54 protein-coding genes and 1 pseudogene (2 of these 55 cut by a window edge) are annotated in these 57671 nt (G+C 63.2%); 28 read left to right on the top strand and 27 right to left on the bottom strand.

The window, feature by feature from the left end; genetic code table 11:
• The 4 genes from BM186_RS23025 to BM186_RS23010 form a co-directional block, all read right to left on the bottom strand.
• On the bottom strand, positions 1-221 hold the 5' portion of the coding sequence (locus BM186_RS23025; protein WP_003246761.1) for a DUF2933 domain-containing protein. The gene continues 28 nt to the left of window position 1, outside the view; only the first 221 of its 249 coding nucleotides appear in the window; the start codon lies at positions 219-221; its stop codon lies off the left edge, out of view.
• Positions 222-300: 79 nt separating this feature from the next.
• A complete protein-coding gene (locus BM186_RS23020; protein ID WP_074918633.1) occupies positions 301-834 on the bottom strand; it encodes a cupredoxin domain-containing protein in 534 nt (177 codons plus the stop codon).
• A gap of 147 nt (positions 835-981) precedes the next feature.
• A complete protein-coding gene (locus tag BM186_RS23015; RefSeq protein ID WP_074918631.1) occupies positions 982-1539 on the bottom strand; it encodes a cupredoxin domain-containing protein in 558 nt (185 codons plus the stop codon).
• A gap of 166 nt (positions 1540-1705) precedes the next feature.
• The gene (locus tag BM186_RS23010) at positions 1706-2065 is read right to left on the bottom strand and encodes a co-regulatory protein PtrA N-terminal domain-containing protein (RefSeq protein ID WP_003246763.1); all 360 of its coding nucleotides are present in this window, start codon (positions 2063-2065) and stop codon (positions 1706-1708) included.
• Positions 2066-2271: 206 nt separating this feature from the next.
• Here BM186_RS23010 and BM186_RS23005 point away from each other — a divergent pair, with 206 nt between their 5' ends.
• Positions 2272-2949 carry a heavy metal response regulator transcription factor gene (locus BM186_RS23005; protein WP_004374688.1) on the top strand — a complete coding sequence of 226 codons (678 nt, stop codon included), beginning with the start codon at positions 2272-2274 and terminating at the stop codon, positions 2947-2949.
• A 2-nt stretch (positions 2950-2951) separates the two neighbouring features.
• Positions 2952-4328 carry a heavy metal sensor histidine kinase gene (locus BM186_RS23000; RefSeq protein ID WP_174892492.1) on the top strand — a complete coding sequence of 459 codons (1377 nt, stop codon included), beginning with the start codon at positions 2952-2954 and terminating at the stop codon, positions 4326-4328.
• 131 nt (positions 4329-4459) lie between these two features.
• On the opposite strand, the pseudogene BM186_RS22995 reads toward BM186_RS23000, so the two are convergent.
• A pseudogene (locus tag BM186_RS22995) lies at positions 4460-4813 on the bottom strand (type IIL restriction-modification enzyme MmeI); the annotation flags it as partial.
• A gap of 157 nt (positions 4814-4970) precedes the next feature.
• Here BM186_RS22995 and BM186_RS27015 point away from each other — a divergent pair.
• Entirely contained in the window at positions 4971-5081 is a 111-nt protein-coding gene (locus BM186_RS27015) for a DUF4113 domain-containing protein (protein ID WP_225850683.1), read from the top strand.
• A 3-nt stretch (positions 5082-5084) separates the two neighbouring features.
• Here the strand turns inward: BM186_RS27015 and BM186_RS22985 are convergent, their stop codons facing one another.
• The 3 genes from BM186_RS22985 to BM186_RS22975 form a co-directional block, all read right to left on the bottom strand.
• The gene (locus BM186_RS22985) at positions 5085-5810 is read right to left on the bottom strand and encodes an inovirus Gp2 family protein (RefSeq protein ID WP_074918687.1); all 726 of its coding nucleotides are present in this window, start codon (positions 5808-5810) and stop codon (positions 5085-5087) included.
• A 477-nt stretch (positions 5811-6287) separates the two neighbouring features.
• Complete coding sequence (locus tag BM186_RS22980; RefSeq protein ID WP_034019465.1) at positions 6288-6518, bottom strand: helix-turn-helix transcriptional regulator; 231 nt, start codon at positions 6516-6518, stop codon at positions 6288-6290.
• A 69-nt stretch (positions 6519-6587) separates the two neighbouring features.
• Positions 6588-7892 (bottom strand): hypothetical protein, encoded by a 1305-nt coding sequence (locus BM186_RS22975; protein WP_034019463.1) that lies wholly within the window; start codon positions 7890-7892, stop codon positions 6588-6590.
• A gap of 234 nt (positions 7893-8126) precedes the next feature.
• On the opposite strand from BM186_RS22975, the gene BM186_RS22970 reads away from it, so the two are divergent.
• From BM186_RS22970 to BM186_RS22925, 10 genes are all read left to right on the top strand, one after another.
• The gene (locus BM186_RS22970) at positions 8127-8801 is read left to right on the top strand and encodes a hypothetical protein (RefSeq protein WP_034019461.1); all 675 of its coding nucleotides are present in this window, start codon (positions 8127-8129) and stop codon (positions 8799-8801) included.
• A gap of 239 nt (positions 8802-9040) precedes the next feature.
• Positions 9041-10672 carry a methyl-accepting chemotaxis protein gene (locus BM186_RS22965; protein WP_072424522.1) on the top strand — a complete coding sequence of 544 codons (1632 nt, stop codon included), beginning with the start codon at positions 9041-9043 and terminating at the stop codon, positions 10670-10672.
• Positions 10673-10674: 2 nt separating this feature from the next.
• Complete coding sequence (locus BM186_RS22960) at positions 10675-11169, top strand: chemotaxis protein CheW (protein WP_074918627.1); 495 nt, start codon at positions 10675-10677, stop codon at positions 11167-11169.
• A gap of 4 nt (positions 11170-11173) precedes the next feature.
• Entirely contained in the window at positions 11174-12421 is a 1248-nt protein-coding gene (locus tag BM186_RS22955) for a CheR family methyltransferase (RefSeq protein ID WP_074918625.1), read from the top strand.
• A complete protein-coding gene (locus BM186_RS22950) occupies positions 12414-13097 on the top strand; it encodes a chemotaxis protein CheW (RefSeq protein ID WP_074918623.1) in 684 nt (227 codons plus the stop codon). The genes BM186_RS22955 and BM186_RS22950 overlap by 8 nt, the downstream gene beginning before the upstream one ends.
• Positions 13094-15358, top strand: a complete 2265-nt coding sequence (locus BM186_RS22945; protein ID WP_074918622.1) for a hybrid sensor histidine kinase/response regulator — start codon at positions 13094-13096, stop codon at positions 15356-15358. Before BM186_RS22950 ends, BM186_RS22945 begins: the two co-directional genes overlap by 4 nt.
• On the top strand, positions 15355-16359 hold the full coding sequence (cheB, locus tag BM186_RS22940; RefSeq protein WP_072424449.1) for a chemotaxis response regulator protein-glutamate methylesterase: 1005 nt from the start codon (positions 15355-15357) through the stop codon (positions 16357-16359). The genes BM186_RS22945 and cheB overlap by 4 nt, the downstream gene beginning before the upstream one ends.
• Positions 16360-16421: 62 nt before the next feature.
• Positions 16422-17444 (top strand): response regulator, encoded by a 1023-nt coding sequence (locus BM186_RS22935; RefSeq protein WP_074918620.1) that lies wholly within the window; start codon positions 16422-16424, stop codon positions 17442-17444.
• A gap of 204 nt (positions 17445-17648) precedes the next feature.
• Positions 17649-18089 (top strand): type II 3-dehydroquinate dehydratase, encoded by a 441-nt coding sequence (aroQ, locus tag BM186_RS22930; protein WP_055987317.1) that lies wholly within the window; start codon positions 17649-17651, stop codon positions 18087-18089.
• Positions 18090-18093: 4 nt separating this feature from the next.
• The gene (locus BM186_RS22925) at positions 18094-18945 is read left to right on the top strand and encodes a shikimate dehydrogenase (protein ID WP_074918618.1); all 852 of its coding nucleotides are present in this window, start codon (positions 18094-18096) and stop codon (positions 18943-18945) included.
• A gap of 70 nt (positions 18946-19015) precedes the next feature.
• Here BM186_RS22925 and BM186_RS22920 read toward each other — a convergent pair whose 3' ends face one another.
• The 6 genes from BM186_RS22920 to BM186_RS22895 all read right to left on the bottom strand — a co-directional run bounded on the left by BM186_RS22920 (position 19016) and on the right by BM186_RS22895 (position 25840).
• On the bottom strand, positions 19016-19687 hold the full coding sequence (locus BM186_RS22920; RefSeq protein ID WP_045736196.1) for a TetR/AcrR family transcriptional regulator: 672 nt from the start codon (positions 19685-19687) through the stop codon (positions 19016-19018).
• Between the two features lie 86 nt (positions 19688-19773).
• Positions 19774-21681, bottom strand: a complete 1908-nt coding sequence (gene quiC, locus BM186_RS22915; protein ID WP_074918616.1) for a 3-dehydroshikimate dehydratase QuiC — start codon at positions 21679-21681, stop codon at positions 19774-19776.
• A gap of 191 nt (positions 21682-21872) precedes the next feature.
• Entirely contained in the window at positions 21873-22757 is an 885-nt protein-coding gene (locus BM186_RS22910) for a DMT family transporter (protein WP_074918614.1), read from the bottom strand.
• Between the two features lie 106 nt (positions 22758-22863).
• Positions 22864-23682, bottom strand: coding sequence for a sugar phosphate isomerase/epimerase family protein (locus tag BM186_RS22905; protein ID WP_074918612.1), 819 nt, complete (start codon positions 23680-23682; stop codon positions 22864-22866).
• A gap of 13 nt (positions 23683-23695) precedes the next feature.
• Positions 23696-24745 carry a Gfo/Idh/MocA family protein gene (locus BM186_RS22900; RefSeq protein WP_074918610.1) on the bottom strand — a complete coding sequence of 350 codons (1050 nt, stop codon included), beginning with the start codon at positions 24743-24745 and terminating at the stop codon, positions 23696-23698.
• Positions 24746-25063: 318 nt separating this feature from the next.
• A complete protein-coding gene (locus BM186_RS22895) occupies positions 25064-25840 on the bottom strand; it encodes an IclR family transcriptional regulator (protein ID WP_074918609.1) in 777 nt (258 codons plus the stop codon).
• 555 nt (positions 25841-26395) lie between these two features.
• Between BM186_RS22895 and BM186_RS22890 the strand changes: the two genes are divergently transcribed.
• The 3 genes from BM186_RS22890 to BM186_RS22880 all read left to right on the top strand — a co-directional run bounded on the left by BM186_RS22890 (position 26396) and on the right by BM186_RS22880 (position 29463).
• The gene (locus BM186_RS22890; protein WP_072424459.1) at positions 26396-26866 is read left to right on the top strand and encodes a tripartite tricarboxylate transporter TctB family protein; all 471 of its coding nucleotides are present in this window, start codon (positions 26396-26398) and stop codon (positions 26864-26866) included.
• A 13-nt stretch (positions 26867-26879) separates the two neighbouring features.
• A complete protein-coding gene (locus tag BM186_RS22885) occupies positions 26880-28394 on the top strand; it encodes a tripartite tricarboxylate transporter permease (protein ID WP_074918607.1) in 1515 nt (504 codons plus the stop codon).
• Positions 28395-28461: 67 nt separating this feature from the next.
• Positions 28462-29463: a tripartite tricarboxylate transporter substrate binding protein gene (locus BM186_RS22880; protein WP_072424461.1), complete on the top strand. Its 1002-nt coding sequence runs from the start codon at positions 28462-28464 to the stop codon at positions 29461-29463.
• Between the two features lie 55 nt (positions 29464-29518).
• Here BM186_RS22880 and BM186_RS22875 read toward each other — a convergent pair whose 3' ends face one another.
• On the bottom strand, positions 29519-30388 hold the full coding sequence (locus BM186_RS22875) for a helix-turn-helix domain-containing protein (RefSeq protein WP_074918605.1): 870 nt from the start codon (positions 30386-30388) through the stop codon (positions 29519-29521).
• A 135-nt stretch (positions 30389-30523) separates the two neighbouring features.
• Here BM186_RS22875 and pobA point away from each other — a divergent pair, with 135 nt between their 5' ends.
• From pobA to BM186_RS22840, 7 genes are all read left to right on the top strand, one after another.
• Positions 30524-31708 carry a 4-hydroxybenzoate 3-monooxygenase gene (pobA, locus tag BM186_RS22870; protein ID WP_074918603.1) on the top strand — a complete coding sequence of 395 codons (1185 nt, stop codon included), beginning with the start codon at positions 30524-30526 and terminating at the stop codon, positions 31706-31708.
• A gap of 258 nt (positions 31709-31966) precedes the next feature.
• Positions 31967-33019 carry a TRAP transporter substrate-binding protein gene (locus tag BM186_RS22865; RefSeq protein ID WP_074918601.1) on the top strand — a complete coding sequence of 351 codons (1053 nt, stop codon included), beginning with the start codon at positions 31967-31969 and terminating at the stop codon, positions 33017-33019.
• A 58-nt stretch (positions 33020-33077) separates the two neighbouring features.
• Complete coding sequence (locus tag BM186_RS22860; RefSeq protein WP_241519886.1) at positions 33078-33608, top strand: TRAP transporter small permease; 531 nt, start codon at positions 33078-33080, stop codon at positions 33606-33608.
• Positions 33605-34927 carry a TRAP transporter large permease gene (locus tag BM186_RS22855; RefSeq protein WP_074918599.1) on the top strand — a complete coding sequence of 441 codons (1323 nt, stop codon included), beginning with the start codon at positions 33605-33607 and terminating at the stop codon, positions 34925-34927. Before BM186_RS22860 ends, BM186_RS22855 begins: the two co-directional genes overlap by 4 nt.
• 125 nt (positions 34928-35052) lie before the next feature.
• Positions 35053-36312 (top strand): OprD family porin, encoded by a 1260-nt coding sequence (locus BM186_RS22850; protein WP_074918597.1) that lies wholly within the window; start codon positions 35053-35055, stop codon positions 36310-36312.
• Between the two features lie 107 nt (positions 36313-36419).
• The gene (locus BM186_RS22845) at positions 36420-38354 is read left to right on the top strand and encodes a methyl-accepting chemotaxis protein (protein ID WP_074918596.1); all 1935 of its coding nucleotides are present in this window, start codon (positions 36420-36422) and stop codon (positions 38352-38354) included.
• 238 nt (positions 38355-38592) lie between these two features.
• Positions 38593-40287: an FAD-dependent oxidoreductase gene (locus tag BM186_RS22840; RefSeq protein WP_074918594.1), complete on the top strand. Its 1695-nt coding sequence runs from the start codon at positions 38593-38595 to the stop codon at positions 40285-40287.
• 81 nt (positions 40288-40368) lie between these two features.
• Here the strand turns inward: BM186_RS22840 and pcaC are convergent, their stop codons facing one another.
• The 12 genes from pcaC to pcaQ all read right to left on the bottom strand — a co-directional run bounded on the left by pcaC (position 40369) and on the right by pcaQ (position 51606).
• Positions 40369-40764, bottom strand: a complete 396-nt coding sequence (pcaC, locus tag BM186_RS22835) for a 4-carboxymuconolactone decarboxylase (protein ID WP_017675537.1) — start codon at positions 40762-40764, stop codon at positions 40369-40371.
• 72 nt (positions 40765-40836) lie between these two features.
• Positions 40837-41625, bottom strand: coding sequence for a 3-oxoadipate enol-lactonase (gene pcaD / locus BM186_RS22830; protein ID WP_074918592.1), 789 nt, complete (start codon positions 41623-41625; stop codon positions 40837-40839).
• Between the two features lie 9 nt (positions 41626-41634).
• Complete coding sequence (locus BM186_RS22825) at positions 41635-42987, bottom strand: 3-carboxy-cis,cis-muconate cycloisomerase (protein WP_074918590.1); 1353 nt, start codon at positions 42985-42987, stop codon at positions 41635-41637.
• 189 nt (positions 42988-43176) lie between these two features.
• A complete protein-coding gene (gene pcaF / locus BM186_RS22820) occupies positions 43177-44382 on the bottom strand; it encodes a 3-oxoadipyl-CoA thiolase (RefSeq protein WP_074918588.1) in 1206 nt (401 codons plus the stop codon).
• Positions 44379-45161: a CoA-transferase subunit beta gene (locus tag BM186_RS22815; RefSeq protein WP_074918586.1), complete on the bottom strand. Its 783-nt coding sequence runs from the start codon at positions 45159-45161 to the stop codon at positions 44379-44381. The genes pcaF and BM186_RS22815 overlap by 4 nt, the downstream gene beginning before the upstream one ends.
• Entirely contained in the window at positions 45161-46012 is an 852-nt protein-coding gene (locus BM186_RS22810; RefSeq protein WP_072424474.1) for a CoA transferase subunit A, read from the bottom strand. Before BM186_RS22810 ends, BM186_RS22815 begins: the two co-directional genes overlap by 1 nt.
• Before the next feature lie 131 nt (positions 46013-46143).
• A complete protein-coding gene (locus BM186_RS22805) occupies positions 46144-46989 on the bottom strand; it encodes an IclR family transcriptional regulator (protein ID WP_072424475.1) in 846 nt (281 codons plus the stop codon).
• 238 nt (positions 46990-47227) lie between these two features.
• Positions 47228-48175, bottom strand: coding sequence for an AEC family transporter (locus BM186_RS22800; RefSeq protein ID WP_072424476.1), 948 nt, complete (start codon positions 48173-48175; stop codon positions 47228-47230).
• Positions 48169-49212 (bottom strand): cell division protein ZapE, encoded by a 1044-nt coding sequence (zapE, locus tag BM186_RS22795; RefSeq protein WP_083431641.1) that lies wholly within the window; start codon positions 49210-49212, stop codon positions 48169-48171. The genes BM186_RS22800 and zapE overlap by 7 nt, the downstream gene beginning before the upstream one ends.
• A gap of 4 nt (positions 49213-49216) precedes the next feature.
• Complete coding sequence (gene pcaG / locus BM186_RS22790; protein WP_074918582.1) at positions 49217-49825, bottom strand: protocatechuate 3,4-dioxygenase subunit alpha; 609 nt, start codon at positions 49823-49825, stop codon at positions 49217-49219.
• Positions 49826-49837: 12 nt separating this feature from the next.
• Positions 49838-50557, bottom strand: a complete 720-nt coding sequence (gene pcaH / locus BM186_RS22785) for a protocatechuate 3,4-dioxygenase subunit beta (RefSeq protein WP_074918580.1) — start codon at positions 50555-50557, stop codon at positions 49838-49840.
• A gap of 116 nt (positions 50558-50673) precedes the next feature.
• Positions 50674-51606, bottom strand: a complete 933-nt coding sequence (pcaQ, locus tag BM186_RS22780; protein WP_074918578.1) for a pca operon transcription factor PcaQ — start codon at positions 51604-51606, stop codon at positions 50674-50676.
• A 146-nt stretch (positions 51607-51752) separates the two neighbouring features.
• Between pcaQ and BM186_RS22775 the strand changes: the two genes are divergently transcribed.
• The 5 genes from BM186_RS22775 to BM186_RS22755 all read left to right on the top strand — a co-directional run.
• Complete coding sequence (locus BM186_RS22775) at positions 51753-52523, top strand: sulfite exporter TauE/SafE family protein (RefSeq protein WP_074918576.1); 771 nt, start codon at positions 51753-51755, stop codon at positions 52521-52523.
• Between the two features lie 202 nt (positions 52524-52725).
• The gene (locus tag BM186_RS22770) at positions 52726-52968 is read left to right on the top strand and encodes an exodeoxyribonuclease VII small subunit (protein ID WP_074918574.1); all 243 of its coding nucleotides are present in this window, start codon (positions 52726-52728) and stop codon (positions 52966-52968) included.
• A complete protein-coding gene (locus tag BM186_RS22765; protein WP_074918573.1) occupies positions 52965-53852 on the top strand; it encodes a polyprenyl synthetase family protein in 888 nt (295 codons plus the stop codon). Before BM186_RS22770 ends, BM186_RS22765 begins: the two co-directional genes overlap by 4 nt.
• A gap of 146 nt (positions 53853-53998) precedes the next feature.
• Positions 53999-57271: a carboxyl transferase domain-containing protein gene (locus BM186_RS22760; RefSeq protein ID WP_074918571.1), complete on the top strand. Its 3273-nt coding sequence runs from the start codon at positions 53999-54001 to the stop codon at positions 57269-57271.
• A gap of 10 nt (positions 57272-57281) precedes the next feature.
• Positions 57282-57671 carry the beginning of an alpha/beta fold hydrolase gene (locus tag BM186_RS22755; protein WP_074918569.1) on the top strand. Its footprint extends 561 nt past the window's final position, so the window shows 390 of its 951 coding nt (coding positions 1-390); it begins with the start codon at positions 57282-57284; its stop codon lies beyond the right edge, outside the window.

Genomic DNA, 57671 nt, shown 5'->3' with positions numbered 1-57671 from the left:
GCGGTGCTGCTGGAGTGGGAGTGCCCGCCGTGATTGTGGCCAAACAGATGCATCAGCGGGCATAGCAGCAGGATGAGGTACGGCAGGGCCTGCGAAAGATGACCGTAATGCTCACGCGCTACATAGAAGATGCCGATTACGGCCAGCATGATCAGCGCAATGCCAATCTTGCTCTTCCAAAAAGGCGGCTCAGTGGTACTGGTGTGATGGGTATGGTCCACGACAATAGCCTCGTTTCAATGGCGGCCGGATCAGTATAGGTGTCTCAGACTGGACGGAGTTGGCGAGTATCAATAAACGTCAGCGTACGGTCACCTTACCGACCATTCCCGACTGATAATGTCCTGGAATATTGCAGGCGAACTCCAGTTCGGTGGCGGCGGAGAAGGTCCAGATCAGCTCTTCGCGTGCTCCAGGTTCGACAAGAACACTGTTGGGGTCATCGTGTTCCATACCGACCATCTTCATGCCGCCCATGGCATGGCCCATATTGCTCATGTCATGTGCACCTGTAGGGGACAGCGTGCCGTTCTGAAACATCGCGGCCATCTCTTTCTGGTGCGCGGCATGGGATGCCGCTTTGCCAAGATTGAATTCGTGTAGCAGTGCACCGTCATTTTTCAGGACGAAGCGAACTGTCTCGCCTGCTTTGATCTCCATTGCTTTGGGTTCGAAGAAGATGTCCCCCATCCGGACTTCGATGGTGCGATCTACTGCCTGACCGTCTCCCGGTTGCCCAATACTGTCTTTCTTGTGGCCCGGGCTGGCCAGCGCATTGGCAGCACTGAGCAGCAAGCCAAGGGTGGTGAGTATGAAAGCGGGTCTGAGTTTCATGGTGTGCCTCTGAGGTGTTGAGGAGGGATGAGTCCCGATGCTAATGAGGTGCAGCTGGCGGTACGCTGACGTGAAAACTACATCGCAGTAAGGTTCGTCAGATCGGTGCTCCCCAGCTCGCGGCCAACGGGTAGCACCGATGCCGGACTAACGCAGAGCAAACTCACCGACCATCCCCGCCTGGTAATGCCCAGGCAATGTACAGGCGAAGCTCAAACTGCCCGCCTTAGGGAAGGTCCACACGAACTCTTTGGTTGTGCCGGGCTCGACGAGAACCGCGTTCGGGTCGTCATGCTTGGCTTTGATGACTTCCGGATAGCCTGGAGGGTTGGAGTCTCCCGTGCCATAACGCTCATGCCAGACAATGCGCTCGGCCATGCCGGTCGGGGTCAGTGTGCCGTCCTTGAACAAGGACGCCATCTTGCGCTGGTGCTCCAGCTGGGACGCTGCCTGCCCGATGTTGAACTCGTGCATCAACGCGCCCTCGTTCTTCAGAACGAAGCGCACGGTTTCACCTGGCTTCACATCGATCGTTTTCTGGCTGTAGTTGATGTCGTCCATCTTTACCAAGATGGTACGAGTCGCTGGCGTCGCCTGGGCCTGCTGCCCAATGCCATTGCTACTGCCGCCGACCTCGGCAAATGCCGGAAAGGTGGTGCTGATGAACAGAGTGCTGATCAGCAGTTTAAGGGGTAAGTGTTTCATGGTGAGACCTCGAGATGGGTGCTGGAAATCTCATGCTATTCCCCGCTTGCTGCCAGGCCGCTGACCCCAAAACTACAATTGCGTCAGCTGGGAAAAAGCACGGCGCCATAAAGGCGCCGCTAGGCCAAAGGAGCAATCACGGAAGGCCTGGAAGATGGGAAAATCCTTATCGATGGCACTCTTTGTCGGCCATCATTAGCTTGTGCTCGCGGATCATTTGAGCCAGCACGTCGTCTACCAGCTTGTCATGCTTTTCCATCCAGGCCAGATGCTCTTCGGCAGACATGTTTGGCGCGGGATGTTCGTTGTGCAGCTGGCTCATGATGTCTTCGAGCATGTTCATATGCTCCTTCATGTGCACATGCCGCTCGCCGACCGGGGCCTTCTCCGCCTGGATCAGCACGGCTTCTGCTTTGTCGCGCATCTGCTGGATGCGCTCGAATACACGGTCGCTGCCCCCTTCGGCCCAAGCCATGGAAGACAGCAGTAGCGAACCAACCAGAAGCAAAGGTTTCAGCGATTTCATGGGCAGTCTCCATCAGTGCAAACTATGGCCGGCACCTCTGCTTTTGGTCTGTCGAGGGCCGAGAGCACAACCTAGTACTCATGCTTGCACCCTAGACAAGCCACCCTGTCAGTGAGCTGAAGTCAGAATTACATTTTCGTAAGCTTCTGGTTGGGGCCGCGGTTTGCCTGCAAACTCAGGCCACCCGACTTTTGGAGTCTGCACACATGAAACTACTGGTAGCTGAAGACGAACCCAAAACCGGTACGTACCTCCAGCAAGGTCTCACCGAGGCTGGGTTCAATGTCGACCGGGTTATGACCGGTACAGATGCCCTTCAGCATGCACTTAGCGAAGCCTATGACCTGCTAATTCTGGATGTAATGATGCCTGGGCTGGACGGTTGGGAAGTGCTGCGCATGTTGCGCGCAGCAGGAAAAGACGTCCCCGTACTGTTCTTGACGGCACGCGATGGTGTGGAAGACCGCGTAAAAGGGTTGGAGCTGGGTGCGGACGACTACCTGATCAAGCCATTTGCTTTCTCAGAGCTTCTGGCCAGGGTCAGAACGCTGTTGCGCAGAGGTAATGGTTCGCCGACGCAGACCACCATGAAAATTGCCGATCTGGAAGTCGATCTGATGAAGCGGCGTGCGATCCGTGGCGGGAAAAGAATTGACCTGACCGCGAAGGAGTTTTCACTGCTGGAACTGCTACTGCGCCGGCGCGGCGAGGTGCTCCCGAAGTCGCTGATTGCCTCTCAGGTTTGGGACATGAATTTCGACAGCGACACCAATGTCATTGAGGTTGCGGTACGCCGGCTACGCGCAAAAATCGATGACGATTTCGATCTCAAGCTGATTCATACCGCCCGCGGCATGGGATACATGATGGATGCTCCGGAGTGAATATGAAGCACCTTTCGCTGACCGCACGCATGAGCCTGATGTTCATGTCCGCGGTAATTGCAGTCCTGACGGTAGCAGGGCTGAGTTTCAATATGCTCAGCCAGCACCACTTCAAGATGCTGGATCGGCAGGCCCTGGTGGAGAAACTCGAATCCGCCAAACATATCCTCAACAATGCTCGCGGTGAAGCGAGCCTTTCGGAAGAATTACCGCAGTTGCGAGCTTTGCTGGGAGCCCATCAGGATCTGGCCGCCACTATCCTGGCCAGTGACGGTTCTGTACTGTTTTCCGACCCCAGAGCAGTCGAAGTACCTGAGCGTTTCAGACGTGCAAATGAGCAGAGCATGTGGGAGTGGCAGAACGGCCAACACATGTACCGTGGCATGACGGAGCAAATCTCGGTAGCCGATCAGGCTGAGCCGCTCACTGCGTTGCTGATTCTTGACGTCACCAATCACACACACTTTTTCGACACGCTGCAACGATGGTTTTGGATTGGATTGGTCATCAGCGCCCTGTTCAGTGCCGCACTCGGCTGGGTGGTTGCTCGCAGCGGCCTTAGGCCTCTGCGGCAAGTCACTCATGTGGCCTCCGGGATGTCCGCTCGCTCGTTACAGGAGCGAATCCCTCTCGAACCAGTGCCGCGGGAACTTAAGCAACTGGTTCTCTCCTTCAATGCGATGTTGGCTCGGCTAGAGGATACCTTCGTTAGGCTCTCCAATTTTTCGGCCGACATTGCCCACGAGCTACGAACTCCAGTCAGCAATCTGATGACCCACACCGAGGTCGTGCTGAGTAAAAAACGCGATATCAATGCCTATGAGGAGAATCTGTACTCCAACCTGGAGGACTTGAAGCGCATGTCTCGGATGATTGATGACATGCTGTTCTTGGCCAAGGCTGATAATGGCCTGATCATCCCCGAGCAGGCCAGGATCGAACTGGCTGACGTAGTCTTCAAGCTGTTTGACTACTACCACCTTCTGGCCGAAGAGCGCGGCATTGAGCTATCGCTCACAGGCAAAGGCCAAGTGCTGGGAGATCGGCTGATGCTTGATCGCGCGCTATCCAACTTGCTGTCCAATGCGCTGCGCTACACGCCGGCGGGACAGACAATTTCGGTTCTGATCCGCGAGACAGAGGACTCCACTACCTTCAGTATCGAGAACCCAGGGGACACAATCAGCTCAGAGCATCTAGAGAAGCTCTTCGACCGTTTTTACCGGGTTGACCCCGCTCGGCGGGAGGGCAGCCCGAGCAACGCCGGGCTCGGGCTTGCAATCACCCGATCCATCATTGAGGCTCACAAAGGCCGCATCTGGTGCACCTCAGCGGCTAGCCTCACGGGCTTTCACATCGAATTGCCCCATCCCAGATAATGCCGGTCTGGCGGTAAGTAGGCTACAGCTAACCGCTAGCCCAACTTGACAGGGTGGGTGCAGGTGCAACTCGACTGAGCGCAGATTGCATTCGCCATCCAGATAGGTAACGAGCGGTGAGCTGACACAAGAGGAAACTGCGGGTAGTCGCAGGCGACCGTCTCGCCGCTTTCCAGCTCCTCAGCTTCCAGCGTCTCGCCATCGGTAGCGAGCACATATTTAGCCTTGGCACGGGCCGTCGCGGGGCTGGCCTTCAGTGCCGCCAGGGTTTCGGTGACCTTGCCTGGCTCACACACAGCCAAATGGATATTGCTGGTCTGCAGTACGCCGCCCAGATCGGACTTATTGGTTGCACCCGAACGCAGGCGCTTGAGGGTGGTTTCCTTGTTACCGAAAGCCTGCAGGAAGGCATAAGGGAACTCGACCCGGTCAAACGGCTGGCTGGCCAGGTCGGTGATAGCTTGTTCGATTTCTACGGCGTTCATATAGGGCTGTTCCGATCACTGCTGCCAAGGCGGCACAGGGGGCCTTTAGGCCCACCATCCATGCAAAGTGCATGGATGATAAAGGAACGAGCATTGGCATGTGAAAATGATCCTGTGCCCCATGGAAGCTATCAAAAACTGCTGAGGACGTGGAACGCTGCAGCCAGGACGCATCGCCAAGCCAGTCGAGTGGGCTATGCGAAGAAAACTGCTATCCCCCGCCTACACCACTCGCTGGTCTGAGTTAATGGTCGCAAAGGCGAACTAGCCACTACCCTCGACTGGTACCGAATCCTCGCTGACGATCCCCGTAGGACTTGGTCGCTTTCTTACACAGGTAGCTGGCCCGGTGGAACAGATCCGGTAGCTCATCAACAAGAACCTTGTGTTCTGACCATGCAACCTTCCGCATACGGGGATGCCGATCTATCCGATACGTTGGATTGTCGGGGATATGTACCAGCCCGTCGACCTCATGCTTCGACAACCGCAGTGCACTGGCCCATGACTCTTCTATCCGGCTGATCATGTTGACCCTCTCTGAGCGCAGCAGCCCCAGGGTGTAATAGGCATCGCGGTTCAACAGGATCAGCAGGTGATAATGCTGCCGGCCTGCCTGACCTATTTCTCTCGACCAGACGTACCGTACTTTGCAGCCACGCGAATAGCCACGATCAGCCACTCGTTCCTGGTGGTACTGGATCTTCTTCGTAAACGATTCGAAGAATCGGCTGATGACCTGGTTCGTATAGGCGTAGTCAGGTAGCAGGACGCCTTGAGGCAAGTGGAGGTCAACTCTGAAGGCTAAGACCCTCGGATACTCAGCTAATGCCAGGTCTATGGTGCGCTTGAGATCGGACAGGTGCTCACGAATGAAAGGCCCCTTGTCACGCAACAAGCGGAAGCCCTCAAAGGTGTCGTCGTAGTGAAGATGCAGATTGGTATTGGCTGGATGACGAAGCGGGTAGCGTTGGATGGTGTCGGTATCGTTGAGCATGGTTATGACCTCTCGTTGGTGGAGTTTCATAACCTTTTGTCTACTGTGTACTTTTTAACCGCTACCTTGCTCGCCTGATCCGTTGGTTGGTCTCTCTGGACACGCTGTAGTGTTGGCCTCTCAGATGGTGGATCAGTGTCCGACTCCCTGTGTAGGTCAGTGAAGGTTGCTACTCGGTTAGGCGTGAACCCTTCGGGGGGTAATAGCTAGTAAAAGCATAATACCCGCACCGCAATTTCCTTCGCCGAGCTGCTCGGGCAAAGCCACCTCAATCGTCCCGCCATAGCGGCAATTTTTGCCGAGTTCGGATTTCGGAAATAAATCAAGCTGAAGAGGCCTGAGCCAGATATCGAAGAGGCTGTCGGGGCGGCGGGAGCGACACCGCCACGACTTGCCATGCGAGGCCGCACAGCCAGTGACTGAACGACGGCATAAGCGCCATGACCAGCCGAAGCTGATCATGGCGCAGGAGCGGTTCTAGCCGGCCATACTCAGGTGGCCAATCGGGCGCGTAGCAGCACCCTCAGCCTGGTCACGCTCCTCAATCCTGGCCAGGATCCAGTCGTGCACCTCGCTATCGACCCAGCCGACGCATCGGTCGCCCAACGATACCGGTTTCGGGAAGGTGCCTTCCGAGATGTACTTGTACAGGGTCGACCTAGACAGGCCAGTAGCAGTGATCACGTCTTGTAAGCGGAAAATTCGCATCAGCAGGGCTCCTCTGTATGTCCCAGAGGATCTGCGAGGGCCGTATAAAATGACCTGCCTGTTGCTCGCCTAGGGGGCCCTGGTCAAAAGCCTTACGTCATAGCGAAGGGCCGAGTCCAGCGCATCCTCACGGACATACGAGTCAACCCTCCCACCGCGTACGTCCCATACCCAAAGGCATATGTTGTTATCTCTCGGTGCGGGATGAACAACCAGCGACACAATGCTGAGGCCATCCTTTCTCACCGGAGCTGGAATGAGCCGAACCAGGTGGGGCTTGTATCCTGGCCAGACTTTCATACGGCGCAACCCCTTGTGGATGCTTTCCGCCCACCGGCAAGCCTCGGCCTGGAAACTTTCCCTCAAGCCTCCCCAACCAGCGTACGCAGTCCGATCAGAATTAACGGTCAACGGACCGCCCAGCTCTTCAGCAATCCTTTTGGAAATTTCCGCTTTCGCATCACCCAGGTCGCATTCTGGATCTGACCAAATAGCCGTCAGCAGATACGACGTATGGCTTGCCAGCTTGTGATAGAGCAGATCCAGCACATAAGGCTTTTGTCCTTGCTTTGGCTTCAGCGCATTTAGCGCCTCTGTCGTCGGCATTGCCGCGCCGAGTATGTCGTATCTGCCCGGCCCATGCGTTACGTATACCACTACCCCCCGTTCCCTCTGTCTCAAACGAAGCTGCGGGTGATCCAGGTTTAGGTAGTAGATGCTCGTTACCTTTGAGCCAACGAAGACCCCATGCGACAACCCCGGCATATAGCTCCTAACGAACCCCAAGCTCAAAAGACGCTTCAATTGATGCTTGATCGATAAGGTGTCGAGACCAGTCATAGCCCTGAGCCTAGGCCCTCCAAGCCCGGCCACTACACCGCACTCGTCAGCCTCACTGAGAAGGGCCGCTAATAAAACCCGGGTAGCAGCCCCCAACCGCCCCTTGGCACCAGGAGCTGCAGGCCGACCGTCTTTGCGTGTCGCAGTACGGGGTGGCTTTTCCTCATGCCCTGTCGATGCCGTCGTTTCACCGTCCCTAACTGCGTGAATCTCCGGTTCAAGAAAAAGACGAAGCATCAGCTCGCGATGAGTGAATTCTGGGTCTGCCTTGACGAGCACTCTAAGCAAGTTTTCTGAGGCTACGTAGCTGACATCAGGACGCCCAACCCTGCCGTCCTGCTTGCACTTCTTCAGAAGCCCAGCCCTGACCAGCTCTTGCGAAGCATCCCAGACAAACCTTTCCGTCAGACAGAGTTGCTTCGCTACAGGCTTGATCTTGTAAGGCACGTCCAGACTGACGTCATTCCGACAAACAAAAGCCTGCAAAAAAAACCGTGCCTCTGCATCTGCTTCTATATCTGATAGAGCTATCATGGCCGTAAAAATCTTAATCCAAAAATAGAAATTGAGATTTTATACCCTATTTTATCAGAACAGTTAATTCAGTTAACAAGACCGTTAACGATGCATTTAACATGCTAATTAACAAATCAGTTAACACCTCATAATTCACATCAGCTAACACATCAGTTATCTTTTCTGTTAACAGGCTTGGCATAGCGAGCGCCCACGGCATGGTGGTGGAGCTCAGTAAGAGGAGAGAGGTGGATGGCGAGGACTGAAGGCAAGCCGAGCTGGCTCAATGAGGATGATCATGAAGAGTGGCAGTGGGCCGCGAACTATCTGTCCAAACACTGCCCTGATCGACTCAAGGACAAGCTCAGCCTGATGGCCGCGACGATTTTCAGCTCGCTTGTCAGATCGATCCATGCCCTAGAAAAAGAGGCCGAAGGCGTAAAGCTCATTCAGCGACTGAGAAATGCCATCCGGCAACGGCGCTATCGAGCGACAGAGGGTGGCCGGCAGACGTGCTCCTTCACCCTCCCCAAAGCAACCAAGGCAAAGCTCAAGACCTTGGCAAAAAGACACAAAATTACTGAAACAGGCGTGATTGAAAGCCTGATCGAGGTAGCCTCTAAACAGGTTTCCATTAACAAAGAGGAAGCCAGGCACGAATCTCAGGCAATGAAAGCCATACGCAACGCACGCAAGCTTGAACAAGAGTTAGCCAAGATCCGCATTGATGAAACCTGGAAGCAGCTGCGCCATTGCATAAAACAGCTTGCGCAGTGGGAGGCCTACCTAAAGGAAACACTCCCTGCGCTATCCCCCGAGGAAGAAGCCGCTGCAACGCCTCTTGCAGAGGAACACCTGCGTGTAATCCAAGAGGCCATCGACGCCGCCGTATTCAAGCATAGAGAGATGAGCCCAAGAGCCATCTGAAATCATCGCCCCAGGGCAGCGACCCACCAGAGTGTGGGTCAAAGTGTGGGTCAAAGTAATTTATAAATATAAAATCTTATAAAATCAATGAGATACAACAATAATACACCGGCCACAAGCCGGCTTTTTTATTGCCTTTCGCCAGGCAACCGGTACACATTCGTTACACCCAGGCAAAACGGCGACATGCCGGTGTGCTGTAATCGATGAGCAAAACTGACCTGCCAGGCCCAATGGACATGATGAACCTGACCGTACGCAATCGAATCATTGTCAGCTTTCTGCTGATCATCGCCATTCTGGTTCTGCTGGCTGGCGCCTCTTATGCTCGCCTGGTGCAGATCGAGAGCGAGGCCGACGACATGCTCAACGACTCGGTACCGGGCGCCTACTACATCAGCAAGGTACAGGGTGAATGGGCCAGGCACATGCTGGAAACACGGCGCCTGTTGCTCAATATCATGGGCAATGCCGAGACGGACGCTCTGGCCAATCATGCCGAGCAGTTCGCCATGATCGAGGACCGTCTCAATGAGTTGCTTGGCCGCTACAAGGCCTCCGTCAGCGACGTCGATGAGCAGGCGCTGTCTGATCGCTTCAACCAGTTACACCAGCAGTATCTGCGAACCCATGAGCAACTGATCGAACAATTGCAGCAAAGCAGCCCGCAACAGGCCCGCCAGTTTGCATCCGAGAAGCTGTTCCCGCTCTGGGACCAGGCACAGAGTTCGCTGGATGCATTGATCGACCGTAATCGCCAGCTATCCGAACAGGCAGCCAGTGTGATCCGCGATGAGGTTCGCGTGCTGGAGTTCGCTCTGCTGATGGCCATTCTGCTGGCAGCCCTGGTCGCGGCGATCTGCGGCTGGCTGTTGATGCGCGCCATTACCCAACCTGTAGAACGCATCGTCGCCACCCTCAAATCCCTGGAAAGCGGCGACCTGTCGGTGAAGCTCGACCTGCACCGACGCGACGAATTCAACGCCATCGAGCTGGGCTTCAACAGCATGGTCGGCGAGCTCAAGAACCTGGTCGGCAACGCCCAGCGCTCGGCGGTGCAGATGACCACCTCGGTCACCGAGATCGCCGCCACCTCGCGCCAGCAGCAGGCCACGGCCACCGAGACCGCCGCCACCACCACTGAAATCGGCGCCACTTCACGGGAGATCGCCGCGACTTCGCGCGATCTGGTCCGCACCATGGGCGAGGTATCGGACAACGCCGAGCAGACCTCGATTCTCGCCGGCACCGGCCAGCTCGGCCTGGCCCGCATGGAAGAAATCATGCATCAGGTGATGGGCGCGGCCGACGTGGTCAACGGCAAGCTGTCGATCCTCAACGAGAAGGCCGGCAACATCACCCAGGTGGTGACCACCATCGTCAAGGTGGCGGATCAGACCAACCTGCTGTCGCTCAACGCCGCGATCGAGGCGGAAAAAGCCGGCGAGTACGGCAAGGGCTTCGCCGTGGTGGCCGTGGAAGTGCGCCGCCTGGCCGACCAGACTGCCGTGGCCACCTACGACATCGAGCAGATGGTGCGCGAGATCCAGTCCGCGGTATCCGCCGGCGTGATGGGCATGGACAAGTTCTCCGAGGAAGTGCGCCGCGGCATCGGCGAGATGGCGCAGATGGGCGACCAGCTCAGCCAGATCATCCAGCAGGTGCAGGCCCTGGCGCCGCGCATCCAGATGGTCAACGAAGGCATGCAGGCGCAGTCCACCGGCGCCGAACAGATCAACCAGGCGCTGGTGCAGCTCGGCGAAGCCAGCAGCCAGACCGTCGACTCGCTGCGCCAGGCTGGCGCCGCCATCGATGAACTCAATCAGGTGGCCAACAACCTGCGCGTTGGCGTCAGCCGCTTCAAGGTCTGAACATGCCGGCTTCCAGCAAAGCAGCAGCCGGCGAACTGCACCTGCAGTTTCAGCTCGGTAACGATCGCTACGCCCTGCCCGCCAGCCAGGTGGTCGAAGTGCTGCCGCTGCGCCGCCTGAAACAGGTGCCCGAAGCACCACAGTGGGTGGCCGGGCTGTTCGAGCATCGCGGCCGGATGACCCCGGTGATCGATCTCAGCCGCCGCGTGCTGGGTCGCCCCGCCCTGCCCCGCAGCAGTACGCGGCTGGTGCTGGTGCGCTTCGACATGCAACAGGGTGAGCAAGCGACGGTGCTCGGCCTCATCCTGGAGCAGGCCACCGACACCCTGCGCCTGCCCAGCGGCGCATTCCAGGCCAGCGGCCTGGAAGCCGGTCAGGCCGATTACCTGGGGCCGCTGCAACGCGATGCCCGCGGCATGATCCAGCGCATCGAGGTCGCCGGGCTGCTCGACGACGAGGTACGCGCCTTGCTGTTCCAACCTGCGGAACAGGGCTGACGGCATGATCGAGCATATCGAGCGCCTGCTGAAAAGCCGCATCGGCCTGGAAGCCGAATCGGTCGGCCGCACGGTGATCGAACGCGCCGTACGTCAGCGCATGAGCGCCCTCGGCCAGCAGAACCTGGAAGGCTACTGGACCACTCTCGGTGGTTCGCCGCGCGAGCAGCAGGCGCTGGTGGAAGCCGTGGTGGTGCCGGAAACCTGGTTCTTCCGCTACCCGGAATCGTTCAACGCACTGGCCAGCCTGGCCCAGGAACGCCACGCCCAACTGCACGGCGGCCGGCCGCTGCGCCTGATCAGCCTGCCCTGCTCCAGCGGTGAAGAGCCCTACTCCATCGCCATGACCTTGCTCGATGCCGGCTTTGCCGCCGAACAGTTTCAGATCGAGGCACTGGACGTCAGCGACAAGGTGCTGGAACAGGCACGCAAGGGCCTCTACGGGCGCAACTCGTTCCGCGGCGATGCCCTGGCCTTTCGCGATCGTTTTTTCCATGAGCAGGATGCCGGAGGCTTTCTCCTCGACGAGCGGGTGCGCACCTGCGTCAGGTTGCGCACCGGCAACCTGCTCGACCCCAGCCTGTTCGTCGGCGAACCCAGCTACGACTTCATCTTCTGCCGCAACCTGCTGATCTATTTCGACCGCCCGACCCAGGTGCGCGTGCTGGAACTGCTCAAGCGCCAGTTGCAGGAAGGCGGCACGCTGTTCATCGGCCCGGCCGAGGCTAGCCTGGCCAGCCAGAACGGTTTGCAGGCGCTGGGCCGACAGCAGACCTTCGCCTTTCGCATGGCCCCGGCCCAGCCAGTAATGAACGTGCCGACGCGGGTACCCGCCAGCCGCACGCGCCCAGCCGCGGCGATACCAACGCGCGCCATCCAGCCGAACAGGCCACGCCCCGCAAGCAGAACGCTGAGCGCTGCGGCGCCACAGGTGCAGGCAGTGGATATCTGGAGCGAAGTCGCCAACCTGGCCAACGCCGGCCGTATCGACGAGGCACGCCAGCGCAGCGAGCAGCATTTGCAACACAACGGCCCCAGCGCCGCCGCTTATTACTGGTTGGGCCTGCTCTGCGATGCGGCAGGTAAGGGTGACCAGGCCTGCGCCTACTACCGCAAGGCGATCTATCTCGAACCGCAGCACCGCGAGGCGCTCACCCATCTGGCCGCACACCTGGAAGCGCAGGGCGACCAGAGTGGTGCCCAGCGCCTGTATCGCCGTGCGCAGAACCCCGAGGTAGGCGAACGTGACTGATCAGAACCTGCTGCACAGCCAGGCTGCCGTGGACGATTGCTGGAATCGCATCGGCGTATTCGGCGACAAGAGCTGCCCGCTGCTGGAGCGGCATATTCACTGTCGCAACTGCGAGGTTTACGGCGCAGCGGCCATCGCCCTGCTCGACCGCTATGGCAGCGCCCTGGAGCGTGGCGATGACGACTACGGCCAAGGCGAGAGCGAGGAGACGCAGGGCGCACAACGCTCACTGCTGATCTTCCGCCTTGGCGAACAATGGCTGGCCATCGCCACGCGCTGCCTGGCCGAGGTGATGCCGGTCTCACCGATTCACGTACTGCCACACCGCAACAGCCATGGCCTGCTGGGCGTGACCAACGTACGCGGTACCCTGGTGGCCTGCCTGTCGCTGGCCGAATTACTCGGCCTCGACACGCAGCAGGATGCGCGCCGTGGCGAGCGCCGGGTGATCCCGCGCATGCTGATTCTGGAGAGCGACAGCGGCCCGCTGGTGACGCCGGTGGATGAGGTCAGCGGCATCCAGCGCATCCCTGTGGCACGCATCAGCAGCGTCAAACATGACGACAAGCGCGCCATCAGCCGTTTCACTGCGGGCGTCCTGCAATGGCAGGAACAGAGCATTACCCTGCTCGACGACGAACAGTTGCTGCAAACCATGATCGGGAGCCTCGCGTGACACCGGACCAGATGAGGGATGCATCGCTGCTCGACCTGTTCCGGCTGGAGGCCGAGGCGCAGAAGCAGGTGCTCGACACCGGCCTGCTGATTCTCGAGCGCGACCCGGCCAACGCCAGCCAGCTGGAAGCCTGCATGCGCGCCGCGCACTCGCTCAAGGGCGCAGCGCGTATCGTTGGCCTGGACAATGGCGTGCAGGTCGCCCACGCCATGGAGGACCTGCTGGTCGCTGCCCAGGAAGGCCTGCTGCGGCTGCTGCCCGATCATATCGACGCCCTGCTGCAAGGCTCCGACCTGCTCCTGCGCATCGGTCAGGCGCAGCAGGACGCCGAGCTGGAAGCGCGGGTGGAAACCGTCACCACGCGCCTGCAGGTACTGCTTGGCAACGCCGTGCCGGCACTGCGCGTGCAACCTGGCGACAGCGCCACGTTTGTCGCCGAAGCCAAACCGGCCAGCCTGCCCGAAACGTTCATGGCAACCAGCCCGCAGCCAGCCGAGCCGGTGGCCGACGAACGCATCAGTCGCGTATTGCGGGTGTCGGCCGAGCGCTTCGATCACCTGATCGACCTGTCCGGCAAATCGCTGGTGGAGTTCCAGCGCACCAAGCCGCTGAACGATTCGCTGCATCGCCTCAAACGCCAGCAGGAGTCAGCGCGGCGTACCCTGGAGACATTGCGCGAGCACCTGCTCGGCACCGAGCTGGACGCCACCGCGCAGGCGCTGTTCACCGAAAGCCGCAACCTGCTGATCGAATGCCAGCAACATCTCCAGGCTCATCAGGAACTGTTCGACGACTTCGTCTGGTACGGCGGGCAACGCACGCAGCAGCTGTACGACCTGGCCCTGGCCTCGCGCATGCGTCCGTTCGCCGATGTGTTGACCGGGCAGACGCGCATGTTGCGCGATCTTGGCCGCTCACTGGGCAAGCAGGTGCGTCTGGAAATCGAAGGCGAGAATACCCAGGTCGACCGCGACGTGCTGGAGCGCCTGGAAGCACCACTGACGCATTTGCTGCGCAACGCCGTCGACCACGGCATCGAGCCACCGGCGCTGCGCGCCCGCAAGGGCAAACCGGAAGAAGGCGTGGTGCAGCTGCGCGCCCGTCATCATGCCGGCATGCTGGTGCTGGAAGTCAGCGACGACGGCGCCGGCATCGACCTCGAGCGCGTCGCCCAGGCGGTGGTCAAACGGCGTTTCGCCACCGCCGAGCAGGTCGAGCAGATGACCGAGGAAGAGCTGCTGGCCTTCCTCTTCCTGCCTGGTTTCAGCATGAGCCAGCAGGTCACCGAAGTATCCGGTCGCGGTGTCGGCCTAGACGTGGTGCAGCACGAGATTCGCCGCATGCGCGGCAACGTGCGTCTGCTGCAGCGCCCGGATCAGGGCTGCCTGTTCCACCTCGAACTGCCGCTGACCCTCTCGGTGGTGCGCGCCCTGGTGGTGACCATCGGCGGCGAGGCCTATGCCTTCCCGCTGGCGCAGATAGAACGCATGCTGCGCCTGCCGCGCAGCGCCATCGTCCAGCTCGAGGGGCGCCAGCACTTCTGGCTGGAGGACGAGCACGTCGGCCTGATCTCCGCTGCACAGCTGCTGCAATGCAATGAAAAACAGGGCGACGATGACAGCATTGCCATCGTGCTGATTCGCGACCGCGAGCAGTATCACGGCCTGGCGGTCGAAGCCTTCCTCGGCGAGTTCACCCTGGTGCTGATGCCGCTCGATGGGCGCCTGGGCAAGGTGCGCGACGTCGCGGCCGGCGCCCTGCTGCACGACGGCACGCCGGTGCTGATCCTCGACGTCGACGACCTGCTCAACTCGGTGGGCAAATTGCTCGGCACCGGTCACCTGGAGCGTGTCGACCATGCCAGCCATGCGCGCCAGGCGGTCAGCAAGCGTGTGCTGGTGGTGGATGACTCGCTTACCGTACGCGAGCTGGAGCGCAAGCTGCTGCTCAGCCGTGGCTATCAGGTGTCTGTCGCCGTGGATGGTATGGACGGCTGGAACGCCCTGCGCGCCGAGACCTTCGATCTGCTGATCACCGATATCGACATGCCGCGCATGGACGGCATCGAACTGGTCACGCAAGTGCGCCAGGACCCACGCCTGCGCTCGCTGCCAGTGATGGTGGTGTCATACAAGGACCGTGAAGAGGATCGCCGCCGCGGCCTGGAGGCCGGCGCCGATTATTACCTGGCCAAGGCCAGCTTCCATGACGAAGCACTGCTGGATGCCGTGCAAACCCTGATCGGTGAGGCCCGCGAATGAGGATCGCCATTGCCAACGACATGCCCCTGGCGGTCGAAGCCCTGCGCCGTGCGCTGGCGGCAGAACCCGAATACCAGCTGATCTGGGTAGCCGGCAACGGCGAGGAGGCGGTCAGCCGCTGCCGCGACGACCTGCCCGACCTGCTGCTGATGGACATGCTTATGCCCGGCATGGACGGCGTGGAGGCGACCCGACGAATCATGCATGACACGCCCTGCGCCATTCTCATCGTCACCTCGGACGTCGAACGCAACATGTCGCGGGTGTTCGACGCCATGGGTGCCGGCGCACTGGATGTGGTCGCCGCGCCGTCGCTTGGCCCGCAACAGGTACTCGATGCCGCGACGGTAAGGCGCAAGATCCACAACATCGCCTGGATGATCGGCCACAAGACCTCGCGCTCGGTCAAACCGACGCCGGTGCGCAGCACCGAGAACCGCGGCAAGCGCCTGGTGGCCATCGGCGCATCGGCTGGCGGCCCGGCTTCGCTGGTGGAGCTGCTGCGGCAGATACCGCCGGATTTTCCCGCCAGCATCGTGCTGGTGCAGCATGTCGACGAAGTCTTCGCAGCCGGCATGGCCCAGTGGCTCGGCAGTGAATCGCACATGCCGGTGCGCCTGGCCCGGGAAGGCGAAGTGCTGCAACCGGCCACCGTGCTCCTGGCCGGCACCAACAATCACCTGTACCTGGCACCGGAGGGGCGCCTGGTGTACCGACGCGAGCCGGCCGATCAGGTCTACCGGCCCTCTATCGATGTATTCTTCGAGAGCGTGGCCACCTACTGGCGAGGTGATGCAATTGGCGTGCTGCTGACGGGTATGGGGCGCGATGGCGCCAGGGGCCTGAAGCTGATGCGCGAACGCGGCTTTCATACCATCGCCCAGGACCAGGCCAGCAGCGCCGTCTACGGTATGCCCAAGGCCGCTGTGGCGTTGGGCGCCGCAGCAGAAGTGCTGCCTCTGGACAGAATTGCGGCGCGCCTGCTCGAGCGCCTGGGCTAAGAACGCCAACCCGCGGCCAAAGCAGCCGCGCAACCTACGACAACAAAGGCGGAGACGCATTTATGCAATGGCCTCAAGGGAACTCCAATCATCATTACGGCTTGCCCGACTACTCGATGATGGTGCTGCTGGTCGACGACCAGGCCATGATCGGTGAAGCCGTGCGGCGGGCGCTGAGCGAAGAGAGCGACATCGACTTCCACTTCTGCTCCGACCCACATCAGGCGCTGAGCGTGGCTCAGCAGATCAAGCCGACGGTGATCCTGCAGGACCTGATCATGCCCGGCGTCGACGGTATCGAACTGCTCGCCCAGTACCGTGCCGCGCCCGGCCTGCGCGATGTGCCGATCATCGTGCTGTCGACCAAGGAGGACCCCAAGGTCAAGAGCGCCGCCTTCACCGCCGGCGCCAACGATTACCTGGTCAAGCTGCCGGACGTGATCGAGTTGCTCGCGCGCATTCGCTACCACTCGCGCTCCTATCTGACCATGCTGCAGCGCGACGAAGCCTACCGCGCCCTGCGCGAAAGCCAGCAGCAGTTGCTCGACACCAACCTGGTGCTGCAACGCCTGATCAAGTCCGATGGCCTCACCGGCCTGGCCAACCGCCGCTACTTCGACGAATACCTGGAGATCGAATGGAGCCGCGCCCTGCGCGATCAGAGCGAGCTGTCGCTGCTGATGATCGACGTCGACTACTTCAAGGCCTATAACGACCAGCATGGCCACGTCGCTGGCGATGAAGTGTTGCGCCGCGTCGGTGAATCGCTGCGCGGCAGCTGTACGCGCGCCTCTGATCTGGCCGCACGCTACGGCGGTGAAGAATTTGCCGTGATCATGCCCGGCACGGCCGCCGGCGGCGCGCGCCTGCAGGCAGAAAAGATCCGCCGCGCCGTAGAGGCGATGGGTATTCCTCACGATCTCCCCAAAACGGGCTCTCCAATCAGCGTAAGCATCGGTATCGCGACCATCCGGCCCTCTGTGGAGCATGACCCGCTGAGCCTGGTGATCAAGGCCGATGAAGGCCTGTACCTGGCCAAGCACAGCGGCCGCAACCAGGTGGCGCAGGCTGGCGAAAGCAGCTAGCCACCGGGCGATAATCGCCCACTTTGCGAGCATCCCTCGGCCTTACCGAAATCCCCTGCAACCCGCGATTTTACTGAGCCTGACGCCCCGCTCGAGGGTGTCGGACTTTTTCTTGCACGCTTTAACTAGCAACCGCTGAATTGACTGAATTAACCAGTTAGTACATTTTCCTTGCAGTCACGCCACAACAACAAGAGATACCCCATGACGCCCTGCATTCTTGTACTCAACGGCCCCAATCTGAACCTGCTCGGAACCCGCGAACCGGCTACCTATGGCCATGAAACCCTCGCCGACATTTCCCGGCTTTGCGCCGATACTGCAGCCGAACACGGCTTGAAGATCGAGTTTCGCCAGACCAACCATGAGGGCGAACTGCTCGACTGGATTCATGCCGCACGAGGGCGCTGCGCCGGCATCCTGATCAATCCGGCAGCCTGGACTCACACGTCGGTGGCCATCCGCGATGCCCTGGTAGCCAGCGAACTACCGGTCATCGAGGTGCATCTGTCCAACGTGCACAAGCGCGAACCGTTCCGTCATCACTCCTTCGTCTCGCCGATTGCCGTCGGTGTCATTTGTGGGCTCGGCAGTCAGGGTTACCGACTGGGCCTGCAGTACTTCGCTCAATCGCTCAAGGGTTAAGACCATGTCCTCCGTTACCAGCGGCATTCTCGCCGGCCTAATCGGCAAAGGCATTCAGGCTTCCCGCACGCCCGCCATGCACGAACGCGAAGGCGATGCGCAGGGGCTGCGCTACCTCTACCGCCTGATCGATCTCGACCAGTTGGGCCTCGACCTCGACGCGCTGCCGAGCCTGCTCGATGCGGCGCAGCACATGGGCTTTACTGGTCTCAACATCACCTTCCCGGCCAAGCAGGCGATCATCCCGCTGCTCGATGAGCTGTCGAGCGAGGCGCGTGGTATTGGCGCGGTGAACACCGTGGTACTCAAGGACGGCAAGCGGGTCGGCCACAACACCGACTGCCTGGGTTTCGCCGAGGGCTTGCGTCGCGGCCTGCCCAACGTGGCTCGCCGGCGCGTGGTGCAGATGGGGGCAGGCGGCGCAGGCGCAGCCGTGGCCCACGCCCTGCTCGCCGAAGGCGTCGAACGCCTCTGCATTTTCGAAGTGGAGCCCGGCCGCGCCCAGGCCCTGGCGGACAATCTCAACGCTCACTTTGGCGCCGAGCGCGCCATCGCCGGTGTAGACCTGGCCGGTGAAGTCGCCGCTGCCGATGGGCTGGTCAACACCACGCCGGTGGGCATGGCCAAACTGCCGGGCACACCGCTGCCGGTGGAGCTGCTGCATGCCGGGCTGTGGGTGGCCGAGATCATCTATTTTCCGCTGGAAACCGAACTGCTGCGCCACGCTCGCGCCCTGGGCTGCCGCACCCTGGATGGCGGCACCATGGCGGTATTCCAGGCGGTCAAGGCGTTCGAACTGTTCAGCGGCCGCCCGGCCGATGCCGAACGCATGCAGGCGCATTTCGCCAGTTTCTGAGCGTACTCATGCAAAAAGGGCCCTGGCAGCGACAACGCCGCCAGGGCCCTTTGCATATCCGCACCGATCTTCAGCCCTGGATATAACGCAGCACCGCCTCGCAGATCATCGCCTTGTGGCGCTGCTTGACCTGCTCGTCGGGCAGGTCGATCTGGAAGATCTCGCCAAAGGTATGGCGGTTGGACACCCGGTAGAAACAGAACGAACTGATCAGCAGGTGCACATCGAGCACATCGATACCGGGGCGGAACACACCCTCTTCCTCGCCGCGACGCAGGGTCTTGCCGAGGGTGTCGAGCACCACGTTGCTCATCTGGCGGATGACCGGCGACTGCTTGACGTACTCGCCGTAGTGGATGTTCTCGATGCTGACGATGCGCACGAAGTCGACGTTGCGGTCATGGTGATCGAAGGTGAACTCCACCAGCCGACGGATCGCCAGCACCGGTGGCAAGGAGGCCAGATCGAGGCGACTCTCGGTACCGCGGATATCGCCGTAGAGCTTGACCAGCACCTCGAGATAGAGCTGCTCCTTGCTGCCGAAGTAGTAGTAGATCATCCGCTTCGAGGTCGCGGTACGCTCGGCGATGGCGTCCACGCGGGCGCCGGACAGGCCCTGCTGAACGAACTCCGTGATGGCGGCCTGGAGAATGCTCTCGCGAGTTTTCTCCGGATTGTTCTTACGTACCTTGCGCACCACCTCGAGAGGTTGAGTGGCCAGGTTGGCAACGGCTTCGGTCATACGGCAATGGTCTTTTTTATAGGTATTGGTGGGGCGGATTATGGCAGGCCGCAGCGGCAACCGGACAGGCTGCCACCTGCACCCACTTATAACCGCGGACGCTTCAAGCCACCACTGCGCGCCTTGGCCATGGCGGCCAGACGCACCGCGACGTTGGCCGCGCCATAGCCGACATAGCCGCCCTTGCGCTGAATGATTTCGAAGAAGAAGCGTTCCTCGAACGGCTCGGTGTAGACGTGGAACAACTCGCCGCCCTGAGCATCACGGTCATAGAGCACGTTGTAATAGGCCAGCTCGCTGAGGAACTCGTCGTCGAAGTCGAAGCGCGCGGCCAGATCGTCGTAGTAGTTCAGCGGGATTTCCAGTAGCGGCACGCCTGCCTCTTTGGCCCGCGCCACTTCGGCGAAGATGTCTTCGCAGGAGAAGGCGATGTGGTGCACGCCGGAGCCCTGATAGCTGGACAGGGCGTGGGCAATTGCGGTGTTACGGTTTTCCGAGATGTTCAGCGGCAGGCGAATCGAACTGCAACGGCTGCGTATCGCGCGGCTTTTCACCAGGCCGTAAGGATCGGGCAGGACCACTTCGTCGTCCGCTTCGAAGTCGAGCAGGCTCTTGTAGAACAGCACCCAGCTATCCATGGAATCGGCTGGTAGTGCCAGCGCCATGTGATCGATGCGCTGCAGCCCGCCGCTGGCCTGGGCATTGGCGTCCAGGCTGAAGTCGCTGTCGTAGATGGTCTGCCCTGCTCCCGCCTGCTCCACCAGATAGATCAGGCTGCCATCGGGAGCGCGCACTGCCGGCACTTCCCGCTCGTTGGGGCCGACCAGGCCACGATAGGGCTGACCCCGATAGTCGCAGGCGCGCTGCAACGCAGCGGCACCATCCTTCACCCGCAGCGCGGTGGCACACAGTGACGGGCCATGGGACTCGAAGAAGTTGTGCGCGAAGGAATAAGGTTCGGCGTTGAGCACGATGTTGATATCGCCCTGGCGAAGCAGGCTGACGTCCTTGGAGCGATGCTGGCCGGCATGGGCAAAGCCCAGTCGCTCCAGCCAGCCGGACAGACGCGCGCCGACAGCCTCGTCGACGGCGAACTCGAGAAACTCCACGCCGTCGTAGCGGTGCGCCGCAGGCGGGGTGAAGAGTACGCCCGGCTCGATCTGATGCCCCTCTTTCTCGAGACGCTTGTGGGTCTTCTCCTCGAGATAGAGCAGCGAGCGCAGGCCGTCGGCGGCGTTCTGACGCGGCGGCGCGGCACGGAAACCATCGTTGAAGATTTCCAGCGACAGCGGACCGCGGTAGCCGGTGCGCAGGATCGGCGCGAGGAAACCGGCCAGATCGAATTCGCCCTGCCCCGGGAAGCAGCGGAAATGACGGCTCCATTCCAGCACGTCCATGGCCAGGATCGGCGCATCGGCCATCTGCACGAAGAAGATCTTGTCGCCAGGGATATCGGCGATGGCGCTCGGGTCGCCCTTGAGCGACAGGGTATGGAAACTGTCGAGGATCACCCCGACGGCCGGATGGTCGGCCTGGCGCACCAGCTTCCATACCTGCTGATAGGTATTGACGTGGCGGCCCCAGGCCAGGGCTTCGTAACCGATTCGCAGGCCGCGTGCGCCGGCGCGCTCGCCGAGCAGGCGCAGGTCGTCGATGAGGATTTCATCGTCGCCCAGCGAGTCGGCGGCGACGTTGCTGCACACCAGCACCAGGTCGGTTCCCAGTTCCTGCATCAGGTCGAACTTGCGCTCGGCACGGTCGATGTTGCGCTGCAGGCGGTCACGGCGGCAGCCTTCGAAGTCGCGAAATGGCTGAAACAGGGTAATGGCCAGGCCGAGGTCGGCACAGCGCTTGCGAATCTCAGTGGGGCTGCCGTCGTAGTAGAGCAGGTCGTTCTCGAAGATTTCCACACCGTCGAAGCCGGCGGCGGCAATGGCTTCGAGCTTCTCGGGCAGGGTACCGCTGAGGGAAACGGTGGCAATTGAACGCTGCATAGACGGCTCCGGGCTGAGGCGGCGCCGTGGCGGGCAAAGTGAGGGAGGCGAGACGCGCTCATGAGCCCTCACTCGGCCGGTTGGTCGGCGCTCATGGATTGTTCGTAGCCTGGATTATTGGCAGGGTCGGAGAGATCAGCAATTCAAAATGAACGAACTGGTTAGTTTTCCGTTCGATAATCGAACATCGATCATTTCCGGGACGGTTTCCGGCTTTGCCAGGCAGCCGCCAAACCACTGAGGCAGATGATGAGGATACCGATCATCGCCGTGGTATCCGGCTTGTGCTGGAACACCAGCAGCCCCAGCAACCCGGCGAAGACGATCTGCACATAGCCGAACGGCGCCAGCAAGGCAGGCGCGGCATGGCGGAAGGCATGGGTCAGCAGCAGGTGAGCGGCCATGCCACAGCCGCCTAGCGCCAGCATCATCAAACCGTGCGTGAGGCTCGGCACATGCCAGAAGAACGGCACCAGCAGACTCATCACCAGCGTGTTGACCAGGCCGGCGAAGAAGTTGCTAGTGGTCGCGCTGTCCACTTCACTGAGGCGCCGGGTGAGGATCTGATAGCAGCTGAAACACAGCGCTGCGCTCAGCGGCAACAGCACCGCCGGGGTGAACAGGCTGCCGCCCGGATGCACGATGATCAGCACCCCGACAAAGCCGATGATCACCGCCACCCATTGCCCGACGCTGACGCGTTCACCGAGCAAGGGCACCGAGAGCGCCGTGACCAGCAGCGGCGCGAGAAAGATCACCGAGGTTGCCTCGGCCAGCGGGATGAACATCAGCCCCGTGGTGAACAGCAGGCTCACGCCCAGCAGGCACAGCGCCCGCAGCACCTGCAGGCCAGGCCGTTTGGTACGCAGCACGCGCAAACCGGATTGCGGCAGGAAGATGCCGGCCATCAGCAGGGTGTGCACCAGGTAGCGCGCCCAGACGATGAGGATGATTGGATAGAAACCCGACAGGTATTTGGACATGGCATCGTGACTGGCGAACAGGAAGGTCGCCAGCACCATCAGGCCGATCCCCTTGAGCGGGTGATTGGCGCCGGACAATGGAGTGAGACTCATGAAATACCCGGAAGGCGGACTCGCCGCAAAAAAGATAGCAAGACAACTAACTATACAGACCACCGCGGCCCAGCGCCTACATCCACTGCGGCAAGCACTGGCTGCATCACGACCGACGGTCGAGCAGCTGCCGGGTCTTCTCCAGCGCCATGCGGGCTCGCTGCAATGCGCTGACACCCTGCTCCAGCAGCTGTCGGGTCGGAATTTCCAGGCTCAGCGGGATATTTGCCGGTAGGGCTCGCAGCAAGCCGAGCAGATCGCAGTCACCATCACCGGGAAAGCGCCGCTCGTTGCGCGCTTGGCGCAGGATCTCCTCCATGTCAGCTGGACGAGGCCCGGCCACGTCGCACAACTGAGCGTAGCGCAAGCGCTCGGCGGGCACTGCCGCCAGATCTTGCAGGCGCGAAGCCGAGCGGTCGAAGTGGAAGGCATCGACCAGCACGCAGCCGTTGGGGCGGCCCGCCGCGGCGACGATACGCGCCGCCTGGGCCAGATCGCGGGCGTCGGTCCAGGGCATGAATTCCAGGTGCGGATGCAGGCCGTACTGCGCGGATAGATCACAGAGCCCGGCGAAGTTGTCGATCTGCCGCGCCTCGTCCGGGTCGTTGCCGGCCACCAGCAGTTCGCTGGCGCCACACTCGGCGCCGACGGCGAGGATCGCCTCGAAATCGGCGACGCGGGTGTCCGGCTTCAGGCGCAGGATTTCCACATCGAGCACCCGAACGCCGGTATCGCGCAGGCGCTGCAACGTCTGCGCGCGCAGGCCGGCATCGGCCACCAGCGGGAAGTGATGCTCCTCGGGCGTGGCCGGTACCAGACGCAAGCCAACATGGCTGTAGCCGGCGCGCGCCGCCACCTCGACCATTTCCGGCGGCGACAGCTCGAGCACGGTCAGGGCGGCCAGGGAAAGAATACGTTCACTCATGATGGTTCTCTGCTCAGAGGGTTTCGGGGACGCAGGCCTGGCCGCTTTCCGCCGCCTGGCGAATGGCCTCGACCAACGCCAGGGTGCGGCCAGCATCGGCAGCGCTGGCCAGCGGCTCAACCTGGCCACGGGCGACCTGAACGAAATGCTGCAACTGGCGGCGCAATGCTTCGCCGGCATCGAAATGTTCCTGCACCTGCTGCAACGGCTGGTGCCAGCCAGCGCCCGCCTCGCTGTACTGCCAGTGCTTGAGCTGCGGAACGCTCAAGGCGCCGCGGGTACCGGCGAGCAGATAACAGGGCTGATCGGCCTGGCGCGGGTAGACCGGGTTCTCGCCCGATGTCATCTCCCAGCTCCAGGGCGCGGCAACGCCGTCGGAGCCGGTCAGGCTGCCCAGCGCGCCACCTTCGAATTGCAGCAGCACCGCTGCGCTGTCCTCGTTGGCGAAACCGCGCACGCCATTGCTGGTAATGGCCTGTACCTGGCGCACTTCGCCGCACAAGTGCCGCAGCAGATCGAGGTCGTGAATCAGATTGGTCAGCAGCATCCCGGCCCCGGCCTCGCGGCGCCAGGCAATGTCGTAGTAGCTGTCGGGCTTTTGCACCTGCCACAGCGCGGTCACCGTGGTCAGTCGGCCCAGAGCGCCCTCCTCGATCAACTCGCGGGCACGGGCGATCAGCGGATTGTGTCGGCGATGATGGCCGACCAGCACCGGCACGCCACTGCGTTCGCTGGCCGCCACCAGCTCGCGCACTTCGTCCAGGTGCACGCCCACCGGTTTCTCCAGCAGCACCGGCACGCCTACGGCAATGCAGTCGAGTGCGGTACTGACATGCAGTGCGTTGGGGTTGGCAACGATCACTGCTTCAGGCCGCACCTGCTCCAGCATCTGCTGGTGATCGGCGAAACAAGGCACAGCGCATTGCGCCGCAAACTCGGCGGCCTGGGGGCCGGGATCGGCGATGGCACAGAGCCGTGCCTCAGTGAGGTTCTGCAGGTGCTGATGGTGCTGGCGGCCCATGACACCAGCGCCGATCAGGACAATACGCAAGGGGGAAGTCACGCGTTGATCCTCTTGTTGTCGTCTTTACGCGGAGGCACCGAATACATCAGGCGCAGACCTTTTTAATATTTAGAACCTAGTTCCAAAATTTACGCAAGACGAAAAAACAGCGGATATCGCAGGCTTCGCTGCCCTCCAGAAGTTGACCTGGGATTCGTAGGGTGCGCGATGCGCACCGCGCCTTGAGAAAGGTCGGATTTGGATCAGGCCCGGATTACCTGTAGGAGCGGCTGGGCGGCATTCCGCTTCAGCCGCGAATCAGCCGTTCGCGGCTGAAGCCGCTCCTACGATGGATTGGGTATATCGCCGTCTAGCCGATCAGGCAAACAACTCGGAGGCAGGGCTGGCAGCGGACAACTCTTCGGCAGCGGCCAGCAGCTCTGCGGCCAGCTCATGCATGCGCGCGAGCGGCAAGCGTGCGCTCGGGCCGGCGATGCTGAGCACACCGATCACCCGACGGTCACGCGGGTCACGCACCACGGCGGCCAGCGCTGCAGTACCCAACGACGAACTTTCCATGACCCAGGCGTACCCCTGCTGGCGTGCCAGCGCCAGGCGCTGCAGCAGCTCCTGCTGGTTACGCGGCGAATTGGGGCCGAACTCGGCGGGGTCGGCGATGCCCTGCCGAGCAACCAGTTCCAAGGCCTCGGCATCGCTCATGCTGGCCAGCCAGGCATGCCCGGAGGCGGTATAGAACAGCGGCGCCTCACGCCCCATGTCCGGGTCGTAACGCAGGCCGGAGCGCGCGCCCTGGCTCTTGGCGATCCAGGTCTGGCGCTCGCCCTCGATCACGCCCAGGCGCACCAGCTCGCCGCTGGTTTCAGCCAAGGCATCGAGAATCGGCTGCACCACATCGGCGCCGCTATTGGCCAGGTAGCGAAAGCCAAGCGCCACCAGTTTGGTCGACAGCCGATAGCGACTGGTGAGCGCATCCTGGCGCACATAGCCCAGGCGCATAAGCTCGGCGAGCATGCGGTGCGTGGCGCTCTTGGGAATATCCAGCTCATCGGCCAGGGCCTGCATCTGTACGCCACGGGCATCGCGAGTGAGGCTTTCGAGAAGGCTGAGCGCGCGTTCGATCTGACTGCCGGCCATGAGAATATCCTGGAAAATTTGCGCCGATTCTAAGAGACAAGCGCCCGGCGACGCGAGCCAGACCGGAGCCTGCCTCTGGATGCTGGGCCACGGACGCGCGATACTGCCAGCGCGACGCACAATGTACTAACTGGTTCGTTCTTGTTCGGTTATCGAACAAAACCCCGTTTAGCGAATTGAAATGGCCAGCCTGGTCGGCCCACTATTCCTACCACGCCTGAAACCGAAGTGATCTTCTGCCTGGTGCATCACGCTTCGAATGTTTCAGCAGCCAATAAATATAAGAAGGTCAATTGTCATGTCACAGCCTATGCACCTGCGTGCCCCGGCCACCCCTGCCACAGCGAGGATCGCTCCTCGTCCGGCGCCCAGCTCGTTGCTCGACGACTGGTCATCCCTATCGACGCTAGCCATGCCTGCCCTCGCCCCTGCCTGTCATGGCATGCATGGGAGCTCTCGGCCGCGCCTGATCAGCTCGCTGCTTGCCAGACTACTGCCTGCGCGCAAAGCCTGACTCAGCCCCTTACCCTCCCCCCATTCTGTCGGAGCGATAGCATGAACAAGACAGACAAGATGCTGGTCGGCGAGCGCACCTTCTGTGTCCTGCTGTTACTGGCCAGCCTGGTGGTGTTCTACCTGGCCTACCAGATTTCCGGTTTCTCCTCGGTCAATTCCCCAGGGGCGTTTCCCCTCGGCGTCGCGCTGGTGATGATCCTCTCCGCGGTGAAGATCGCCGTCGAGCTGATCGGCAAGGCCAAGCCTGACTGCAGTGGCTGGCTGGATGCCTTCAAGCAATTTCGCGACACCCACTTCCCGCGCCGCACCCTGGTCTTCGGCCTGCTGGCCGTGGCCTACCTGGCGGCGATCCAGTGGGCCAGCTTCTACGTCAGCACCTTCGCTTTTCTGGTGCTGTCGATCGTCTACCTGCGAGGCGGCCGCGTACTGAACGCGATCCTGATCGCAGCTGTGTTGCTGGTGCTGATCTATCTGTTGTTCAGCCTGGCGTTCAGCGTTTACCTGCCATAACGAGGCACCCGAGATGAGCGATACCCTTTCCTACCTGCTGATGGCCTGGAGTGACCCGCAGCTGCTGATGCTGACTGCGCTGGGCACTTTCGCCGGCATCTATATCGGCGCCATCCCGGGCCTGTCGGTGACCATGGCAGTGTCCATCCTGGTGTCCTTCACCTTCTCCTGGGATGTCAACGATGCGCTGGCGCTGATCGTTGGCATCTTCATCGGCGGCGTTTACGGTGGCTCGCGCAGCGCCATCCTGCTGAACATCCCCGGCGCACCTTCCTCGGTGGCCACGGCCTTCGACGGCTACCCGCTGGCGCAACAGGGTGAGGCCGGTCGTGCCATCGGCCTGAGTACCGTGATGTCGGTGGTCGGCGGTATCGTCGGCACCATCATGCTCGCCAGCGCCGCACCGCTGATCGGTGAACTGGCCCTGCGCTTCGCCCCGCGCGACTACTTCCTGGTCGCCGCCATCGGCCTGCTGCTGGTCGGCAGCCTGGCAGAAGGTTCGCTGGCCAAAGGCATCTTCGCCGCTGCCCTCGGCGCAGTGATCGGCCTGGTCGGTATGGACCCAGTGACAGCGCAGGGGCGTTTCACCCTGGGCCAGGTCGAGCTGATGGGCGGCATCCACTACGTGGTACTGATGATCGGCCTGTTCGGCGTTGCCGAGGCCTTCTATCAACTGCATAACCTCGACAGCCCGGTCATCCGCCAGAAGGTGGACAAGATCCTGCCGTCCTTCGCCATGGTCCTGAAATTCCTGCCGTTGTCGATCCGCACCTCGATCATTGGCGTCATCGTCGGCGTACTGCCGGGCGTAGGCGGCGATATCGCCGCGCTGATGGCCTACGACCATGCCAAACGCACCGTGAAGAATCCGTCCAAGCCCTTCGGCAAGGGTGCCTACGAAGGCCTGGTAGCCCCGGAAACCGCCAACAGTGCGGCGGTCGGTGGCGCCTACGTGCCGATGCTGACCCTGGGTATGCCCGGTGATGCAGTCACCGCAGTGATCATCGGTGCCCTGGTGGTGCATGGCCTCAATCCCGGCCCGATGCTGATGGTGGAAAACCCGCACATCTTCTACTTCACCGTCGGCAACCTGCTGCTGGCCAACGTGTTTCTGATGATCTTTGGCCTGATGGGCATCAAGCTCTTCGCCAAGTTCGTGGAAATGCCCAAGGCCGTGCTGATTCCGCTGATCCTCGTGCTCTGCGTGGTCGGCACCTACTCGATCAACAGCAGCATGACCGAGGTGTACTGGATGCTCGGTTTCGGCGTGCTCGGCTATCTGCTGAAGATCTTCGGCTTCCAGATGGGCCCGATCATTCTCGGCGCCATACTCGGCCCGTTGATGGACACCTCGTATCGCCAGGCCATGTCCTCGGCCGGTGACAACCCGGTGGAGCTGCTGCAAGGGCTGGTCACCAGCCCGCTGTCGCTGATCCTCAGCGCCGCGGTGGTGCTGATCCTGCTGGGCAACACCCCGCTGCTGAAGAAACTCAAGAGCAAGTTCAGCCCCGCTTCGGCGCGCGGCTGATACCCAGGTTCCAAGGCGTGCCCCGGCCGACAGGGGCTCACAACAACAACCGATGGAGAGTCTCCACATGTTCAAATCGCTACTGACTGGCGCCGCTCTCGGACTCAGCGCCCTCACCATGGCCCTGCCAGCCCACGCCGAATACCCCGAGCGCAGCATCCAGGCGGTCATTCCCTGGGGTGCCGGCGGCGCCACCGACAACGTCATGCGCAGCCTGACTCCGTACGTGGAAAAGGAACTGGGCGGCAAGTTCATCCTCAACAACCGCCCGGGTGGCACCGCTGTGATCGGCAGCACCCACGTCATGCAGCAGCGGCCGAACGGCTACACCATCCTGCTCGGCGCCGAAAACCCGCAGCTCTATAAAGTGCTGAAACTCGCCGACTTCGATTACGCCGACTTCTACCCGGTCAACATCATCGGCCAGAACGTGGTGGTGATCGCCGCGAACGCCGACGCGCCGTTCAACAACATGGCCGAACTGATGGCCGCCGCCAAGGCCAATCCGGACACCCTGCGCATGGGCTCCACCGGCGCCGGCGGCCTGCCGAGCACCGTCAGCGCGATGATCAACGCGGTGGACGAGCTGAAAGTACGTGAAGTGACCTTCGGTGGCGACGGCCCCGGCATCACTGCACTGATGGGCAAGCACATCGACTTCATGCCCCTGAGCCTGGCCGCCGCCCGTGAGCTGGTACGCAGCGGCAAGCTCAAGGCCCTGGCCGTGTTCGCCACCGAGGAAACCCCGGAACTGCCGGGCGTGGAGCCGATCACCAAGTCCCTGCCGGCCATCGCCGAGTACCTGCCGTGGGGCCCGTTCTGGGGCGCCTTCGTGCACAAGGACACCCCGGACGACGTCAAGCAGAAGCTGGTCGATGCTTACGCCAAGGCCGTTGCCAACCCCGAGTTCCAGGGCTTCCTGAAGAACTTCGGCGCGCAGAGCCTGAACCTCAACGGCGCCGAAGCCGAAGAGTTCCTCAAGCGCTGGCAGTCGGTCACCACCTGGTCGATGTACAAGGCCAAGGCCATCGAAATTTCCCCGGACTCGGTCGGCATCGCCAAGCCCTGATCCCTTCCCCAGCGGGTGCTTTCGGCACCCGCCTCTCTTTCGCCTGCATGACTGCTCAGCGGTGCAGGCGAAATGCCTTGGGCGAAAGCCCGCTGCCACGCTTGAAGAAACGGGAAAAATAGCCCGGCTCGGAAAAACCCAGACTGTCTGATACCTGGCTCACCGTCATGGTGGTGTACACCAGACAGCGCTTGGCCTCGAGCAACAGACGCTGATTGATCAGCTGCAATGCGGATTGCCCGGCCAGCCGCCGGCACAGCGCATTGAGGTGAGCGGCACTGATCCCAAGGCGCGAGGCGTAGTGTTCAATCGGTAGATGCTCGCGAAAGTGCACTTCGAGTAAATGCACAAAGGCCTGCACATGCTCACGCCCTCGGCCATCGGCGGGCTCCTGTGCCTCGCTTCGCGCCAGTTGCCGGCGCGCGATGGCAACCAGCAGGACACTGATCAGCGATTGCAACATCAGCTCCCGCGCCGGCTCCAGACGGCCGTATTCCTGGCTGATCGATTCGAACAAGGCATCCAGATAACGGCGCTGCTCGCCAACCTCATAGCACATGGGACTCTGCAAACATTGCTGGCCCAGCGGCGCGGCCAGCTGTTCCACCAGCGGCCGCGCCAGGCTCAGCACATAGCCCTGAACATCACGCGAGAAACGAAAGCCGTGCACGCACAGCGCCGGCACGACCTGCAGCGAAGCACTGCGCACCAGGCGCACATGCCCCTCCACCTCCAGCTCCGCCTCACCCGCCTGCACATAGAGCAACTGCAGCAGATCAGCGTGGCGGTGCGGTTTGATCTCCCAACCGTGCAACTGGCTGCGCTCGGGAATCGATTCGCAGTGGATAAGGTCGGGGGTCGGCCATTCGGTCGTCTCACCGTACAGCTTGAATACCGGCACCAGGGAGACTTTCGAAGCAGTCATGAGCGGGCTCTTAAAATCATCGAAAAGTCCAAGAATCCTTTTCGATATTGCCTTCTAACCGAGCATGTATCCACAAAAAATACAGACCTGAGCATGTGAATCGACATACAGCCGATCACTTACTGGAGAACAATAATGAACACTCAGGTCGCCATCATCGGCGCTGGCCCCTCCGGCCTGCTGCTCGGCCAACTGCTGCACAACGTCGGCATCGACAACGTCATCCTCGAACGCCAGAGCCCCGACTACGTGCTCGGCCGCATCCGCGCTGGCGTGCTCGAACAGGGCATGGTCGACCTGCTGCGCGAGGCTGGTGTGGCTGCGCGCATGGATCGCGAAGGCCTGCCACACGATGGTTTCCAGCTGGCCTTCGATGGCCGCTGCGAGCGCATCGACCTCAAGGGGCTGACCGGTGGCAAGAGCGTGATGGTCTACGGCCAGACCGAAGTCACTCGCGACCTGATGGAAGCACGCCAGGCCAGTGGCGCCGTCACCCTGTACAACACCAGCCAGGTGCAGTTGCACGAACTCAAGGGCGAGCGCCCTTACCTGACCTTCGAGCATGAGGGCCGTACGCAGCGCCTGGCGTGCGATTACATCGCGGGTTGCGATGGCTTCCACGGCGTATCGCGACAATCCATTCCGGCTGGGGTACTTCAGGAATTCGAGCGGGTGTATCCGTTCGGCTGGCTGGGCATCCTCGCCGACACCCCGCCGGTACATGAGGAGCTGATCTACGCCAACCACGCGCGTGGTTTCGCCCTGTGCAGCATGCGCTCGCCGACACGCACGCGTTACTACGTGCAGGTGGGCGCCGAGGAGAAGGTCGAAGACTGGTCCGACGAGCGCTTCTGGGACGAACTCAAGCGCCGCCTGCCCAGCGATATCGCCAGCCAGTTGATCACCGGGCCTTCGATCGAAAAGAGCATCGCGCCGCTACGCAGCTTCGTCGTCGAACCGATGCAGTACGGCCGCTTGTTTCTCCTCGGTGATGCCGCGCACATCGTTCCGCCGACCGGCGCCAAGGGCCTTAACCTGGCCGCCAGCGACGTCAGCACGCTGTACCGCATCCTGCTCAAGGTCTACCGCGAAGGCCGCGTGGATCTGCTCGAACACTACTCGGCGATCTGCCTGCGGCGCATCTGGAAGGCCGAGCGTTTCTCCTGGTGGATGACCTCGATGCTGCATCGTTTCCCCGACACCGATGCCTTCAGCCGGCGCATGCAGGAGACCGAACTGGACTACTTCGTCAGCTCCGAAGCAGGGCGCAAAACCATTGCCGAAAACTACGTCGGCCTGCCCTACGAGGCCATCGAATAGCGCATTTCTCAGCCGCAGGACGACGCAACTTACCCCCTCGCACGGGAGCCCCTGACCGATAATCGCCTGGCGCGCCGACGGCGCGTCCCAGCCCTACGCAATTCGTTCGTTTATCGCACACTAAGTCGTTAATCGAATTGAATAGCCCCTCGCTAACTCGCACCATGCGAGCAGCGAATCCTAGCGGCGGCAGTATTGCAGCCGAATTTGGCTGTACCTGAGTCGCCTACTAACAATGAATAAGAAAGGACATTTGCGATGCACAAGCTTTCCAAGGCTTTGCTGACGCTGCTTGCCACCAGCGTCATGACCTGGGCCAACGCCGACGAGGCCGAGGTCACCCTCAAGGTTCACCACTTCCTGCCAGCGCACTCGGTGACCCAGGCCGACTTTCTCAAGCCCTGGGCAGAGAAGATCACCGCCGAATCCAATGGTCGGATCCAGTTTCAGTTCTACCCCTCCATGCAGTTGGGCGGCACCCCGCCACAACTGATCGACCAGGCGCGTGATGGCGTTGCCGACATCGTCTGGACCCTGCCCGGCTACACCAGCGGCCGCTTCCCTCTGGCATCGGCATTCGAGATGCCGTTCATGAGCCGCTCTTCGGAAGCCAGCAGCCAGGCCATGTGGGATTTCCTCGAAGCCCACGGGCAGAAGGAGTTCGCCGACGTGCATCTGCTCGCGACTCACCTGACCGATGGCGCGCTGCTGCATACGGCGAAAAAACCGGTGCGTAGTCTGGCAGACTTCCGTGGCCTGAAACTGCGCTCGGCCAACCGCATCTCCACCAAGCTGATCTCCATGCTCGGCGCCACCCCTGTGGCCATGCCGGTACCGCAGGTGCCAGAAGCGCTGTCCAAGGGTGTGGTCGATGGCGCCGTGCTGCCCTGGGACGTGGTCCCTGCACTGAAGCTGCAGGAACTGGTCAAGTACCACACCGAAATGGCGCCGGGTCAGCCGGCGCTGATGCACACCGCGCTGGTGCTGGCAATGAACCCGGCCAAGTACGCCAGCCTGCCCGATGACCTGCGCAAGATCATCGACGACAACAGCGGCCGTGAACTCTCACGCCAGGCCGGCCATATCTGGGATACCAACGTGATCGAGACCGGGCACCAACTGGCGCAATCGCGTGGCAACGAGATCTATGTACTGCCCGCCGAAGAACAGGCCAAGTGGATGGCCATCGGCCGCAAGCTGGACAACGACTGGATCAAGGAAGTCGAGAGCAAGGGCAACGACAACGGTGCTGCGCTGCTGCAAGAAGTGCGCGACCTGATCGAAAGCTACAACGCCAAGCTGCCGCACTGATCGTTAACCCTCGTTGTGTTGGCCGGCACTTGCGGTGCCGGTCTTGCGGAGTCCTGTCATGATCGAAAACCCTGCCTTGCCCGGGCAGCCTCAACGCATGCGCCTGTTCGGCCAGTTGCTCGATGTCCTGGCACGCTGGCTTGCCCTGGCTGGTGGCCTGGTGCTGGTCGCCATCACCCTGCTGTCGGCCTACAGCATCACCATGCGCAGCCTGTTCGATGCGCCACTGCTCGGTGACGTCGAGCTGGTGCAAATGGGCTGCGGCATTGCCGTGGTGAGTTTCCTGCCGCTGTGCCAACTGCGTCGTAGCAACGTCATCGTCGACGCCTTCACCCTGCGCGCCTCGGCCACCACCCGGCGCTATCTCGACACCCTCGGCTGTCTGCTGATGGCCGCCTGTGCAGCGCTGCTGGCCTGGCGCTCGGTAATCGGCACGCTGGACACTTACCGCAACGGTGAAGAGTCGATCATCATGGGTATTCCGATGTGGTGGTCGATGACGCCCTTCGCGCCGTCTTTCGCCCTGCTGGCCGTCGTTTCCCTGTACACCGCCTGGCTCGACCAGCGTGGTGAGGGAGGCCAGCAATGAGCAGCGTCGCATTGGGCGGACTCTTTCTCGCCTTCCTCCTGGTTCTGCTGGCCATCCGTATTCCGATCGCCATCGCCATGCTGCTGACCGGTATTGGCGGCTACGTCTCGATCAGCGGCTGGGACCCATTGCTCAACTATCTGAAGACAGTGGCCTACGCCCGCTACACCGTGTACGACCTGTCGGTGATCCCGCTGTTTCTGCTGATGGGGCAGTTCGCCTCGCGTGGCGGCCTGGCTACCGGCCTGTTCCGTGCCGCAGCCGCGATGGTCGGGCACTGGCGCGGTGGCCTGGCGATCTCCTCCATTGGCTCCTGCGCAGCCTTCGGCGCGGTCTGTGGCTCATCGGTGGCAACCGCTGCGACCATGGGTCAGGTAGCCTTGCCGGAACTGCGTCGCTACAAGTACTCCAACTCGCTGGCAGTGGGTTGCCTGGCGGCCGGCGGCACCCTGGGCATTCTCATCCCACCCTCGGTGGTGCTGGTGATCTACGCCATTCTCGCCCAGCAGAACATCTCCACGCTGTTCATGGCCGCCTTCGTGCCGGGCATTCTCGCGGTCATCGGCTACATGATCGCCATTGCCATCTATGTGCGCCTGTTCCCGGACTCCGGGCCAGCGCAGGAGCGCTCGAGCTGGAAACAGCGACTGCAGGCGCAGCAGGGGGTGTGGCCGGTACTGCTGATTTTCCTGGTGGTGCTCGGGGGTATCTACGGCGGCTGGTTCACCCCGACCGAGGCCGCAGCCATCGGCACCGTGGGCACGGGCTTCTTCGCCTTCACCCTGGGCAAGATGCGTCTGGCCGAACTCAAGGAGGTGCTGCTGGGCACCGGGGTGACCACGGCCATGATTTTCATGATCCTGCTCGGCGCCGATGTGATGAACGCCTTCCTGGCCATCTCGCAATTGCCCAACTTCATCGCCGAAACCATCAGCGGCGCAGGTCTGCCGCCGTTCCTGGTGCTGGCCGGGATCCTCGTCCTGTACCTGATCCTCGGCTGCGTGATGGACACCATGTCGATGATCCTGCTGACCATCCCGATCTTCTTCCCGGTGATCATGGGGCTGGACTTCTATGGTCTGGACCAGACCGAGAAGGCCATCTGGTTCGGCATCCTGGCCTTGATGGTGGTGGAGATCGGCATGGTCACCCCGCCACTGGGCATGAACGTCTACGTGATTGCCGGCATGGCGCGCGATATCCCCATGAGTGAAGCCTTCAGAGGCATCGTGCCGTTCCTGATCTCGGACATCGTGCGCGTGGTCATCCTCGTGCTCTTCCCATCGATCACCCTGTGCCTGGTGCGCTGGCTGACCTGAGGACTCGCGATGCATTCAGACGAACACCGCTGAACCCCGAATAACTGCCACCACTCTCCCCGATGTAGAAGCCTATCCGCCACTGCGGAGGGGAGCTTTCAACCTTGAAAAAGGAAACGATAACAATGAAAAAAACTCTGTACCTCGCTCCCAGCGCAATCGCCGTTGCAGTCATGGCCTCCAGCCTCTCGGTCGGCGTTCAGGCCGCCGGTTTCGTCGAAGACGCCAAGGTCACCCTCGGCCTGCGCAACTACTACTTCAACCGTAACTACCTGAACGGCACCGACCCCGTGATCCGTGGCGAGCGCCAGGGTCAGGCCGAAGGCTGGACGCAGAACTTCATTCTCGATGCGCGCTCCGGTTTCACCGAAGGCACCGTTGGCTTTGGCCTGGACGTGCTCGGTCTGTACAGCATCAAGCTGGACGGCAATCGCGGCGCTGCCAACACCCAATTGATGCCGATCCACGACGACGGCCAGGCCGCCGACCAGTTTGGTCGTACTGCCGTTGCGGCCAAGGCCAAGCTCTCCAAGACCGAACTGAAAGTCGGTGAGTGGTTCGCCGTGCTGCCGATCCTGCGCGCTGACGACGGCCGTTCGCTGCCGCAAACCTTCCAGGGGGCGCAGCTGACTTCCAACGAGATCGACGGCCTGACCCTGTACGGCGGCCAGTTCTGGAAGAACAGCCAGCGCAACGATGCCAGCCGTGAAGACATGTCGTTCAGTGGCGTGAAGGGCGACGACTTCAACTTCGGCGGCGGTGAGTACCGCTTCAACGGCAACAACACCATGGTCGGCGTCTGGCACGCGCGCCTGGAAGACGTCTACCAGCAGAGCTACGTGCAGCTGACCCACAGCCAACCGGTCGGTGACTGGGTACTGGGTGCCAACCTGGGCTATGTCACCGGCAAGGAAGAAGGCGCGGCCAAGGCCGGCAACCTGGACAACAAGGTCTACCAGGGTGCGCTCTCCGCCAAGACCGGCAACAACACCTTCATGGTGGCCTACCAGCGCCTGAGCGGTGACACCAAGTTCATGCGCATCGACGGCGCCAGTGGCGGCACCCTGGTCAACGACGGCTTCACCAACAGCTACGACAACCCGGAAGAGCGCTCCTGGCAGGTTCGTCACGACTACAACTTCGCCGGCCTCGGCATCCCGGGCCTGACCCTGATGAACCGCTACGTCAGCGGTTCCAACATCCACACCGGCGGCCGTACCGATGCCGAAGAGTGGGGCCGCGAGTCCGAGCTGGCCTACACCATCCAGGAAGGCTCGCTGAAGAATCTGAGCATCCGCTGGCGTAACTCCGATGTGCGCCGTGACGTGGGCCAGGATCTGCACGAGAACCGCCTGATCATCAACTACCCGCTGTCGATTCTGTAAGCATCACGCGACATCGCTGCACAAGTGACTCCTAGTGTTACGGCACGTTCAGCCCGTCCTCGTGACGGGCTTTTTTTTGATGTGCAACTGTTCGAGGAAGTACCCCCATGCGCTGGATTATCGAACGTAGCGCCGACCTCAAGGTCGGGCACAAACTCCTGCTGGGCTTCTCACTGGTCATGCTGCTGACCCTGGCAGTAGCCCTGGGTGGCTGGCGCACCGCCAGCGAGATTCTCGGGCATGCCGCTCAGTCGCTCCAGGTGGCGGACCTCAAGCAACAGATCCTGCAACTGCGCTTGCAGGAGAAGGATTATCTGCTGGCGCCGCTGGCTGGCCATGAAGCAGCCATCGCCGAGCAACATGCGCGCATCGCCGCACAGCTGGCTGACTTGCCCACCGACGCCGAGCAACTCCAGCTGTTGCTGCACGGCAACGACGCCTATCTGCAGCAATTCACCCAACTGCGCGCGACGCAATCTCAGGCAAGCACGGCGCAAACCGGCATGGCGATACGCGCCGACGAAGCGCTGATCCAGTTCGAAATGGTCACCCAGGACCTGTTCAACCTGATTCGCGATCGATTGTTCGATGGCGAAACGGGCACGCAGAGCAGCGTCGACCAGGCCGAGGCGGCGGCGCGCCTGAGCCACACGCTGCTGCAGCTGCGCCTGGCGGAAAGCCAGTTCATCCGCAGCGGCGACAGCGCCGATATCGATCTCTGGCAAATGCGCTTCGCCAGCATGACCGAAGCGGCGCAGCAACTGCGCGCACAACTCGCGGCCCTGCAGCAGGCCTCCCTGGACGAGGCCCTGCGCGCACTCGACAGCTATCGCGAATCCTTCGAGCACTATCGCCACAGCCACGAGGCCGAACAGCGCAGTCGCAGCCAACTGGCCGATCTGGCGCAAGTCATGCTGCAACATGGCAACGACCTGCAGCAGCACCAGCAACGCACCATGCAAGCGGGCAACCGCACCTCCCTGCAAACCCTTGCCCTGCTCACGACTGCAGCGCTGCTACTGGCTCTGCTCGCCAGTTGGCTGATTCGCCGCCTGATCGTCGGGCCGCTGCAACACTGCCTGCTACTGGCCCAGCAGGTCGCGTCCGGCAATCTCAGTGGCAGTCACATCGCCGTGCGCCGTGATGAGGTCGGCCAGCTTCTGGGCGCCCTGCAAACCATGCGCGACCACCTGCGCGAACTGATCGAGCAGATCGGTGGCAGCGCGACACAGATTGCCGCTGCGGCAGAGCAACTCTCGGCAGTCAGCGAACAGACCCGCGCGGGGGTGCGCGAGCAGAGCGAAGAGTCCAGCCAGACGGCCTGCGCCATGCAACAGATGGTCACCAGCGTGCAGCAGGTCGCCGGTGATGCCGAGCAGGCATCGCAGGCCGCGCAACAGGCAGAATTGCAGGCCCGTGATGGCGACCGCCAGGTGCACCAGGTAGTCGAGCAGATCGAGCGCCTGGCCAGCGAGGTGGCGCATACCGGGCAGACCGTTGGCCTGGTGCAGGGCGAGAGCCAACGCATCGGCACTGTGCTGGATGTGATCAAGGCTGTCGCCGAGCAGACCAACCTGCTCGCGCTCAACGCCGCCATCGAAGCCGCACGCGCCGGTGAACAAGGCCGCGGTTTCGCTGTTGTCGCCGATGAAGTGCGCGCGCTGGCGCGCCGTACTCAGGACTCCGCCCGCGAGATCGAGGCGCTGATCAGCAGCCTGCAAAGCCGCGTACAGACCGCCGTCGCCCAGACCCAGGCCAGCCAGACGCTGAGCCAGGACGCCATGAGCAGCGTCAAGCTGGCCGGGCAGAGCCTGACGCGCATCAACCAGGCGGTCACTCTGATCGAACAGATGAACCAGCAGATCGCCAGTGCGGCCGAACAGCAGAGTGCGGTGGCCCTGGAGATCAACCGCAGCCTGGACAACGTACGCGGCATCGGCGAGCAAAGCGCCAGCGCCACCGAGCAGACCGCGCTATCGAGCGCCGAGCTGGCCAGGCTGGGCGGTGAATTGCAGCTGCGCATCGGCCGCTTTCGTACCTGAGGCCGAGGAACCGGCCTTTACGGCCGTAGGGTGGACAACGCGCAGCTTGTCCACCATCGCTGCTCGTAAGCGAAGCAATCGCTACCCTTTCTCGGATTGAATCCGCACTACCCCGACAATAATTGACCGCTAACCGCACGACTTCCCCGGCGAATCATCCGACAGTGCTTGGCGCCTCGGCAGCCCCAACATAAAATCCGGAACCAAGTTCCAATAAATAAAAATGTGGAGATCTGCCATGGCCAACGCCCCACTCGACTGCGACCTGCTGGTGGTCGGCTCCGGCGCGGCCGGTCTGGCCGCTGCAGTCAGCGCTGCGCACCTGGGCAAACGGGTGATTCTGGTGGAGAAGGACGCCGTGCTGGGTGGTGCCACCGCCTGGTCCGGCGGCTGGCTGTGGGCGCCGCGCAACCCCCTGGCCCAGCGCGCTGGCATCGTCGAGGATATCGAGCAGCCGCGCACTTACCTGCGTAACGAACTCGGCGAGCATTACCGTCCCGAACTGGTGGACGCCTTTCTGCAGCACTGCCCCGATATGGTGGCGTTTTTCGAGCAGCACACTGCCCTGCAGTTCGTCGACGGCAACGGCATCCCCGACATGCACGGCGACACGCCCGGCGCTGCCAGCGGCGGCCATCAGGTCATCGCCGCGCCCTACGATGGCCGCGAAGTGCTCGACCTGCTGCCACATCTGCGCAAGACCATGCGCGAGACGTCCTTTATGGGCATGCCGATCATGGCTGGCGCCGATCTCGCCGCCTTCCTCAACATGACGCGTTCGCCCAGGGCTCTGCTGTATGTCATCCGCCGTTTTACCACCCATCTGTATCACCTGGCCCGCTACGGACGGGCCATGCACCTGGTCAACGGCGTGGCGCTGGTCGCCCGCCTGGCGCGCTCGGCGCAGGACCTGGGTGTGCAGATGATGGTGTCCACGCCCGCGCAGCGCCTGATCATCGAAGACGGCAACATATGCGGTGCCGTGGTGCTGCACGCTGGTGAAGAAACTACTATCCGGGCCAAAGCGGTGGTGCTGGCTGCCGGCGGTTTTCCCAACGATCCTGAGCGGCGTAAGGCAATATTCCCGCGCGATGCCAGCGGCCATGACAACCTCGCCCTGCCGCCAGCCAGTTGCTCCGGCGACGGCCTGCGCCTGGGCGAATCAGCGGGTGGCTATGTGGCCGACGACCTACGCTCGCCAGTGGCCTGGGCGCCGGTATCGAAGGTGCCCTACGCCGATGGCAGCGTCGGCCACTTTCCGCACATCATCGACCGCGGCAAGCCCGGCATCATCGGCGTGCTGCAAAACGGCAAGCGTTTCGTCAACGAGGCAGGCGGTTACTACGATTATGTCGACGCCATGCTCAAGGCCATTCCCGAGGATCAGCAAGCCTGCTCCTGGCTGATCTGCGACCACCGCTTTCAGCGCCGCTACGGCCTTGGCTTCGCTCGCCCGGCGCCAGTGCCGCTGTGGCCACATATCCGCAACGGCTACCTCAAGCGCGGCCACAGCCTCGAAGCACTGGCGCAGGCCTGCGGCATCGACCCGTTCGGGCTCGTGGCCACCGTCGACGAGTTCAACCAGCATGCGCGCCGTGGCGAAGACCCACTGTTCGGCCGTGGCAGCACCGCGTTCAACCGTCGCAGTGGCGATGCCCAGCACAACGGTCCGAACCCCTGCGTAGCCCCTATCGAGCATGGCCCCTTCTATGCCGTGAAAGTACAACCGGGCTGCTTCGGCACCTTTGCCGGGCTACGCACCGATGGCCATGCGCGCGTACTTGATGGTGTCGGCCAGCCTATCCCCGGCCTGTATGCCGCCGGTACGGACATGGCCAGCCCACTGGGCGGGCACTACCCCTCGGGTGGCATCAACATTGGTCCGGCGCTGACCTTTGGCTATATCGCTGGACGTCACGCGGCTGCGGTCTGATATGGGCCAGCCATGGATGGCAGGCATAAAAAAGCGCCGCCCGGATGCGTGGTCCGGGCAGCGCTGTATCGCTCGTACGAATCAGTCTTCCAGCGATTCCACGCCCAATTCGTCCCAGACCTCCTCGGCCAGGTGGAAGGTGGCGTTGGCCGCCGGGATACCGCAGTAGATCGCGCTCTGCATGAGCACTTCCTTGATCTCGTCGCGGGTCACACCATTGTTCTTCGCCGCGCGCAGGTGCAGGCGCAGCTCACCCTCACGGTTCATACCGATCAGCATGGCGATGGTGATCAGGCTGCGGGTATGACGCGGCAGGCCGGGACGCGTCCAGATATCGCCCCAGGCGTGACGGGTGATCATCTCCTGGAACTCACTGTTGAACGGCGTGAGTTTCTCCAGGCTGCGGTCGACATGGGCGTCGCCCAGCACCGCGCGGCGCACCTGCATGCCGGCTTCGTAGCGTTGTTTTTCGTCCATTGCATCACTCCGGTTAAGCACCGGTGCGCACAGCGCACCCTACCGTAAGGTGCGCCGTGCGCACCGATGGTTTCATTGGTTCAGGAAATCCAGCAGCGCCTGGGTAAAGGCCACGCCGGCCTCGACGTTGGACAGGTGCGCGGCGTGGAACTCCACCAGCTTCGCGCCCTCGATGCGCTGCTGCATGAAGCGGCCGTGCTCGACAGTGGTCACCGGATCGAGGCTGCCGCAGACGATCAGCGTTGGCGACTGGATATCTGCAAGCTGCTCGCGAAAATCGGCATCGCGCACCGCTGCACAGTTGGCGGCGTAACCTTCGGGCGAAGTCTGCGCCAGCATGCCGACGATGGGCTCGACCTGCTGCGGCTGCGCGGCGGCGAAACCGGCGGTGAACCAGCGAGAGATCGAGGCATCGCGCAGGTCACGCATGGCCTGCGCGCCGCCAGCCAGCACGGTTTCAATACGCGGGTTCCACACCTCCGGCGCGCCGATCTTGGCGGCGGTATTGCACAGCACCAGGCGTGCGATGCGCTCGGGCGCGTTGAGCGCCAGCCACTGGCCGATCAGCCCGCCCATGGACAGCCCACAGAAATGCGCCTTGGCGATATCCAGCGCATCGAGCAGAGCCAGCACGTCGCGGCCCAGTTGCTCGATGCTGTAGGGCCCTTCAGTCACCAGCGACTGGCCATGGCCGCGGGTGTCGTAGCGCAGCACCTGGAAATGACGGGTCAGCGCTGGCATCTGCACGTCCCACATATGCAGGTCGGTGCCGAGGGAGTTGGACAGCACCAGCACCGGCGCGCCGGCCGGGCCTTCGAGCAGGTAGTTGAGGTCGCCATCGGCGAGACGTACGGCAGGCATGGATAACTCCTAACGCGAAAATTGCGTGTGTTCGGCGACGGCCCGCTGCACCCAGCGGCGGGCCTGTCCCAGGTAATGGGCCGGATCGAGCAGGCGCTCAAGCTCGGCGGCGGACAGCTCTGCGCTGACCTCGGCATTGGCGCCGAGCACCGCGCGCAGGTGCACACCCTGCTGCACCGCCTGGCGGCAACAGTGCTCGACCAGATGATGGGCGGCGTCGCGACCGATGCGCTGGGCCAGGGCGATGCTCACCGCCTCGGCCAACACCAGGCCCTGGGTCAGTTCGAGGTTGGTGCGCATGCGCGCCGCGTCCACTTCCAGCCCCGGCACCGCCAGCAGCGCCTGCTGCAGCGCACCGGAGACCAGGCAGCACAGCTCCGGCAGGGTTTCCCACTCGGCGTGCCACAGGCCGAGGCTGCGCTCGTGCTCCTGCGGCATGGCGGCCAGCATCGTCGCCACCAGGCCCGGCGCGCGAGTAGCGGCGCCGATCAGCACCGCGGCACCCACCGGGTTGCGCTTGTGCGGCATGGTCGACGAGCCGCCTTTGCCCGGCGCGGAAGGCTCGAACACCTCGCCGGCTTCGGTCTGCATCAGCAGGCTGAGGTCGCGGCCGAGTTTGCCCAGGCTGCCGGCGATCAGCCCGAGCAGGCTGGCGAATTCCACCAGGCGGTCGCGCTGGGTGTGCCAGGGCTGCTCGGGCAGGGTCAGCTGCAACTCGGCGGCCAGCGCCTCGGCCACCGGCCAGGCTTGCTCGCCGAGCGCCGCCAGGCTACCCGAGGCGCCGCCGAACTGCAGGCACAGCAGGCGCGGCTTGAGCTCGGCGAGGCGCTGACGATGACGGGTGATGGCGCCGAGCACGCCGGCCAGCTTCATGCCCAGGGTCACCGGGGTGGCCTGCTGCAGCCAGGTGCGTCCGGCCAGCGGCGTGTCGGCATGCCGCTCGGCCTGCGCCGCCAGGGCATCGGCCAGGGTGGCGAGATCGCTTTCGATCAGGTCGATAGCGGCGCGCAGCTGCAGCACCAGGCCGCTGTCCATGGCGTCCTGGCTGGTGGCGCCGAGATGCACGTAGCGCTCGGCCTCGGCATCGCTGGCGGCGATACGTTTGCCGAGGGCCTTGATCAGCGGAATCGCCGAGTTGCCGGCGGTGGCGATGGCCTGGGCCAGCGCCGGGTAATCGTAGAGCTCAGCTTTACAGGCGGCCTCGATGGGCGCCACGGCCTCGGCGGGGATCAGCTCCGCATGTGCCTCGGCCCGCGCCAGCGCGGCCTCGAAGTCGAGCATGCCCTGCACCCGGCCGGCGTCGCAGAAAATCGCGCGCATGGCCGGGGCGGTGAAATAGGCATCGAAAAGTTGGTTGCTCACGAGCGAAACGCTCCTGGAAGAAATATACGGCTAAGTGTGGCATCAACCGGCGGTGGTAAGCACAGCGCGTAGGATGGGCTTCAGCCCACCATTATGGTCATAGTGGATTGAAGCGAATCACCATCCCTTCACGCACTGTGGACAGTGGGCTAAAACGGATCGCCGCCCGACCCACCCTACAGATGTCATTCACACCCGCTCAATCGCCAGCGCCAAACCCTGCCCAACGCCCACGCACATGGTCGCCAGACCAAGCTTGCCGCCGGTCTTCTCCAGGTGATGCACGGCGGTCAGTACCAGGCGATTGCCGCTCATGCCCAGCGGGTGGCCGAGGGCGATGGCGCCGCCGTTCGGGTTGACCTTGACGCTGTCGTCCGGCAAACCGAGGTCGCGGGTCACGGCCAGGCCTTGAGCGGCGAAGGCTTCGTTCAGCTCGATCACGTCGAACTGCTCGATGTTCAGGTTCAGCCGCGCCAGCAGCTTGCGCACCGCCGGCACCGGGCCGACGCCCATGATGCGTGGCGCCACGCCGCCGCTGGCCATGCCCAGCACCTTGGCGCGCGGCTTGAGGCCGTACTTCTGAACGGCTTCGGCAGAGGCCAGGATCATCGCCGAGGCGCCGTCATTGAGGCCCGAGGCGTTGCCGGCGGTGACGGTCTTGCCTTCGCCATTGACCGGTTTGAGCTTGGCCAGGCCTTCGGCGGTGGTATCGGCACGCGGGTGCTCGTCACGGTCGACGACGATCTCGCCCTTCTTGGTCTTGATCACTACCGGGACGATTTCCTCGGCGTAGTAACCGCTCTCCTGAGCCGCCGCCGCACGCTGCTGGCTGCGCAGGCCGAAGGCATCCTGATCGGCGCGGCTGACGCCGTAGTCCTCGGCGACGTTGTCACCGGTGACCGGCATCGGGTCGACGCCGTATTGCTCTTTCATCAGGGGGTTGACGAAGCGCCAGCCCAGGGTGGTGTCTTCCAGCTTCTGGCCACGGCCAAAGGCGCTGTCGGCCTTGCCCATCACGTAGGGTGCGCGGGTCATGGACTCGACGCCAGCGGCGATGGCCAGCTCCATTTCGCCCGTGGCGATGGCGCGGAAGGCAGCGCCCACCGCTTCCATGCCCGAAGCGCAGAGGCGATTGAGGGTCACGCCCGGCACCGTTTCCGGCAGGCCGGCGAGCAGCAACGCCATGCGTGCGACGTTGCGGTTGTCCTCGCCGGACTGGTTGGCGCAGCCCATGAACACTTCGTCCACGGCGCTCCAGTCGACCTGCGGGTTACGCTCGATCAGCGCCTTGAGCGGAATCGCCGCCAGGTCATCGGCGCGCACTGCGGACAACGCGCCGTTGAGGCGGCCAATCGGCGTGCGCACCGCATCGCAGATGAATACGTCGCGGCTCATTCTTCACCTCCGGCCTGGCCGTGGGCGGCGGCGGTGCGCGCTTCCAGATCACGCAGGGCAGCCAGTTCCGCGGCGGTCGGCGCCTCGGTGGTGTTCACGTTGTCGGCGAAGCGGATCTGCCAGCCGGTGTTCTCGATCACCTGCTCGCGAGTCACGCCCGGATGCAGCGAAGTGACGATGAATTCGTTACTGCCGGCTTCCGGCTCCATGATGCACAGGTCGGTGATGATCGCCACCGGGCCGTCGCCCGGCAGGCCCAGACGCTTGCGGTGATCGCCGCCCTCGCCGTGGCCGACCGAGGTGATAAAGGCCAGCTTGTCGACGAAGGTGCGGTGGCCCTGCTTGAGGATGATCAGCACCTTCTTCGCGCTGCCGGCAATTTCCGGGGCGCCACCGGCGCCCGGCAGGCGCACTTTCGGCGCGTGGTAGTCGCCGATCACGGTGGTGTTGATGTTGCCGTACTTGTCGACCTGGGCCGCGCCGAGGAAGCCGACGTCGATGCGCCCGCCCTGCAACCAGTAGCGGAAGATTTCGCCGGTCGGCACCACGGTGTCGGCGGTTTCGGCCAGCTCGCCGTCACCGATGGACAGCGGCAACACGCTCGGCTTGGCGCCGATGGGGCCGGACTCATAGATAAGTACCACTTCCGGTGCGTGGGTCAGGCGCGCCAGGTTGGCGGCCTTGGACGGCAGGCCGATGCCGACGAAGCACACGCTGCCATTGCCGAGGCGGCGCGCGGCAGCCACGGTCATCATTTCATTGGTGTTGAACGCGCTCATCACTTGGCCTCCCCATTCACTTTCGCCTGGTACTGCGCAAAATCCTCGGTGCCGCGGATGTACTCATCGATCCAGGCGGTGAAGGTGTCGCGGCCACGGGCAATCGGGTCCCAGGCCTGGTAGAAGCGGTTGTCGCGCTCGTAGTAGCCATGGGCGTAAGACGGATGGGCACCGCCGGGCACCACGCAGACCGCACTGATGGCCCAGGTCGGCAACACGCAGGCGTTCATCGGCGCCTGCAGGTCGTCGACGATTTCTTCGACGGTGACGATGCAACGCTTGGCGGCCAGGGCGGCTTCTTTCTGCACCCCCAGGATGCCCTGGATCAGCACGTTGCCCTTGCGGTCGGCCTTTTGCGCGTGGATCACGGTGACGTCCGGGCGCACGCTGGGGATCGCGGCCAGCTTCTCGCCAGTGAACGGGCATTCGATGAACTTGATCTCCGGGTTGACCTTGACCAGGTCGGAGCCCTGGTAACCGCGCAGCACGGCGAACGGCAGGTTGGAGGCACCAGCGACGTAGGCGTTGGCCATGGCGGCGTGGCTGTGCTCGCTGATTTCCAGCTTGTGCGGCCAGTGCTTCTCGACCGCGTCGCGCAGGCGGTGCAGCGAACCGACGCCGGGGTTGCCGCCCCAGGAGAAGGTCAGCTTGCGCGCACAACCGGCGCCGATCAACAGGTCGTAGACCAAGTCCGGGGTCATGCGCACCAGGTGCAGGTCTTTCTTGCCCTGGCGGATCAGCTCATGAGCGGCAGCAGTGGGAATCAGGTGGGTGAAGCCTTCGAGGGCGACGCAATCGCCGTCCTGGACATGGCGCGAAATGGCGTCGCGCAGCGTGATGATGTCGGCCATCGTATTGTTCTCGTCAGGTTGCAGGCGCCACCGAAGCGAGCGCGGTGGATACCTGCCACATTAAAAACTGACCCTGAAGAGAACAATCCGATAATCGCCATATAGGGCGATTATCGAACACCTTCGAACACCTACACCGCGCGGAACAACTGCCCGCTCAACTCTCGACTGGCCGACAACATCAGCGGCAGGTAACGCTTCTCCAGCTCGCTGACCGGCACACGACCGGCGTGGGTGCTGACGTTCATCGCCGCCAGCACGTGGCCGGCCGAGTCGTATACCGGCACTGCCAGCGAACGCAGGCCCTGCTCCAGCTCCTGATCGACGACGCACCAGCCCTGATGGCGCACGCGCTGCAGGCATTCCCACAGCGCTTCGGGGGTGTGCAGGGTGCGACTGGTCTTGGGCTGCAGCTCGGCGTGAGCCAGGTAGTCCTGCAGTTGGTCGTCGTCCAGCGCGGCCAGCAGGATGCGCCCCATCGACGTGCAGTAGGCCGGCAGGCGGCTGCCGACGCTCAGGTCCACCGAGATCAGCCGCTGCGGAATCGCCGAGCGGGCGATGTAGAGCACCTGCTCGCCTTCCAGGGTGGCCAGGTTGCAGGCCTCGTGTAGTTGCTCGCTCAAGCGGTCGAGATAGGGCTGGGCGGACACCGCCAGCGGCGTCGACGACAGGTAAGCGTGCCCCAGAGTCAGCACCTTGGGCAGCAGCGAATAGGTGCGCCCGTCGGTGGTGACGTAGCCCAGCTTCATCAGCGAGTACAGACAGCGGCGCACCGCGGCGCGGGGAATCTCGGTGCGGTGGCTGATCTGCGCGATGGTCAGGTGGCGTTTGCGCTCCTGGAAGGCGTTGATCACCGCCAGGCCACGGGCCAGGGAAGTCATGAAGTTGGGGTCGCCAGCGAACTCTTCGATACGCTTGGCCGGCGATACGTAGGGCGGCGGAGCAAGACTGGTAAGCGGCGGACGGGTTTCGCTCATGATGACTCCGAAACGGCGATGAACAGCAACTGGCGATTATCGAACCCTCGTGCGGTAATCGCAAACATGCTGAGCGAAACAGCGAACGACACTTCTGTAGCCCGGATGCAATCCTGGGCCATCGTGTCAGTCATTCCCGGATTTCATCCGGGCTACGAGGCTCAATACCCTTGCCGCCGCCCAGCCCCGGCCGTTACGGTCAGGTACCCCTCGGGGCGCGGGCGGGGTTCGCCACTGCTTACGCGAGCAGCCCGCGGAATTCGATGAAGCCGATCAGCGCACTGATAGTGAAGAACGCCAACACGGTCGCCCCGACCAGCGCCGCCGCGCAACGTTCCTCGAGGCCGAAGCGCTGGCCCATTATCGGGTAGATGCTCAGCATCGGCGCACTGGCGAACAGCACCCCGGCCACCAGCATGTGCGGCTCGATACCGGGCATCAGCATCAGTGCGGTGAACACCGCCAGCGGGTGCAACAGCAGCTTGGCCAGGCTGATTTGCGCCACCTCGCGCCACACGCCATTGGCCTTCATGCCGTACAGGGTGCCGCCGATGACGAACAGCGCCACCGGCGCCGAGGCACTGGCCAGCATGTCGATGGGCCGGCTCAGCAGGGTCGGCAGGTCGATCCCCAGCAACGAGACAACCAGGCCCAGACTGATACCGATGATGATCGGATGCTTCAGCAGGCGCTTGAGGGTTTCACCCAGCACCGCCCACTTCGACTGCGCCTGCTGCTGCCCGCCCTCGGCGAGCATCAGGGCCAGGGGGATCATCAGCAGGTTTTCCACCAGCATGCCCAGGGCCAGCGCCACGGCAGCTTGCTCGCCCAGCACCGTGAGCGCGATCGGGTAACCGATGAAACCGCTGTTGGACACCGACACGCCCAGGGCCATGATCGCGCTGCGCGACACGCCCTGCCGGCGCAACCCGAAGGCCACGGTAAAACCGATGGCGAAGATCGCCAGCGAGCCCAGGGCATAGGCGCCCATGTACGGCACGTTGAGCACCTCACTCAGCGGCCGCTTGGCCAGGGCGTTGAATACCAGGGCGGGCAGGGCGAAGGTGATGACGAAGGTGCCCATGCCGCGCAGTTGTTCGCGGTTGACCAGACCACCCCGTACCGACACGAAACCCAGACCGATCAGGATGAAAATCGGTGCGGTAATGCTGAGTACGGCTAACACGCGACGCAGTTCTCCACAGAGCTGGACAGTTGCTGCAAACGGCTGCGGGTGCGGCTGAAATCGCTGGTGCCGATATCGGCGCACACCTGCTCCAGGCTCGACTCGCTGGCGAGCAGCAGGACCACCCCACTGTCGTAGGCAACATCGATGAAATTGATCACCCGCTGCTGCACATCCAGTGACAGCCGATGCAGCGGCGGAACGTTACTGACGGCGACGCAAGCGAGATGTTCGCACAACCACAGGTAATCCGCGGTCGATGACGGCACCTCGAACAGCGCCGAAAAATCCAGCCAGATCCCCTGCCCGCTTCGCCCCCGCAGGGCGAACGAGCGGCGGTTCAGTTCCAGCTCGCCGCCCTCACCCGCCACGATCTGCAAGGCGCGGCACAACAGGCTGTCGGCCCGCTCGGCAGGCGCCTGGATGAAGCGCCCCCAATCGTGCCGGGTGCGCTGGCGATAGTCTTCGCCGGCGTCCAATTCGAGTAGCTGGCAATGGCGCTGCAGCAACGCGATGAACGGCCTGAAGCGTACATGATAGAGCGGGTTCGGGCACAGCCTGGCCGGTGCGAAATTGGACGTGAACACCAACGCCACGCCTTCACGCAGCAGGCATTCGAGCAGGCGCCCGAGGAGAATGGCGTCGCCGATGTCGTGCACATGGAATTCATCGAAGCACAGCAGGCGCGCTTCGCCGGCCAGGTCGGTGGCGACCCGGGCCAGCGGCTCGGGCTGGCCGCTGTAGGCGTTCAGGCGCTGTTGCAGCTCCTGGAGAAAACCGTGCACGTGCACCCGGCGCTTGTTCGCCACCGGCGCGGCGGCGAACAGGCAATCCATGACGAAGCTCTTGCCGCGCCCGACACCGCCCCACAGGTAGACACCCGCAGCCGGACGCCGCCAGCGCCGCTTGGGCGCCAGCTGCGCGCCCAGCCAGTCGGCAAGTTGGGCGATGGCCCGCTGCTGGGCGGGGTCGGCGCGAAAGCCCCGGGCCGCCAGCTCGCGGTCGAAGTGACGGCGCAACGCCTCGGCGGGCGCCACCGGGTCAGAAGTCAAAGAACACTGTCTCGCCGTCCCCCTGGATACGGATATCGAAGCGGTAGGCCGGCTTGCCGTCCACCTCGCAGCGCTTGGCGATCAGCGTCTCACGGCGTTGCGGCTGCTCGATCAGGTTGAGCACCGGGTCCTTGGCGTTGGCCTCGGCCTCGTCCTCGAAATACAGGCGAGTGTTGAGGTGAATATTGATGCCACGGGCGAACAGCGCGACGTTGACGTGCGGCGCCATCGGCACGCCGGCGGCGTTGTGCACCACGCCCGGCTTGACCGTATAGGCGGTCCACTCGCTACCGGCATCGAAGGTAGTGGCGGTACGACCAAAACCGTTGAACGGTTTGGACTGGTCGTAATCCTCGTCGTACTGGCCCTGGTGGTCGGCCTGCCACAGCTCGAGGAAGGCGTCGCGCACCAGGTGGCCGTTGCCGTCATAGACATGGCCAACCAGCACGATGTGCTCGCCTGGCGCATCGGGCCCCGCCATCTGATTCCAGATTTCCTGCGCGCGGGTCGGGTTGCCGGCAGCGGCCAGGGCCAGGCCGATATGCACGTAGGGGCCGGCGGTTTGAGAAGGGGTTTCCGGCAGCAGTTCAACAGGCATGGTCATCCCTCCTTATTTGTTCTCGAAATGGGTTTTACGCTGGCCACGCAGCACGATATCGAAACGGTAGGCCAAGCAGTCCATGGGGTTGGCCGTGCTCATGTCCAGCTTGGCGATCAGCGTCTGCGCCGCGTCCGGGTTGGCGATCGACTTGACGATCGGGCACAGCGGGATCAGCGGATCGCCCTCGAAATACAGTTGAGTGATCAGACGCGTGGCGATCGACGGGCCGTTGAGCGAGAAGTGGATATGCGCCGGGCGCCAGTCGTTGGGGCCATTGCGCCAGGGGTAGGGGCCGGGCTTGATGGTGCGGAAGATATAGCGACCTTCGCTGTCGGTCAGCGCGCGGCCGACGCCGCCAAAGTTGGGGTCGAGCGGCGCCAGGTAGCGGTCGTTCTTGTGGCGGTAGCGGCCGCCGGCGTTGGCCTGCCACATCTCCACCAGGGTATGCGGGATCGGCTTGCCGTACTGATCCATCACCCGCCCGGAAACGATGATGCGCTCGCCGATGGGCAGGCCACCGTTGTTGAAGTTGAGCAGCAGGTCGTTGTCGTGCTCACCACGCTTGAGGTGCGAGAAGTCCGGGCCGGTGGTTTCGGAAATCGACTGCGGGATGCTTACCAACGCCTGACGCGGCGAGCGGGCGATGGAGGTCTTGTAATCGGGCGTCAGGGCTTTGGGGTGCCAGTTGCGGTCACGAATGACGAAACGGCGATTGTCCTCGGCAGGCATGGTGCGCTCCTGTTGTGAGTATTGTGGAGTCGACCTGGGATCAGGCTGAAACACAGTTTCCGACAAAGCAGACGCGGGGAATATTGAAAAGACGCCGTCTATCCATAACCAAATGGTTATGAAAAAAGCCCTTCGCGGTAGGCTTCGGCCACCTCACGCAGCGCCGCGCAGAACTGCTCGGCGGCCAGCGGCAGGGCCAGCGCGCTGTTGCGGCAGATGCCCACCGAGCCGCCTGGTTCCTGCACGCCCAGCTGCAGCTCGACCAGCTCGCCGCGCTGCACGTCCAGGCACACCGCGTCCTGCGGCGCCACCCACAGCGCATCGCCGGACAGCACGTAGCGCCGACTCAGCGCCGGCGACAGGGTTTCCAGGCGCTGCCGCGAAGGCGTCACCCCGCACTGCACGAACAGGCTGTCGGCATGCTTGCGGATGGTGGTGCCGGCCGTCGGCAGCACCAGTGGGTAATCGCCAAGCTGTCCCAGCGCGGCGGCGCCGGCAGCCAGCAGTGAATGACCGGGACGCACCACCAGAGTCATGGATTCGCTGTACAGGTGCTCGAAGGTCAGACCCTGGATGTCCGGGCTGTCAGTCATGCGCCCGACCACCAGATCCAGCTCGCCAACGCGCAACTGACCGAGCAGGTAGGCACCCGGTCCGGTGGCGACGTTGACCACCAGCGCCGCGTGACGCTGATGCAGACGCCGCACCACCTCGGGAATCAGCAGGCTCTCTACCGTAGAAAGCACGCCGACTCGCACCTGGCCGGCCTCGTGCTCACCCTCGCGCAGGCTGTTCACCCCATCGCGCAGCGCCTGCACGCAGGGCCCGGCGTAACGCATAAAGGCCACGCCGGCGGCCGTCAGGGTCACGCCACTCTTGCTGCGCTCGAACAAACTGGCGGCGAGAATCTCCTCCAGTTCCTTGAGCGTCTTGGAAATCGCCGGCTGGCTTACCGCCAGGGCATCGGCCGCCTTGGCGAAACTGCGCTGGCGGGCGATCTCGAGAAAGCACAGCAGGTGGCGGAACTTGATACGGGTGTCGATGTTCATCGGGAGCACCAAAGGCGGATGCCTGCGATGATGCCGCAAAGCACAGCCCTGGCACAGGCGACAATTGGCAGGTTGGTCACTTTGGTCGCACTTGGCTGACCGAAGGGTCAGCTCTATGCTGCACTCTTTTTGTGCGAGCCTGCCTGATGTCTCTGTCCGATCTGCTGCTGTTGGCCCTCGCCGGTTTCGCCGCCGGAGGTATGAATGCCCTGGCTGGCGGCGGCACCTTTTTCTCCTTCCCCGCCCTGCTCGCCGCCGGCCTACCACCGGTGACCGCCAATGCCACCAACGCCGTGGCGCTATGGCCGGCCAGCCTGGCCGGCGCCTGGGCCGCGCGCGCCTCGTTGCGGCCGCTGGGACGCTACCTGCTTCCACTGCTGCTGGCCGGCCTGGCCGGTGGCCTGCTCGGCGGCCTGTTGCTGCTGGCCGGCGGCGACGATGTATTCCGCGTGCTGATCCCCTGGCTGTTGCTGGCCGCCACCGCGCTGTTCGCCGCCAGCCCCTGGCTGGGCCGCTGGCTGGCAGCACGACGCAAGGTGTCCAAGCATCCGCCGCACACGCCGTTGTCGCTGGGTGCACACATCGGCGTGTCGATCTACGGCGGCTACTTCGGTGCCGGCATGGGCATCCTGCAGCTCGCCGCATTCTCCATCGAAGGCCACCCGCTGGCCCGCGCCAATGCGCTGAAAAACCTGATCTCGGCGGTGATCTACAGCATCGCCACGCTGACCTTCGTGATCGCCGGCCGGGTCAGCTGGTACGAGTTGGCCATCCTGCTAACTGGCGCCACCATCGGCGGTTACGCTGGCGGCGCATTGGGCGAAAAACTGCCGCCGGCGCTGCTGCGCAGCTTCGTCATCCTGGTCGGTAGCACGATGACCCTGCATTACTTCTGGAGCACCTACTTCGCCGTCTGAAAATCGCGGCACTCCCGCAGCTGGGCATCCCAGGCGCCTTCCGTAGGAGCGGCTTCCACCGCGAATTTCGCGGATAAATCCGCTCCAACAGAGAGCAGCTTTCAACGCCTTTCAATTGTTCCCTGCAAGGCCCACTGATTTGCCCGAGTGGCCTAGCTCTGCTAGTGTCGCGCGGTTTCCAAGCTGCCCGAGACTCGCCGCCATGGCCCGCAAAAAAGCCGCCCCCGACTTCGAACACTCCCTCGCCGAGTTGCAGACTCTGGTCGAGCGCCTGGAGAGCGGCGAGCTGTCGCTGGAAGACTCGCTGACTGCTTTCGAGCAGGGCATCGGCCTGACCCGTGCATGTCAGGCCGCCCTGGCCCAGGCCGAGCAGAAGGTGCAGATTCTGCTCGAGCGCGACGGTGAGTTGCAGCCCGCCCCCTTCGACACGGACGAGCCCGCATGATTGCGGCGTATCAGAAACGCTGCCAGACCCGCGTCGACACGGCACTGGAGGCGCTGTTTCAAGCTCCGCGCACAGAGCTGGAGCGCCTCTACCAGGCCATGCGCTACAGCGTGATGAACGGCGGTAAGCGCGTGCGCCCACTGCTGGTCTATGCCGCTTGCGAGGCTCTCGAAGGTAATCTTGAACGTGCCGATGGCGCTGCCTGTGCGGTGGAGCTGATCCATGCCTACTCGCTGGTGCATGACGATCTGCCGGCGATGGACGACGACGATCTGCGCCGCGGCCAACCCACCACTCACAAGGCCTTCGACGAGGCCAGTGCCATCCTCGCCGGTGACGGCCTGCAGAGCCTGGCCTTCGAGGTGCTCGCCGACCGCCGGCGCAACCCGCAGGACGCCGAAGTGCGTCTGCAGATGATCGATGCCCTGAGCAGCGCAGTTGGGCCGGCCGGCATGGTTGGCGGCCAAGCCATCGACCTCGGCTCGGTGGGGCAGCAGCTCGACCAGGCGGCGCTGGAAACCATGCACCGGCACAAGACCGGCGCGCTGATCGAAGCCAGCGTACTGCTCGGCGCCCTGGCCAGCGGCAACGCCGACGAACTCAGCCTCAAGGCACTGCTGCAGTACGCCCGCGCCGTCGGTCTGGCCTTCCAGGTGCAGGACGACATTCTCGACGTGGAGAGCGACACCGCCACCCTGGGCAAGACCCAGGGCAAGGACGAGGCCAACGACAAGCCCACCTACCCCGCCCTGCTCGGCCTCGACGCAGCCAAGGACTATGCCCTGGAACTGCGCGACCAGGCCCTGCACGTGCTGCGCCCGTTCGGCAGCCAGGCCGAGCCGCTGCGCGAACTGGCGCGCTATATCGTCGAACGGCGCAGCTAGCAGGTAAGCGCTGGTGCGCACGGCGCACCCTACGCTCGGCATCATCATTGGCATCTATGCCGGCATGATCGCCGCATAAGGCTTGCTTTACCCCTGCGACCAGCCTCCTAAGATGGCTCCATAACGACAAGACGTCCGGAGCCGCCATGCCCTTCCCCGCCCTGCTGATCGCCAACCGCGGCGAGATCGCCATCCGCATCGCCCAGGCCTGCGCCGACCTCGGAATCCGCAGCGTGGCGGTGTATGCCGAAGACGACAGCGCCTGCCTGCACACCCGCAAGGCCGACCAAGCCGTGGCGCTGGTCGGGCGCGGCGTCTCCGCCTATCTGGATATGGATCAGTTGATCGCCATCGCCCGTGAAGAGGGCTGCACAGCCATCCACCCCGGCTACGGTTTTCTCGCCGAGAACACCGAATTCGCCCGCCGCTGCCAGGTCGCCGGGCTGACCTTCATCGGCCCTTCACCAGAAACCCTGCAACTGTTCGGCGACAAGGCCGCCGCCCGTGATCTCGCCCAGCACTGCGACGTACCACTGGTGCCCGGCATCAACCAGGCGGTGACGCTGGAGCAGGCCGCCGCCTTCCAAGCCGAACACGGCAGCGTGATGCTCAAGGCCCTGGCCGGCGGTGGCGGGCGCGGCATGCGTGCAGTGGACGATCCGGCGCAACTGGCCGAGGCCTTTACCCGCTGCGCCTCCGAGGCCCAGGGCGCCTTCGGCAGCGGCGCGCTGTACGTGGAAAAGCGCGTGCGCCGTGCCCGGCATATCGAAGTGCAGGTGCTCGGTGACGGCAGCGGCGCGGTCAGCCATCTGTGGGAGCGCGACTGCAGCCTGCAACGCCGCCACCAGAAGCTGGTGGAGATCGCGCCCAGCCCAGATATGGATGCGTCCACCCGTGACGCCATCATCGCCAGCGCCCTGCGCCTGGCGGCCGAGGTGCAGTATCGAGGCATCGGCACCTTCGAGTTCCTCCTCGACCTCGACCAGCCAGGGCGCTTCTATTTCATGGAGGCCAACCCGCGCGTGCAGGTGGAGCACACCGTCACCGAGCAGGTCACCGGTGTCGATCTGCTGCACACGCAACTGCACCTGGCCGCCGGCAGTAGCCTGGCCGAGCTGAATCTGCTTACACCACCGACGACCAACGGCTATGCCGTGCAGGTGCGCCTGAATCTGGAAACCCTGCTCGCCGATGGCTGCGCGCGCCCGGCCAGCGGCGTACTCAGCGCCTACCAGCCGCCCAGCGGCCCCGGCCTGCGCGTGGATGGCTGCGGCTATGCCGGCTACGCCGTCAGCCCGGCCTACGACTCGTTGATCGCCAAGCTGATCGCCAGCGCCAGCGACTACCCCAGCGCCCTGCGCCGTGCCTACCGGGGGCTGTGCGAGTTTCGCCTCGACGGCGTGGCGAGCAACCTGCACCTGCTGCAGAACCTGCTGCAATGCGAGGCGGTGATCGCCAACCAGGTCGACACTACTTATGTCGAGCGTCACCTGGGCGAGTTGCTGGCCGCTCGCGAGCAGGCCCATCCACACCGCTACTTCTCCACTGACACCGCGCTGCACAACGCCAAGGCCAATGTCGACGCCCCGCCCGGCACCCTGGCCCTGACCGCCGCCAGCGCCGGCGTGCTGGTCAGCCTGGCGGTGGCCGAAGGCGACGCCGTGGCCGTAGGCCAGCGCATCGCCGTGCTGGAAGCGATGAAGATGGAATTCGAGGTCAAGGCCGAGCACAGCGGCATCGTCCGTGCGCTGGCCGTGGTACCCGGTGACGCCATCGGTGAGGGCCAGGCGCTGGCGTTCCTGGAACCTGCCGAGGTGGATGGCCTAGACACCCATGGCGAGCAGGCAGTCGACCTGGCGCATATCCGCGCCGATCTGGCCGAAGTGCTGGAACGCCACGCGCGCCTGACCGACGCGCGCCGCCCCGAAGCCGTGGCGAAAAGGCGTAAGACCGGTCAGCGCACCGTAAGGGAAAACCTCGCCGACTTGCTCGATGACGACAGCTTCATCGAATACGGCGCCATGGCCCTGGCTGCCCAGCGCCGTCGCCGTTCGCCCGAGGAACTGCTGGAGCTGAGCCCGGCCGACGGCCTGGTCGCCGGCATCGGTACGGTGAACGCCGCGCGTTTCGGCAGCGAGGCGGCGCGCTGCATGGCCATCGCCTACGACTACACGGTATTCGCCGGCACCCAGGGGGTGATGAACCACAAGAAGACCGACCGCATGCTGGCCCTGGCCGAGCAATGGCGCCTGCCGGTGGTGCTGTTCGCCGAAGGCGGCGGCGGGCGGCCGGGCGATACCGACTTTGTCGGCGTGGCCGGGCTGGACTGCCACACCTTCGTCGCCATGGCCAGACTCTCCGGCCTGGTGCCGACGGTGGGCGTGGTCTCCGGTCGCTGCTTCGCCGGCAACGCCGCGCTGCTCGGCTGCTGCGACGTGATCATCGCAACGAAGAACGCGACTATCGGTATGGCCGGCCCGGCGATGATCGAAGGTGGCGGTCTGGGCAGCTTCACCCCCGAACAGGTCGGCCCGACCAGCATGCAGGGCCCCAACGGGGTGATCGATGTGCTAGTGAAAGACGAAGCCGCAGCGGTCGCCGTGGCCAAGCAGTACCTGGGCTATTTCCAGGGCCCGGTGGCCGACTGGCAGTGCAGCGATCCCCGCGAGCTGCGCCATGTGATCACGGAAAACCGCCTGCGCGTGTATGACATCCGCAAAGTAATCGAGCTGCTCGCCGATCACGACAGTGTGCTGGAACTGCGTCGCCAGTTCGCCCCCGGTCTGATCACCGCGTTGATCCGCATCGAGGGCAAGCCCTTCGGCCTGATCGCCAACAATCCCGCGCACCTAGGCGGCGCCATCGATGCCGTGGCCGGCGATAAGGCCGCACGCTTCCTGCAACTGTGCGAAGCGCATGACCTGCCCATCGTCTCGCTGTGCGACACCCCCGGTTTCATGGTCGGCCCGGAGGCGGAGAAGCAGGCCACGGTGCGCCACGTTTCGCGCCTGTTCGTCACCGCCGCCAGCCTCACGGTGCCTTTCTTCACCCTGGTGCTGCGCAAGGGTTACGGCCTCGGTGCCCAGGCCATGGCCGCCGGCAGTTTCCATTCGCCGCTGTTCACTGCCGCCTGGCCCAGCGGCGAGTTCGGCGCCATGGGCCTGGAGGGTGCCGTGCGCCTGGGCTTCGCCAAGGAACTGGCAGCCCAGCCGGACGAGGCTGCGCGTCAGGCGCTGTTCGACAAGCTGGTGGCCAAGGCCTACGACAACGGCAAGGCGCTGAACATGGCCAGCTATCTGGAGATCGACGCCGTGATCGATCCGGCCGACAGCCGCGCCTGGTTGCTGCGCGGTCTCAATGCGGCGCCACGACCGCTTCGGCGCGATGGCAAGAAACGTCCCTTCATCGACACCTGGTAAGGACATCGCCATGCATATCGATCACCGCCTGCTCGCCGTCAACGGCATTGAACTCAGCCTGTACAGCGCCGGCCCCGAGCACGGCAAGCCGGTGTGGCTGCTGCATGGTTTTCCCGAGTGCTGGTACACCTGGCATCCGCAGATCGAGGCACTGGCCGCCGCCGGCTATCGCGTGTTCGCCCCGGAAATGCGCGGCTACGGCGCCAGCAGCGCACCGGCCGATCCGACGGCCTATGACCTGCTCACCCTATGCGGCGATATCCAGGCGGCGATGGACATGCTCGGCCAGCGCGAGGTAGCGGTGGTCGGCCACGACTGGGGCGCGCCGGTGGCCTGGCATCTGGCGCTGCTGGAGCCGCAGCGGGTCAAGGTGCTCGGGGCGCTGTCGGTGCCCTTCGGC

The sequence above is a fragment of the Ectopseudomonas toyotomiensis genome (assembly GCF_900115695.1).
Lineage (GTDB): Bacteria > Pseudomonadota > Gammaproteobacteria > Pseudomonadales > Pseudomonadaceae > Aquipseudomonas > Aquipseudomonas toyotomiensis.
Note: the sequence above shows the minus strand (reverse complement) of the source record. Positions and strands in the feature narration are given on the sequence as shown.

Bases quoted from the DNA above. Each gene is read 5' to 3' on its own strand.
- BM186_RS22910 (WP_074918614.1), bottom strand. From the start codon at position 22,757: ATGAGTCTCACTCCATTGTCCGGCGCCAATCACCCGCTCAAGGGGATC.
- BM186_RS23020 (WP_074918633.1), bottom strand. From the start codon at position 834: ATGAAACTCAGACCCGCTTTCATACTCACCACCCTTGGCTTGCTGCTC.
- BM186_RS22935 (WP_074918620.1), top strand. From the start codon at position 16,422: ATGCAATGGCCTCAAGGGAACTCCAATCATCATTACGGCTTGCCCGAC.
- BM186_RS22970 (WP_034019461.1), top strand. From the start codon at position 8,127: ATGGCGAGGACTGAAGGCAAGCCGAGCTGGCTCAATGAGGATGATCAT.
- BM186_RS23000 (WP_174892492.1), top strand. From the start codon at position 2,952: ATGAAGCACCTTTCGCTGACCGCACGCATGAGCCTGATGTTCATGTCC.
- pcaC (WP_017675537.1), bottom strand. From the start codon at position 40,764: ATGGACGAAAAACAACGCTACGAAGCCGGCATGCAGGTGCGCCGCGCG.
- pcaH (WP_074918580.1), bottom strand. From the start codon at position 50,557: ATGCCTGCCGAGGACAATCGCCGTTTCGTCATTCGTGACCGCAACTGG.
- pobA (WP_074918603.1), top strand. From the start codon at position 30,524: ATGAACACTCAGGTCGCCATCATCGGCGCTGGCCCCTCCGGCCTGCTG.
- BM186_RS22760 (WP_074918571.1), top strand. From the start codon at position 53,999: ATGCCCTTCCCCGCCCTGCTGATCGCCAACCGCGGCGAGATCGCCATC.
- BM186_RS22965 (WP_072424522.1), top strand. From the start codon at position 9,041: ATGATGAACCTGACCGTACGCAATCGAATCATTGTCAGCTTTCTGCTG.
- BM186_RS22985 (WP_074918687.1), bottom strand. From the start codon at position 5,810: ATGCTCAACGATACCGACACCATCCAACGCTACCCGCTTCGTCATCCA.
- BM186_RS22880 (WP_072424461.1), top strand. From the start codon at position 28,462: ATGTTCAAATCGCTACTGACTGGCGCCGCTCTCGGACTCAGCGCCCTC.
- BM186_RS22895 (WP_074918609.1), bottom strand. From the start codon at position 25,840: ATGGCCGGCAGTCAGATCGAACGCGCGCTCAGCCTTCTCGAAAGCCTC.
- BM186_RS22860 (WP_241519886.1), top strand. From the start codon at position 33,078: ATGATCGAAAACCCTGCCTTGCCCGGGCAGCCTCAACGCATGCGCCTG.
- BM186_RS22980 (WP_034019465.1), bottom strand. From the start codon at position 6,518: ATGCGAATTTTCCGCTTACAAGACGTGATCACTGCTACTGGCCTGTCT.
- aroQ (WP_055987317.1), top strand. From the start codon at position 17,649: ATGACGCCCTGCATTCTTGTACTCAACGGCCCCAATCTGAACCTGCTC.
- BM186_RS22805 (WP_072424475.1), bottom strand. From the start codon at position 46,989: ATGAGCGAAACCCGTCCGCCGCTTACCAGTCTTGCTCCGCCGCCCTAC.
- BM186_RS22885 (WP_074918607.1), top strand. From the start codon at position 26,880: ATGAGCGATACCCTTTCCTACCTGCTGATGGCCTGGAGTGACCCGCAG.
- BM186_RS22775 (WP_074918576.1), top strand. From the start codon at position 51,753: ATGTCTCTGTCCGATCTGCTGCTGTTGGCCCTCGCCGGTTTCGCCGCC.
- BM186_RS22890 (WP_072424459.1), top strand. From the start codon at position 26,396: ATGAACAAGACAGACAAGATGCTGGTCGGCGAGCGCACCTTCTGTGTC.
- BM186_RS23015 (WP_074918631.1), bottom strand. From the start codon at position 1,539: ATGAAACACTTACCCCTTAAACTGCTGATCAGCACTCTGTTCATCAGC.
- BM186_RS22855 (WP_074918599.1), top strand. From the start codon at position 33,605: ATGAGCAGCGTCGCATTGGGCGGACTCTTTCTCGCCTTCCTCCTGGTT.
- BM186_RS22810 (WP_072424474.1), bottom strand. From the start codon at position 46,012: ATGGCCGACATCATCACGCTGCGCGACGCCATTTCGCGCCATGTCCAG.
- BM186_RS22955 (WP_074918625.1), top strand. From the start codon at position 11,174: ATGATCGAGCATATCGAGCGCCTGCTGAAAAGCCGCATCGGCCTGGAA.
- pcaF (WP_074918588.1), bottom strand. From the start codon at position 44,382: ATGAGCCGCGACGTATTCATCTGCGATGCGGTGCGCACGCCGATTGGC.
- pcaD (WP_074918592.1), bottom strand. From the start codon at position 41,625: ATGCCTGCCGTACGTCTCGCCGATGGCGACCTCAACTACCTGCTCGAA.
- BM186_RS22845 (WP_074918596.1), top strand. From the start codon at position 36,420: ATGCGCTGGATTATCGAACGTAGCGCCGACCTCAAGGTCGGGCACAAA.
- BM186_RS22875 (WP_074918605.1), bottom strand. From the start codon at position 30,388: ATGACTGCTTCGAAAGTCTCCCTGGTGCCGGTATTCAAGCTGTACGGT.
- BM186_RS22815 (WP_074918586.1), bottom strand. From the start codon at position 45,161: ATGAGCGCGTTCAACACCAATGAAATGATGACCGTGGCTGCCGCGCGC.
- BM186_RS22920 (WP_045736196.1), bottom strand. From the start codon at position 19,687: ATGACCGAAGCCGTTGCCAACCTGGCCACTCAACCTCTCGAGGTGGTG.
- quiC (WP_074918616.1), bottom strand. From the start codon at position 21,681: ATGCAGCGTTCAATTGCCACCGTTTCCCTCAGCGGTACCCTGCCCGAG.
- BM186_RS22905 (WP_074918612.1), bottom strand. From the start codon at position 23,682: ATGAGTGAACGTATTCTTTCCCTGGCCGCCCTGACCGTGCTCGAGCTG.
- BM186_RS22840 (WP_074918594.1), top strand. From the start codon at position 38,593: ATGGCCAACGCCCCACTCGACTGCGACCTGCTGGTGGTCGGCTCCGGC.
- pcaG (WP_074918582.1), bottom strand. From the start codon at position 49,825: ATGCCTGTTGAACTGCTGCCGGAAACCCCTTCTCAAACCGCCGGCCCC.
- BM186_RS22865 (WP_074918601.1), top strand. From the start codon at position 31,967: ATGCACAAGCTTTCCAAGGCTTTGCTGACGCTGCTTGCCACCAGCGTC.
- BM186_RS22765 (WP_074918573.1), top strand. From the start codon at position 52,965: ATGATTGCGGCGTATCAGAAACGCTGCCAGACCCGCGTCGACACGGCA.
- BM186_RS22925 (WP_074918618.1), top strand. From the start codon at position 18,094: ATGTCCTCCGTTACCAGCGGCATTCTCGCCGGCCTAATCGGCAAAGGC.
- BM186_RS22960 (WP_074918627.1), top strand. From the start codon at position 10,675: ATGCCGGCTTCCAGCAAAGCAGCAGCCGGCGAACTGCACCTGCAGTTT.
- pcaQ (WP_074918578.1), bottom strand. From the start codon at position 51,606: ATGAACATCGACACCCGTATCAAGTTCCGCCACCTGCTGTGCTTTCTC.
- BM186_RS23005 (WP_004374688.1), top strand. From the start codon at position 2,272: ATGAAACTACTGGTAGCTGAAGACGAACCCAAAACCGGTACGTACCTC.
- BM186_RS23010 (WP_003246763.1), bottom strand. From the start codon at position 2,065: ATGAAATCGCTGAAACCTTTGCTTCTGGTTGGTTCGCTACTGCTGTCT.
- BM186_RS22770 (WP_074918574.1), top strand. From the start codon at position 52,726: ATGGCCCGCAAAAAAGCCGCCCCCGACTTCGAACACTCCCTCGCCGAG.
- BM186_RS22975 (WP_034019463.1), bottom strand. From the start codon at position 7,892: ATGATAGCTCTATCAGATATAGAAGCAGATGCAGAGGCACGGTTTTTT.
- BM186_RS22850 (WP_074918597.1), top strand. From the start codon at position 35,053: ATGAAAAAAACTCTGTACCTCGCTCCCAGCGCAATCGCCGTTGCAGTC.
- cheB (WP_072424449.1), top strand. From the start codon at position 15,355: ATGAGGATCGCCATTGCCAACGACATGCCCCTGGCGGTCGAAGCCCTG.